This is a genomic window from Bacillus sp. EAC (genome assembly GCF_002156875.1).
Lineage (GTDB): Bacteria > Bacillota > Bacilli > Bacillales > Bacillaceae_G > Gottfriedia.
Genome location: NZ_NCSY01000006.1, coordinates 1 through 57,671 on the forward strand (window position 1 = coordinate 1; position 57,671 = coordinate 57,671).

At 33.3% G+C, this 57,671-nt stretch carries 52 protein-coding genes, 2 tRNA genes, 1 pseudogene and 2 other annotated features (1 of these 57 running past the window's edge); of the genes and pseudogenes, 7 read left to right on the plus strand and 48 right to left on the minus strand.

The features are described from left to right. Positions 1-81: 81 nt before the first annotated feature. The 4 genes from B7R65_RS21910 to nadB all read right to left on the minus strand — a co-directional run bounded on the left by B7R65_RS21910 (position 82) and on the right by nadB (position 5,515). On the minus strand, positions 82-1,851 hold the full coding sequence (locus B7R65_RS21910; protein ID WP_088042868.1) for a SafA/ExsA family spore coat assembly protein: 1,770 nt from the start codon (positions 1,849-1,851) through the stop codon (positions 82-84). A gap of 208 nt (positions 1,852-2,059) precedes the next feature. After that, positions 2,060-3,169: a quinolinate synthase NadA gene (nadA, locus tag B7R65_RS11155; RefSeq protein WP_088042869.1), complete on the minus strand. Its 1,110-nt coding sequence runs from the start codon at positions 3,167-3,169 to the stop codon at positions 2,060-2,062. A 25-nt stretch (positions 3,170-3,194) separates the two neighbouring features. Continuing rightward, positions 3,195-4,022, minus strand: a complete 828-nt coding sequence (gene nadC / locus B7R65_RS11160) for a carboxylating nicotinate-nucleotide diphosphorylase (protein ID WP_088042870.1) — start codon at positions 4,020-4,022, stop codon at positions 3,195-3,197. Positions 4,023-4,033: 11 nt separating this feature from the next. Continuing rightward, a complete protein-coding gene (gene nadB / locus B7R65_RS11165; protein ID WP_179194842.1) occupies positions 4,034-5,515 on the minus strand; it encodes an L-aspartate oxidase in 1,482 nt (493 codons plus the stop codon). 139 nt (positions 5,516-5,654) lie between these two features. On the opposite strand from nadB, the gene B7R65_RS11170 reads away from it, so the two are divergent. Next, entirely contained in the window at positions 5,655-6,809 is a 1,155-nt protein-coding gene (locus tag B7R65_RS11170; RefSeq protein WP_088042872.1) for an IscS subfamily cysteine desulfurase, read from the plus strand. After that, complete coding sequence (locus tag B7R65_RS11175; RefSeq protein WP_088042873.1) at positions 6,802-7,341, plus strand: transcription repressor NadR; 540 nt, start codon at positions 6,802-6,804, stop codon at positions 7,339-7,341. The genes B7R65_RS11170 and B7R65_RS11175 overlap by 8 nt, the downstream gene beginning before the upstream one ends. A 40-nt stretch (positions 7,342-7,381) precedes the next feature. Here B7R65_RS11175 and obgE read toward each other — a convergent pair whose 3' ends face one another. From obgE to B7R65_RS11205, 6 genes are all read right to left on the minus strand, one after another. Then, on the minus strand, positions 7,382-8,668 hold the full coding sequence (gene obgE, locus B7R65_RS11180; protein WP_088042874.1) for a GTPase ObgE: 1,287 nt from the start codon (positions 8,666-8,668) through the stop codon (positions 7,382-7,384). Positions 8,669-8,682: 14 nt separating this feature from the next. Continuing rightward, the gene (locus B7R65_RS11185; protein ID WP_088042875.1) at positions 8,683-9,225 is read right to left on the minus strand and encodes a Spo0B C-terminal domain-containing protein; all 543 of its coding nucleotides are present in this window, start codon (positions 9,223-9,225) and stop codon (positions 8,683-8,685) included. A 266-nt stretch (positions 9,226-9,491) separates the two neighbouring features. Next, a complete protein-coding gene (gene rpmA, locus B7R65_RS11190; protein WP_088042876.1) occupies positions 9,492-9,782 on the minus strand; it encodes a 50S ribosomal protein L27 in 291 nt (96 codons plus the stop codon). Between the two features lie 16 nt (positions 9,783-9,798). After that, positions 9,799-10,134 (minus strand): ribosomal-processing cysteine protease Prp, encoded by a 336-nt coding sequence (locus tag B7R65_RS11195; RefSeq protein WP_088042877.1) that lies wholly within the window; start codon positions 10,132-10,134, stop codon positions 9,799-9,801. A 9-nt stretch (positions 10,135-10,143) separates the two neighbouring features. Then, positions 10,144-10,452: a 50S ribosomal protein L21 gene (gene rplU, locus B7R65_RS11200; protein ID WP_088042878.1), complete on the minus strand. Its 309-nt coding sequence runs from the start codon at positions 10,450-10,452 to the stop codon at positions 10,144-10,146. A gap of 14 nt (positions 10,453-10,466) precedes the next feature. Then, positions 10,467-10,544: a sequence feature (ribosomal protein L21 leader region), on the minus strand. A gap of 60 nt (positions 10,545-10,604) precedes the next feature. Continuing rightward, positions 10,605-12,056, minus strand: a complete 1,452-nt coding sequence (locus B7R65_RS11205; protein WP_179194843.1) for an Rne/Rng family ribonuclease — start codon at positions 12,054-12,056, stop codon at positions 10,605-10,607. A gap of 202 nt (positions 12,057-12,258) precedes the next feature. On the opposite strand from B7R65_RS11205, the gene B7R65_RS11210 reads away from it, so the two are divergent. Beyond that, the gene (locus tag B7R65_RS11210; RefSeq protein WP_256941283.1) at positions 12,259-12,825 is read left to right on the plus strand and encodes a glycosyltransferase family A protein; all 567 of its coding nucleotides are present in this window, start codon (positions 12,259-12,261) and stop codon (positions 12,823-12,825) included. Positions 12,826-12,935: 110 nt separating this feature from the next. Here B7R65_RS11210 and B7R65_RS11215 read toward each other — a convergent pair whose 3' ends face one another. The 13 genes from B7R65_RS11215 to B7R65_RS11275 all read right to left on the minus strand — a co-directional run bounded on the left by B7R65_RS11215 (position 12,936) and on the right by B7R65_RS11275 (position 27,792). Continuing rightward, positions 12,936-13,796 (minus strand): M50 family metallopeptidase, encoded by an 861-nt coding sequence (locus B7R65_RS11215; RefSeq protein WP_088042880.1) that lies wholly within the window; start codon positions 13,794-13,796, stop codon positions 12,936-12,938. Beyond that, positions 13,789-14,556 (minus strand): M23 family metallopeptidase, encoded by a 768-nt coding sequence (locus tag B7R65_RS11220; protein WP_088042881.1) that lies wholly within the window; start codon positions 14,554-14,556, stop codon positions 13,789-13,791. Before B7R65_RS11220 ends, B7R65_RS11215 begins: the two co-directional genes overlap by 8 nt. Positions 14,557-14,829: 273 nt before the next feature. Further along, the gene (gene minD, locus B7R65_RS11225) at positions 14,830-15,624 is read right to left on the minus strand and encodes a septum site-determining protein MinD (protein WP_088042882.1); all 795 of its coding nucleotides are present in this window, start codon (positions 15,622-15,624) and stop codon (positions 14,830-14,832) included. Positions 15,625-15,626: 2 nt separating this feature from the next. After that, positions 15,627-16,313 (minus strand): septum site-determining protein MinC, encoded by a 687-nt coding sequence (gene minC / locus B7R65_RS11230; protein WP_088042883.1) that lies wholly within the window; start codon positions 16,311-16,313, stop codon positions 15,627-15,629. A gap of 47 nt (positions 16,314-16,360) precedes the next feature. Further along, on the minus strand, positions 16,361-16,879 hold the full coding sequence (gene mreD / locus B7R65_RS11235) for a rod shape-determining protein MreD (RefSeq protein WP_088042884.1): 519 nt from the start codon (positions 16,877-16,879) through the stop codon (positions 16,361-16,363). A gap of 7 nt (positions 16,880-16,886) precedes the next feature. Continuing rightward, a complete protein-coding gene (gene mreC / locus B7R65_RS11240; protein WP_088042885.1) occupies positions 16,887-17,741 on the minus strand; it encodes a rod shape-determining protein MreC in 855 nt (284 codons plus the stop codon). Positions 17,742-17,881: 140 nt separating this feature from the next. Then, positions 17,882-18,916: a rod shape-determining protein gene (locus B7R65_RS11245; RefSeq protein WP_088042886.1), complete on the minus strand. Its 1,035-nt coding sequence runs from the start codon at positions 18,914-18,916 to the stop codon at positions 17,882-17,884. A gap of 135 nt (positions 18,917-19,051) precedes the next feature. After that, positions 19,052-19,720: a RadC family protein gene (gene radC, locus B7R65_RS11250; RefSeq protein ID WP_088043209.1), complete on the minus strand. Its 669-nt coding sequence runs from the start codon at positions 19,718-19,720 to the stop codon at positions 19,052-19,054. Between the two features lie 39 nt (positions 19,721-19,759). Beyond that, a complete protein-coding gene (locus tag B7R65_RS11255) occupies positions 19,760-20,317 on the minus strand; it encodes a Maf family protein (protein WP_088042887.1) in 558 nt (185 codons plus the stop codon). 314 nt (positions 20,318-20,631) lie between these two features. Continuing rightward, positions 20,632-21,579 carry a hypothetical protein gene (locus B7R65_RS11260; protein WP_088042888.1) on the minus strand — a complete coding sequence of 316 codons (948 nt, stop codon included), beginning with the start codon at positions 21,577-21,579 and terminating at the stop codon, positions 20,632-20,634. 459 nt (positions 21,580-22,038) lie between these two features. Beyond that, complete coding sequence (locus B7R65_RS11265; RefSeq protein ID WP_088042889.1) at positions 22,039-23,754, minus strand: sensor domain-containing diguanylate cyclase; 1,716 nt, start codon at positions 23,752-23,754, stop codon at positions 22,039-22,041. Positions 23,755-23,782: 28 nt separating this feature from the next. Next, positions 23,783-25,084: a bifunctional folylpolyglutamate synthase/dihydrofolate synthase gene (locus tag B7R65_RS11270; protein ID WP_088042890.1), complete on the minus strand. Its 1,302-nt coding sequence runs from the start codon at positions 25,082-25,084 to the stop codon at positions 23,783-23,785. Between the two features lie 65 nt (positions 25,085-25,149). Beyond that, a complete protein-coding gene (locus B7R65_RS11275) occupies positions 25,150-27,792 on the minus strand; it encodes a valine--tRNA ligase (protein WP_088042891.1) in 2,643 nt (880 codons plus the stop codon). A 51-nt stretch (positions 27,793-27,843) separates the two neighbouring features. Next, positions 27,844-28,082, minus strand: a binding site (T-box leader). A 228-nt stretch (positions 28,083-28,310) separates the two neighbouring features. Here B7R65_RS11275 and B7R65_RS11280 point away from each other — a divergent pair. Beyond that, positions 28,311-29,075 carry a sporulation protein gene (locus tag B7R65_RS11280; protein ID WP_088042892.1) on the plus strand — a complete coding sequence of 255 codons (765 nt, stop codon included), beginning with the start codon at positions 28,311-28,313 and terminating at the stop codon, positions 29,073-29,075. A 78-nt stretch (positions 29,076-29,153) separates the two neighbouring features. On the opposite strand, the gene ysxE is transcribed toward B7R65_RS11280, so the two are convergent. The 8 genes from ysxE to hemA form a co-directional block, all read right to left on the minus strand. Then, the gene (gene ysxE / locus B7R65_RS11285; RefSeq protein WP_088042893.1) at positions 29,154-30,188 is read right to left on the minus strand and encodes a spore coat protein YsxE; all 1,035 of its coding nucleotides are present in this window, start codon (positions 30,186-30,188) and stop codon (positions 29,154-29,156) included. An 87-nt stretch (positions 30,189-30,275) separates the two neighbouring features. Continuing rightward, complete coding sequence (locus tag B7R65_RS11290) at positions 30,276-31,922, minus strand: LysM peptidoglycan-binding domain-containing protein (protein WP_179194844.1); 1,647 nt, start codon at positions 31,920-31,922, stop codon at positions 30,276-30,278. Between the two features lie 407 nt (positions 31,923-32,329). Beyond that, positions 32,330-33,619 (minus strand): glutamate-1-semialdehyde 2,1-aminomutase, encoded by a 1,290-nt coding sequence (gene hemL / locus B7R65_RS11295; RefSeq protein ID WP_088042895.1) that lies wholly within the window; start codon positions 33,617-33,619, stop codon positions 32,330-32,332. A gap of 6 nt (positions 33,620-33,625) precedes the next feature. Then, the gene (gene hemB / locus B7R65_RS11300) at positions 33,626-34,612 is read right to left on the minus strand and encodes a porphobilinogen synthase (protein ID WP_088042896.1); all 987 of its coding nucleotides are present in this window, start codon (positions 34,610-34,612) and stop codon (positions 33,626-33,628) included. 31 nt (positions 34,613-34,643) lie between these two features. Beyond that, positions 34,644-35,411, minus strand: coding sequence for a uroporphyrinogen-III synthase (locus B7R65_RS11305; protein ID WP_088042897.1), 768 nt, complete (start codon positions 35,409-35,411; stop codon positions 34,644-34,646). Continuing rightward, on the minus strand, positions 35,404-36,336 hold the full coding sequence (gene hemC, locus B7R65_RS11310; RefSeq protein ID WP_088042898.1) for a hydroxymethylbilane synthase: 933 nt from the start codon (positions 36,334-36,336) through the stop codon (positions 35,404-35,406). Before hemC ends, B7R65_RS11305 begins: the two co-directional genes overlap by 8 nt. 13 nt (positions 36,337-36,349) lie before the next feature. After that, positions 36,350-37,138, minus strand: coding sequence for a cytochrome c biogenesis protein CcsA (gene ccsA / locus B7R65_RS11315; RefSeq protein ID WP_218780421.1), 789 nt, complete (start codon positions 37,136-37,138; stop codon positions 36,350-36,352). A 55-nt stretch (positions 37,139-37,193) separates the two neighbouring features. Then, on the minus strand, positions 37,194-38,546 hold the full coding sequence (gene hemA / locus B7R65_RS11320) for a glutamyl-tRNA reductase (protein WP_088042900.1): 1,353 nt from the start codon (positions 38,544-38,546) through the stop codon (positions 37,194-37,196). Between the two features lie 219 nt (positions 38,547-38,765). On the opposite strand from hemA, the gene B7R65_RS11325 reads away from it, so the two are divergent. Both B7R65_RS11325 and B7R65_RS11330 read left to right on the plus strand, forming a co-directional pair. After that, positions 38,766-39,248 (plus strand): LiaF transmembrane domain-containing protein, encoded by a 483-nt coding sequence (locus B7R65_RS11325; protein ID WP_088042901.1) that lies wholly within the window; start codon positions 38,766-38,768, stop codon positions 39,246-39,248. Between the two features lie 289 nt (positions 39,249-39,537). Continuing rightward, the gene (locus tag B7R65_RS11330; protein ID WP_088042902.1) at positions 39,538-40,572 is read left to right on the plus strand and encodes an ion channel; all 1,035 of its coding nucleotides are present in this window, start codon (positions 39,538-39,540) and stop codon (positions 40,570-40,572) included. A gap of 190 nt (positions 40,573-40,762) precedes the next feature. Here B7R65_RS11330 and yihA read toward each other — a convergent pair whose 3' ends face one another. From yihA to B7R65_RS11400, 15 genes and pseudogenes are all read right to left on the minus strand, one after another. Next, positions 40,763-41,347 carry a ribosome biogenesis GTP-binding protein YihA/YsxC gene (gene yihA, locus B7R65_RS11335; RefSeq protein ID WP_088042903.1) on the minus strand — a complete coding sequence of 195 codons (585 nt, stop codon included), beginning with the start codon at positions 41,345-41,347 and terminating at the stop codon, positions 40,763-40,765. Next, the gene (gene lon / locus B7R65_RS11340) at positions 41,344-43,668 is read right to left on the minus strand and encodes an endopeptidase La (RefSeq protein WP_088042904.1); all 2,325 of its coding nucleotides are present in this window, start codon (positions 43,666-43,668) and stop codon (positions 41,344-41,346) included. Before lon ends, yihA begins: the two co-directional genes overlap by 4 nt. A gap of 360 nt (positions 43,669-44,028) precedes the next feature. After that, positions 44,029-45,726, minus strand: coding sequence for an ATP-dependent protease LonB (gene lonB / locus B7R65_RS11345; RefSeq protein ID WP_088042905.1), 1,698 nt, complete (start codon positions 45,724-45,726; stop codon positions 44,029-44,031). 159 nt (positions 45,727-45,885) lie between these two features. Further along, positions 45,886-47,163: an ATP-dependent protease ATP-binding subunit ClpX gene (gene clpX, locus B7R65_RS11350; RefSeq protein WP_088042906.1), complete on the minus strand. Its 1,278-nt coding sequence runs from the start codon at positions 47,161-47,163 to the stop codon at positions 45,886-45,888. A 350-nt stretch (positions 47,164-47,513) separates the two neighbouring features. Next, positions 47,514-48,794, minus strand: a complete 1,281-nt coding sequence (tig, locus tag B7R65_RS11355) for a trigger factor (protein ID WP_088042907.1) — start codon at positions 48,792-48,794, stop codon at positions 47,514-47,516. Positions 48,795-49,037: 243 nt separating this feature from the next. Then, a complete protein-coding gene (locus B7R65_RS11360) occupies positions 49,038-50,018 on the minus strand; it encodes a hypothetical protein (protein ID WP_088042908.1) in 981 nt (326 codons plus the stop codon). Positions 50,019-50,474: 456 nt separating this feature from the next. After that, positions 50,475-51,029, minus strand: a complete 555-nt coding sequence (locus tag B7R65_RS11365) for a DUF4240 domain-containing protein (RefSeq protein WP_088042909.1) — start codon at positions 51,027-51,029, stop codon at positions 50,475-50,477. Positions 51,030-51,159: 130 nt separating this feature from the next. Then, complete coding sequence (locus B7R65_RS21985; protein WP_373419577.1) at positions 51,160-51,885, minus strand: methyl-accepting chemotaxis protein; 726 nt, start codon at positions 51,883-51,885, stop codon at positions 51,160-51,162. 45 nt (positions 51,886-51,930) lie between these two features. Beyond that, positions 51,931-52,464 (minus strand): annotated as a pseudogene (locus tag B7R65_RS21990) (protoglobin domain-containing protein); the annotation flags it as partial. A gap of 271 nt (positions 52,465-52,735) precedes the next feature. After that, positions 52,736-52,809: transfer RNA gene (locus tag B7R65_RS11375), tRNA-Arg, on the minus strand. Between the two features lie 6 nt (positions 52,810-52,815). Then, positions 52,816-52,889 (minus strand) — tRNA-Gly (locus tag B7R65_RS11380). 242 nt (positions 52,890-53,131) lie between these two features. Beyond that, positions 53,132-53,638 carry a metallophosphoesterase family protein gene (locus tag B7R65_RS11385; RefSeq protein WP_088042911.1) on the minus strand — a complete coding sequence of 169 codons (507 nt, stop codon included), beginning with the start codon at positions 53,636-53,638 and terminating at the stop codon, positions 53,132-53,134. 5 nt (positions 53,639-53,643) lie between these two features. Then, positions 53,644-54,258 (minus strand): XTP/dITP diphosphatase, encoded by a 615-nt coding sequence (locus B7R65_RS11390; RefSeq protein WP_088042912.1) that lies wholly within the window; start codon positions 54,256-54,258, stop codon positions 53,644-53,646. A 30-nt stretch (positions 54,259-54,288) separates the two neighbouring features. Further along, a complete protein-coding gene (gene rph, locus B7R65_RS11395) occupies positions 54,289-55,026 on the minus strand; it encodes a ribonuclease PH (protein WP_088042913.1) in 738 nt (245 codons plus the stop codon). Between the two features lie 174 nt (positions 55,027-55,200). After that, a complete protein-coding gene (locus tag B7R65_RS11400; protein WP_373419570.1) occupies positions 55,201-56,247 on the minus strand; it encodes a GerMN domain-containing protein in 1,047 nt (348 codons plus the stop codon). 200 nt (positions 56,248-56,447) lie between these two features. Between B7R65_RS11400 and B7R65_RS11405 the strand changes: the two genes are divergently transcribed. Beyond that, entirely contained in the window at positions 56,448-56,672 is a 225-nt protein-coding gene (locus tag B7R65_RS11405; protein ID WP_056472461.1) for a helix-turn-helix domain-containing protein, read from the plus strand. Positions 56,673-56,821: 149 nt separating this feature from the next. Here the strand turns inward: B7R65_RS11405 and B7R65_RS11410 are convergent, their stop codons facing one another. Together B7R65_RS11410 and B7R65_RS11415 are read right to left on the minus strand one after the other, a co-directional pair. Further along, positions 56,822-57,589 (minus strand): TatD family hydrolase, encoded by a 768-nt coding sequence (locus tag B7R65_RS11410; protein WP_088042914.1) that lies wholly within the window; start codon positions 57,587-57,589, stop codon positions 56,822-56,824. An 11-nt stretch (positions 57,590-57,600) separates the two neighbouring features. After that, positions 57,601-57,671, minus strand: partial view of an ABC transporter ATP-binding protein gene (locus B7R65_RS11415; RefSeq protein ID WP_088042915.1) — the 3' end only. The gene runs 658 nt beyond the window's last position; 71 of the gene's 729 nt are visible here — the last part of the coding sequence; its start codon lies beyond the right edge, outside the window; its stop codon occupies positions 57,601-57,603.

Here is a 57,671-nt window from a genome sequence, read left to right on the forward strand (position 1 = left end):
GCACAGTGATTTCTGTTTCAGTAATTTCAGGCATACTTTGATATAATGGTAGCCAAATTTTTAATTCATTAATTGAAACTCTTATTGAAGCATTAACGGCATTGTTTGTGGGAAATTTTCATTTGGTCCGTAATATGCTGGCATTGTTTGTGGGAACGGCCCATTTGGACCATAATATGCTGGCATTGTTTGCGGGAATGGTTGATTTGGTCCCATATATGCTGGCATTGTTTGTGGGAAGTTTTCATTCGGTCCCATATATGCTGGCATTGTTTGTGGGAAATTGTCGTTTGGTCCCATATATGCCGGTAATGTTTGTGCGTTTGGCCCTGAGTAAGCCGGTAATGTTTGTGCATTTGGTGCAGGTATAGGTGCTGGAATTGGTGCTGGTAGTGGTGTTGGCACTGGTGCTGGTAGTGGTGTCGGCACTCCTCCTGTTGCTGGTGGTGCTGTTCCAGTCATTCCCGGAAGCAGAGGCATTTGACCAAAACCTGGTGTCGCCGGTAACCCAGTTCCACCTTCTCCTCTACCTGGATAGTATGGATAATTTTCATTTGGACCCATATATGCTGGTAATGTTTGCGGTACATTCGGACCATAATAAGCCGGTAATGTTTGTGGCGCATTTGGACCATAATAAGCTGGCATTGTTTGTGGCGCATTTGGATTTGGTCCCATATATGCTGGTAATGTTTGTGGTGCGTTTGGATTTGGCCCCATATATGCCGGTAATGTCTGAGCTTTATTTGTTTGAGCAGGTGATACTTGTTGATTTGGTTTGCCTGTTTGGACCGGTGATACTTGTTGATTTGGTTTTCCTGTTTGAATCGGTGATACTTGTTGATTTGGTTTGCCTGTTTGAACAGGTGATACTTGCTGATTTGGTTTGCCTGTTTGAATCGGTGATACTTGTTGATTTGGTTTGCCTGTTTGGATCGGTGACACTTGTTGATTCGGTTTGCCTGTTTGAATCGGTGATACTTGTTGATTTGGTTTGCCTGTTTGAATCGGTGATACTTGTTGATTTGGTTTGCCTGTTTGAATCGGTGATACTTGTTGATTTGGTTTGCCTGTTTGAACAGGTGAAACTTGTTGATTCGGTTTTCCCGCTTGGATCGGTGACACCTGCTGATTTGGTTTTCCTGTCTGTACTGGTGATACTTGTTGATTTGGCTTACCTGTTTGTACTGGTGATACTTGTTGATTTGGCTTTCCAGTTTGTGCTGGTGATACTTGTTGATTTGTATTTGGCGTAGTTGGAGAAACTAATGATCCTGGGAAGTAGTTTTTTTTCTCTGACATGTTTTGTCCTCCCTTGGTGTTCACATTTAGCATACTTTCATTTATTGGATTATTATTTGTTACTGGCGAAACTACTTGCGGTATATTCGCGTTTGGCTTTCCAGTTTGAACAGGAGATACTTGTTGATTACTATTATTTGCAGCAGGAGATACAGTTGGCTTTGCAGGTGGAATTGGTACTTGAATAACAGGTTTAATCGTTGAAGGTGAAACTTCTACATTAATATTAAAAGTATTATTTTCAACTGGTTTTGTAGTAGCTGGTGCAACTGGTGTAATTTCTTCAACGGGTTTAACTTGTTCTTTTTCATTTTCCAAATCCAACTTAATACTTGTTTTTGGCTCTTTTGAAAGCTGAACTTCCTTTTGAGAACCTAAAGGAGTTTGTTTTTCTTTCATTTTTTCCGGCACCTTAATTTTCATGCCAGGATAGATCATGTCTGGATTACTTAATTGCGCATTTAATTTGACTAATTCGTCATAGTCGATATTATATTTCTGAGCAATGCTCCGAAGAGTATCGCCCTTTTGAACTATATGAATTCTCACCTTTTCCCCTCCTGACCAATCGCCGCTACGTTAGATTGTACACAGTTAGTACCTCACAACAATGTATGTCTGTAAATTTGTATTTATGATTGAAGGAAATTTAATTTATCTTCTAGAGCTTGTATAATTATTTACTTTTTTCATGCTTTTTCTATAAAAAAATCATCTAGTCAAAGCGACTAAATGATCTTCTTAATACTATTTATTTTTAAGCCAACTCGAGCATTTTATCTAATGCTTTAATTGCATCTTGTGCAGTTTCTTTATCCACTTTAATAATATTTTGAATCGTACCTTTTTCAATATTTTCTAACGACCATAATAAATGTGGTAAATCGATTCGATTCATTGTTAAACAAGGGCACATAAATGGATTTAATGAAATAATTTCTTTATCTTGATGATTCTTGATAATTCGTTGAACTAAGTTCATTTCTGTTCCGATCGCCCATTTACTACCCGACGGAGCTGCCTCAATTTGGTCAATTATATATTTAGTTGAACCATTATCATCACTTGCAGCTACAACCTCTCTAGAACATTCAGGATGCACGATAATTCTCATATCAGGATGGTCTTTACGTACGTTTTCGATATTTTTAACTGTAAAGTTTTCGTGGACAGAGCAGTGACCCTTCCAAAGAATTACTTTGATTTTATTAATATCGCCATCATATTCTAATGTGTCTGTAATTGGATTCCAAATTGCCATTTCATCTAGTGGAACTCCTAAATCAAATGCGGTATTACGGCCTAAGTGTTGATCAGGTAAGAATAATATACGTTCTTTTTGAGTAAATGCCCATGAAACAACTTTCTTGGCATTTGAAGACGTAACCGTCGCTCCATCATTTCTACCAACAAATGCTTTAATAGCTGCTGTCGAATTTACATATGTTAATGGAACAATTGTATCACCAAACAGTTTTTGTAGTTCAGCCCATGCACGGTCTGTTTGATGATGATCCGCCATGTCAGCCATCGAACAACCAGCACGCATATCTGGTAAAATGACAATTTGTTCATCTTCAGTTAATATGTCTGCAGTTTCTGCCATAAAATGTACGCCACAAAATACGATATACTTCGCTTTTTTATTATTTGAAGCCACTTGAGCTAATTGAAGAGAATCACCTGTTGAATCAGAAAATACTACAACTTCTTCTTTTTGATAATGATGTCCAGGAATGAATAGAGTGTCACCTAATCTCTCTTTTATCTCTTTCACCCTTTTTTCCATTTCTTCAGTCGACAATGTATAATATTCTTCAGGAATTTGATATCCTTCGTTTTTTTGAATCATATCTAAAACGTTCATTTTCCCCACTCCAATCCCTTTTCAATTACAAATAGAAACTTATATCTAATGCTTTTACTGAATGAGTTAAGCATCCCAATGAAATTACATTTACACCACAATTTTGGAAGCTAGCTAAATTCTCTAGTGTGATTCCTCCAGATGCTTCAGTTGTGATTGTTTCAGGTACAAGTTTAACAAATTGCTTAATTTCCTCAGGTGTTCGGTTATCAAACATAATGACATCCGCTCCTGCTTCAACCGCTTCTAGCACTTGTTCTTCTGTTTCTGTTTCAACTTCAATTTTAACCATGTGTCCTAGCTTATTTCGTAAAGCTTCTACCGCGTTTTTTATTGAGCCAGCAAATGCAATATGGTTATCTTTAAGCATAACTGCATCATAAAGACCAAAACGATGGTTTGCTCCACCACCACAAGTAACGGCATATTTATCAAATAACCTTAAACCTGGCATTGTTTTTCTAGTATCAACTAATTTAATTCGATCATCGTTAAGTGTTCCAACTGCATTGAATGTCATCGTTGCAATTCCACTCATTCGTTGTAATAGATTTAGCATTACTCGTTCGCCTGATAACAATACTTGTACAGGACCTTCAACTTCTGCGATCATTTGACCTGCTTGAACAGTCTCTCCATCTTGCACATGAAGTACAACATGAATATCTTCATGCAGTAATTTATAAGTCATTTCGATTAATGAAGTTCCTGATATTACTCCACTTGCTTTTGATACTACTTTTCCAGTTGAACGTTCGTGAATTGGAAATATATGAATTGAAGACAAATCACCTTCACCAATATCTTCTAATAAAAATTGCTCGATCATTTTCTTTGCTTTTAAAGTATTCATGATTTCTCCCCTTATAAATTAGCTGGCTGATTAATCTCTTCCATAAAGTGTGCGCCAATACTCTCTTTTCTACATAAACCAGATTCCGCAATCAACTTTCCAGTGATCAGCATATTATATCTTTCTATTTCATCCATTTTCATCGGTTGCAATTCCATCTCATCAGACTCTAAAAAATGAGAAAAATAATCGATAGCTTTCTTAAGACGTTCTTCATTTCTAACAATTCCAACATAATTCATCATTATTTCTCTTATTTCATTTTTTGTTGGTAGCGGCCTCGTTCTAGGCACGCTATATTTAGGTAAGTTTAATTCCATCGTTTCAATAGGCAACTCAGCTATGAATCTAGCAACTTTCTGTCCAAATACTATTCCTTCTAAAAGTGAGTTACTTGCAAGTCGGTTGGCCCCATGAACGCCCGTACAAGCAACTTCTCCAACTGCATATAACCCTGAGATATTTGTTTCTCCATTTGTTGTTGTTTTTACCCCACCCATATGGAAATGCGCTCCTGGTACAATTGGAACCAAACCATTCTCAATATCAATCCCATTATTTATAAGATTCATAGAGATTGTTGGGAATCGTTCTTCAAAATTCTCTATTGAATGAATAGCTAAGAATACATCCTCACCATTTTTCATTTCATTAAAAATTGCTCTACTTACAACATCTCTAGGCGCTAAATCTTCAAATGGATGAATTCCTTTCATGATTCGACGACCACTTTTAGTTACGAGGTATGCCCCTTCGCCTCTTACAGCCTCCGAAACTAACCCTTTGCATTCTCCATTTATATAAAGCATCGTTGGATGAAATTGAACAAATTCTAAATCTTCCATTTGACATCCGGCGCGATACGCCATTGCAATCCCATCACCAGTAATGGATTTATTATTCGAGCTAAATTGATACATTGCTCCGATACCACCGGTTGCAAGTAATGTCGTATTTGCATAATAAGGCATTAATTCACCGTTTTCATTTAGGGCATAAACGCCTATACAACGTCCATCTTGAATCATTAAATCAATGGCCATCTCATTTTCAATAATCGTTATTTTATCTTTTACACGCTCATACACAGCTTTAACAAGGTGTTTTCCTGTTGCATCGCCACCTGCATGAAGTATTCTATTTTTACGATGTGCTCCTTCTCTTCCAAGATGATACTCACCGGTTTGATTTTTATCAAATTCCATTCCCAATGTAACAAGATCATTTATCGATTTTGTCCCTTGTTTTACTAATTCCTCTACTGCTAGTGTATTATTTACATAACAACCTGCCTCAAGAGTATCTTGTTGATGTAGCTCCCAGGAATCGTCTTCTGACATAACAGCAGCAATTCCACCTTGTGCTAGCATTGAGTTACTGTCCCAGACTCTTCTCTTTGTGAATAGAATCACATTTCTAGACTGACAAATTTCCTCAGCAGCCATTAAAGCAGCAATTCCACTGCCAATAATGACAACATCTGCTTTTCGCATAGTTGCCCTCCTCCATTTACACATACATCTATTTAAAATTTATCATATTTATAAAAAGCTGTCTTGACACCTATATTTACATATATTTAAACTAATGACAAGAAATTTTTTTTGAACGAATCAAATAGGAGGCTACAAAGTGATTTATTTAGACTATGCTGCTACAACACCAATGAGTGAGGAAGCACTTGAAACCTTTGTTTCTGCCTCAAAAAATTATTTTGGGAACGAAAGAAGTTTACACGATACAGGCTCAAACGCTTCATTATTACTAGAAGCTTGTCGAAAGCAATTGGCAAGTTTTCTGAATGCAAGTCCCGCATCAATTTACTTTACTAGTGGAGGAACAGAATCCAATCTCCTTGCTATACAAACACTTTTAAAAAGTGCAAAGAAAAGTGGACGTCATATTATTTCAACTACACTGGAACATTCATCGATTAGCAATTATTTCAAAGTATTGGAAGAACAAGGATATGAAATAACCTATGTTCCAGTTTCTAAAGATGGAATTGTTTCTCTAGAATTAATTGAACAAGAAATTCGCGATGATACGATTTTAGGGATCTTTCAACATGTAAATTCAGAAATTGGCGCAATCCAACCAATAAAAAAAATTGCGCATTTATTTAAGCCTTTCAATATAATGCTTCATTGCGATTGTGTACAATCATTTGGAAAATTAGAAATCAGTCTCGCTGATTTGGACGTATCAAGTATAAGCATCTCGAGTCATAAGCTATACGGACCTAAAGGGGTTGGCGCACTTTATCTAAATCCAAAATTATCATGTCAGCCGATCTATCCAGGAACATCCCATGAAAGTGGCATTCGTCCGGGGACAGTAAATGTACCTGCAATCGCATCTTTTGTAACAGCAGCTGGACATTTGATAAGTAAACGTCAAGGTGAACAAAAAAGAATAGAAGCCTTAAAGCATTCATTTAAAGCCGAATTTCAAGATGTTCAAAAAATTGTCGTTTTTGAAGGTTCTGATGAGGACTGTATTCCTAATATAATTGGTATGAGGATCGTTGGTCTTGAAGGACAATTCGTGATGCTGGAGTGTAATAGACATCAATTTGCAATTTCAACAGGAAGTGCATGTGCTATCGGCATGCAGAAGCCATCTGATACTATACTCGCAATTGGTAGAAGTGAACATGAAGCTAAACAGTTTTTTAGGATTTCTATCGGACAGTTTACTACACAGGATGACTTGATTAAACTATCTACTATCTTAAGATTAATTATGAAACAAAATTTAATAACCGGGGATATGACAAATGAATAAAAAACTTTTAGGGGAAGAAAGAAGACAAAAAATACTACAGTGGTTAAAGGAATCAGAAAATCCCATATCTGGGAACTCATTGGCAAAAAGAGCGAATATCAGTCGCCAGGTTGTCGTTGGAGATATTACATTATTAAAAGCAAAGAATGAGCCTATTCTAGCTACTGCACAAGGTTATATATATATTCATCCAGACAAAGGAACTCAAAAAATACAAAAAGTTATAATTTGTCGTCACTCTCCTGCGGAAACACAAACAGAATTAGAAATTTTAGTCGATCATGGGGTAACCATAAAGGACGTAATGGTAGAACATCCTGTTTATGGATACATCACTGCACAATTACAAATTACAAATAGATATGATATCGCCATTTTCATACAAAAAATGAATGAGACTAAGTCATCACCATTATCTAATTTAACGAACGGCACACATCTGCATACGATTGAGGCGGAAAATGAAGAACAAATTACAAGTGCCTTATCTGCATTAAAAGAAGCACAGATACTTATAGATTCTCCTTCATAATAAAAAAGGTAAGCATGTAAACTGCTTACCTTTTTTATATTTAATCGATAAATTCGAATTCATATTCAGAAATTTTAACGATATCACCATTTTTCGCGCCACGTTCACGTAAAGCTTCATCGATTCCCATTCCTCGCATTTGACGAGCAAATCGACGAATTGATTCTTCACGTTCAAAATTAGTCATTTTGAATACTTTTTCTAACTCTTCACCTTTAACTACAAACGTTCCATCGCTTTCACGTGTAATCTCAAATGTAGGAGCTTCTTTTTGGTATTTATAAAGAACTCGTAATGGTTTATCCTCTTCTTCGTCATGAAGTGGGAATTCTGGAGTCGTTTCAACTAAATCTGCTACAGTAAATAATAAATCACGTAAACCTTGACGTGTTACTGCAGAAATTGGGAAGACTTGAACTTCATCTCCAACCTGCTCTTTAAATTTAATTAAATTTTCTTCAGATTCTGGAATATCCATCTTGTTCGCAACGACTACTTGTGGTCGCTCAGTTAAACGTAAATTGTATTCTTTTAGCTCTTGGTTAATTGTTAGATAGTCATCGTAAGGATCTCTTCCTTCAAGACCTGACATATCAATCACATGCACGATTACACGAGTTCTTTCAATATGTCGTAGGAATTGGTGTCCAAGACCAACACCTTGATGAGCTCCTTCAATTAGACCTGGTAAATCTGCCATTACAAAACTACGATTATCTTCTGTTTCAACAACCCCTAAATTAGGAACGATTGTCGTAAAGTGATATTCAGCAATTTTTGGTCTAGCTGAACTTACTACTGATAATAATGTTGATTTACCTACACTCGGAAAACCAACTAGCCCAACATCTGCTAAAACTTTTAATTCTAGCTGGATGTTACGTTCTTTACCTGGTTCACCATTTTCAGCTATTTCTGGAGCAGGATTCGCCGGAGAAGCAAAACGACAATTCCCGCGTCCTCCACGTCCGCCTCTAGCAATAATTGCTGTTTGACCATCCATAGTAAGGTCAGCTATTAATTCCCCCGTATCAGCATCCGTTACAATCGTACCAGGTGGTACTTTAACGATCATATCATCTGCATTCCTACCATGTTGACTTTTTGACATACCGTGTTGACCACGATCTGCTTTAAAATGACGCTTATAACGGAAATCCATTAATGTTCTTAAACCTTCATCAACTCGAAATACAACATTGGCACCTTTGCCTCCGTCGCCACCAGCTGGACCACCTTTTGGAACGTATTTCTCACGACGGAAAGCTACCATTCCGTTACCGCCGTCGCCACCTTTTACAAATATCTTGACTTGATCAATAAACATAAATCCACCACTCTTTATTTTTCCAATTTAAATTCAATACTGCATTCATCTGTTTCACAAAAATATGACATCATTCGAATCTTTGAAGTGTCATTTGATGATGTGACAATCCATTTTAACATTTCTTCTTTCCTTGTTAGTTTACCTCGGAAGTCAAAAAAGAAACAAACTGTTTCATCATTTATTTCAATTGTTAGGCTAACGTAATTCTCCTCGTAAATATGTACCCATGATTCTAGTTTACCTAAAAATTCACGAATCCAATCTGTCATAATTGCGTCTAAATTTTTTAGTGAACATGGTTCACCTAAAATTTCATAATCTAGTACAATCGTTCGAGGTTTCCAATTATACGTAATTATAAATTCCGCAAAAGTAGGAATTTGTAATGAACATATTTTGGCTTCATTCAAAGAATCAGCAATTATTTTCGTCATTGTTTCTTCAAGCCGTTCAGCTTGACCTGTAGCCATATATCCTTTTATTAATTGAATTCGATTTAACCAATCATGACGTGAATGTCTTAATACCTCTAGAACGTCCCATTTCTCCTGCATCGTACTCTCCTATAGGTTTACATTTTTGAAATATAAGAAGGCAATAATATAAAGTAAACTCGGCATTTGATAAATCACTATCGTAAGTCTTCGCCACTGTTTATCTTGTAAAATGCTCGAGTATTTGGAGCATATAGTTTGAGAGGTTACTTTATCATAAAAATACAATTATTAATTTCACGAAAAAGCAAAAAGATAGAAAATTAAAACTGTCAAATGTACAGAAAAACTCTAACCTAAAAGGTTAGAGTTTCTAAGTTAGTTTCTTAAGCTTCTTGAGCTACAGGGTATACACTTACTTGTTTGCGGTCACGGCCTAAACGTTCGAATTTAACAACGCCATCAACTTTCGCAAATAAAGTGTCATCTCCACCACGACCAACATTTACGCCTGGGTAAATTTTAGTGCCGCGTTGACGGTAAAGAATCGAACCACCAGTTACGAATTGTCCATCAGCACGTTTAGCACCTAGACGTTTCGAAGCTGAGTCACGACCATTTTTTGTACTACCTACTCCCTTTTTAGAAGCAAATAACTGAAGATTTAATTTTAACATGGTTACACCTCCTGTTTTACTCGTTTATAGTGACATAGTCACCGTAACTTGCTGCGATCGATTGTAAAGATACAAGCATCGCCTCAAGGATAAGTTGCGCTTTTTGCATTTCTTCATTGGTCAAATTCATAGGTAATTGATATTTCAAGATACCTTGTTTTTCATCAATTTGCGTATATGATTCTGCGTCAATGTTACAAAGAGCTTCCAATGCATTTACTGTTCCTATTGAAACAGCTGAAATACCAGCACAGACAATATCAGTACCGTATTCAGAAAAAAATGCATGTCCACTTATAATAAAGGAACAAATTCGTCCATCTTGTAAACGTTCAATTGTTATATTTGTCATTACTTAAAATTAAGCGTTGATTTTTTCGATAACAACTTTAGTGTAAGGTTGACGATGACCTTGTTTACGACGGTAGTTCTTTTTAGATTTGTATTTGAATACAAGAATCTTTTTAGCTTTACCGTTCTTTTCAACTTTAGCAGTTACAGAAGCACCTTCAACAGTTGGGCTACCAACTTTAATGCTTTCGCCACCTACGAATAAAACTTTGTCGAATGTAACAGTGTCACCTGCGTTTGTATCAAGTTTTTCAATGTAGATAACTTGACCTTCTTCAACTTTGATTTGTTTTCCACCAGTTTCAATAATTGCGTACATAATTGCACCTCCTCAAATAGTCTAAGACTCGCCAATTACAGGCATGCTATAATTAGCACTTTAATACCTGCTATGTGCGGTTGTAGCACGGTGCGCTACAAACAATAACATTATGATGTTACCATGTTGCAATATGAATGTCAACAACTACTTCAGCGTTGAACTCTGTCTATATACCCAGAAATCTCCTTATTTGAACCTGTTCTCACAATGTCATAGAAATGGATTTTTGAAGGAATTATTTTAAGATATATCTTCATAAATAATGCTTTTTCAAGCCTATCTATATGTTCATCATTCTTACCTTTTAGTAAATCTGCAACTTCTTGATTACATTCCACAAGTAATGCTTCATAATCACTATTGGCTACTTCCCAGAGTTCTCTTTCTAATTCAAAAGCAACTTGCTCTGCACCTTTTACCATTCCACTTCCATTACAAATTGGACATTTTTGATGTGTCGCCTCTATATGCGAGTGAGTTGTTCGCTTTCTAGTTAGCTCAAATAATCCTAAGTCTGTAAAACCAAACAATTTTGTAACCGCACGGTCATCTTTAAAAGATTCCTTTAAGAGATCATATATATTTTTTTTCATCTCTGCTGATTGCATATTGATAAAATCGATTACGACCATCCCACCGATATCTCTTAGTCTCAATTGACGAGTAACCTCCACTGCTGCTAATTGATTTGTTTGAAAGATCGTTTCTTCTCGATTATGTTTCCCATTAAATTTACCAGTATTTATATCAATTACAGTCATTGCCTCAGTCTGTTCTATTATTAGAAATGAACCATTTTTCAACCAAACAATTGATTTAAATGATTTATCAATTTGTTCTTGAATTTTATAAGCATCAAAAATATTTTCTTTGCCTCTATATAAACTAGTTTGTACCGTTACAGGCAAATAGTTTTGACAAAGTAAGAAATCGTCAACGATAATTTCACTAATTGTATTAGCCGGATGAAGCTTGAAGAATTTATTGAATAAAGAGTTGGCTTCCCAAACACAAGTTATTTTTTTAGAAATTTGCATCATCGATTTAAATTCCGATTGAAAATTTTTCAATTCATTTAAGACATCATTCTGATCTGCTTCATTACATGAGGATCTAAATATTACTCCTTCATTACCATCCGTATATTCTCTTCCTAGTGAATAGTATTTATTGCGAATGGTTTCTTTTTTTATTTTATTAGAGACAGCTATCTGTTTAGTAAGTGGAATATAGACAACATAGTCTCCTGAGAATTCTAGGTTATTTGTAAGCTTTGGGCCTTTTTCATCAAACGCATCCTTAATTACTTGGACAAGTACATATTGCCCTTTTTGAAATGTTCTTTTTATAGCTTCGTCCGCACCATTCTGTTGGATTCGACCTTCAACAGTATCTTCAAATCTCATAAAACCATTTTTATTTAATCCTATATCAACAAATACGGCATTTAATTTCGGTAAGACATCTTTTATTTGCCCTAAATATATATTTCCAACAAATGAACTTGTGTCTGCTGAAGAAAACCATTCAACTAATTGTTCATTTTCAATTACGGCAATTCTTTTTTCTGAATGCTTTACATTCATAACAACTTTCTTCAATTTCATCTTCCTAACATCTTATAATACCTATCATTTTATTCATTTCGATAAAAAAAAGCTAGCTTCTGAAATTCTCTACAGTACTTTTACAAAATTGTTGAATAACATACTAGAGTATTTAAGTTGGCTCTGTTAAATATAATTACACCTTAACTTAGCCAAAAAGTTAAAATTGATTATTTTATTAATTAGGAGTGATAAATTGAGTATTGCTCTATCTATCCTTATTCCTTCCGTTCCAGAAAGAATGAATTATTTAACTAAACTGATGAGTGAGCTAAATAAGCAATCACAAAATTTCCCTGTTGAAATTTTAGTACTGTTAGAAAATAAAAAAAGATCGATCGGTGAGAAGAGAAATATACTTATTGAACAGGCGCAAGGAGAATACGTAGTATTTATTGATGATGATGATCGTGTGGAGTCAAATTATATTGAAGCGCTTTGTACAGCAATAAATGAAACTAAAAATGTCGATTGTATTGTCTTTGATGTTTTAGTAAATTACAATGACCAATTTTCTAAGGTTTGTAAATATGGATTAGAACTTGAACATGGCGAGGATGCAACTTATTATTACCGTAAACCAAATCACTTGATGTGTTATTCAAAGAAAATCGCAGCTGCTCACAAGTTTTTGAACATAAGTTACGGTGAAGATGATGAGTGGGGATCAAGAGTTTCAAAAGATATCATAAACCAGAAACGTTTATCATCTATCTTATATTATTATGATTACATTCCTAAACCTCCAACATGGTACGCTTAATATTCCTAGGATTAGCTTATTAAGTACTAAAACAACATAATCTAATTACAAAATAAATAAAAAGGTGGCTTCGAATTGGAGCCACCTTTTTTCATTGATCCTATGCTTTACTAACTGATTAATTCTTCAAGTGAGGATGTTGCTTTTTTTTCAGTAAAATATGCATGTAATAGCTCATTTTCATCAAGCATTTGTTGCGTTTTTTTATCTATCGAGAACACTACATTGTACTTATAGCCTTTTTGAAAATTAGTAAAAACTTGGAAGAGTTTTGTCTCTTTTGTTAAATTTATCGATTTGATTTTTTGTATATATGGTTTGCTCCCATAAAATCTTTCCATTAAAAAACGAATTGCAACAAAATGCCTATTTTTCCATTCCAACCATAATGAAACCATTAAAAACAGTAAACAAATCCATATTGTAATATTTGTAGGCTGAATAATAATTGTTGCAAATGAACATAAAGCTAAAAATGCGAACGATGAGTAAAGGCTATATTTATGTGCTCTTACAAAAGGATAAATTAATGAGAGGAAGTGATAAATTAGTTTACCACCATCTAATGGCCAAATCGGTAATAAATTAAAGCATAAAATACTTACATTGTATCCTATAAAAAGTGAATATAAATTCTCTGGAATATAATTAAATTCAAATAAGAGTTTCGCGATAATAAATAAAGTTAAATGTTGAATTGGACCAGAAACTGTAACGATAAATTCTTCAAAAATTGGTCTGTTCCCATGCTCATCCAACTCTACTACACCACCAAAAGGTAGCAAAGTAATTTTATTAATCCGCCAATTAAATTTAGTCGCTGCGATCGCGTGTCCTAATTCATGACAAAAAATAATAATCGTTACAAAAAAAACCGACCAAAAATTTGCAGTTAATATACCAATAACAGCAATTAATAAATAAAGTGGATGAAGTGATATTTTGGAAGGTAGCTTTAACCATTTATTCAAATGTAATCACCTTTTTCGGGTCAATAAATTTTTCACCCATTTTAATTGCGAAATAATATGTTCCAAAATTTCCTTCTGCATCAGTTGATACTGTTCCAATTACTTTTTTACTGTCAACCCTGTCCATATACTTTACATTTATTGAACTTAATTTTCCATACCACGATTCAGATCCATCTGCATGTTGAATTCTTACTGTATTACCTAATTGGTCTTTTTTCCCTACAAAAATAACTTTACCGTCTTTAATAGCCTCTACCTTTTGATTTGGTTCAGTTTGTATTAATATACCTTGTCCGTCCATTTTAAAATTTTGAAGTACTTTTCCACTCGCGGGAACAGCATAATCTTCAGAAGCAATCCTATCATTCTCATTTTTAAGTTGTGGTAAAAAAGCAATTGGAGATCCAAAACGATCCTCATACCATTTCTGAATGGAAGCGAATTGAAACTCACTATTGTATACTTTTGATAGTCCGTTCCTTACTTCAGTTGCAATAGGAGAGTTACTTTTTAATACGATTGCTAGTCCGAGGACAATAACCGCACTTAATAAACTCCTAAATAGAAATGTTGAGTTTTGAATTCTTTTAATACCTTGTTGTTCAACTAAATCGTCATACGTATAAGTATATCCGCCCTCAGAATTCTCTTCTTTTAATGGGAATTTTGTCATCATCTGATTAGGATGACCCCATTTTTCCTCTTGTTCACGTCGCTTAGCAATCCGCTTTCTTATATCATCTACTCGTTTACTCAAAGTGTCACCTCTCCTCGCAATCTTGTTATTCAATTTATATGAGAATGGTGGACAACTTATGAGTAGATAATTACAAAAGAACAACACTAGCAACGCCTTCTAATAAACACCTACTAACTAACGCATCTGTTAGAGACAAACTCGGACAACTCTGATAGGAAAATCTATATTCATTTGATGAAATAGTGGTCTTCCCATTTCGAAAATGATTATAGTTTTATCAAAGTACTAGAATTGGACAATGAAAAAACACTTCGCAATTAAGACGAAGTGTTATCGAATACCAAATAATTTTTTCACTTTAAAAAATAAACTCTTTTCAGTTTCAAGAGACTGTAAAGGAACAGATTCTCCAAGCACCCGTCTAGCTATATTTCTATAGGCAATAGAGGCTTTAGAATTCGGATTCATAGCAACGGGTTCGCCGCTATTTGTTGCTTTAATGACATTTTCGTCATCCTGAACAATTCCGATTAAATCTATAGCTAATGTAGAAGTAATATCATCTACATCTAAGCTATCCCCATTTTCCATCATATGACTTCTAATACGATTGATCACTAGTTTTGGAGGCTCAATATCCTCTTGCTCTAATAATCCAATTATGCGATCAGCATCTCTAACTGAAGAAATCTCAGGAGTTGTAACAACAATCGCTTTATCTGCCCCAGCAACAGCATTCTTATAACCTTGCTCAATACCTGCAGGACAATCTATTAATATATAATCATAGTCTTTTTTTAATTCATCAACAAGTACTTTCATTTGTTCAGGTGAAACAGCAGTTTTATCACTTGTTTGAGCAGCTGGTAATAAGTATAAGCATTCAAATCGTTTGTCCTTGATTAGGGCTTGATGCGTTTTACAACGTCCTTCAATAACGTCTACTAGATCGTAAACGATTCGATTTTCTAATCCCATGACAACATCTAAGTTTCGTAGGCCAATATCAGTGTCAATTAAACACACTTTTTTACCAAACATTGCTAAAGCTGTTCCTAAATTTGCTGATGTAGTTGTTTTACCAACTCCACCTTTACCAGATGTAATTACTATAGCCTCTCCCACAGTTACATCATGCCCCTTTCTAACCTTGTCAAACTAGGTCTAAGATGAGTGAGAAATTGAATGCGATCGACAATGATTTGGTCATCTTCGTTTATGTATGCGCATTCCATTTCATTGCCATCATCACCATAATGATCAGGTGCTCTGTTCATTATGCTGCAAATTCTCAACTGCATTGGTTTCATTATTGATGCTGCAATAACTGCATCATTCTTACCATTAAAACCAGCATGGGCAGTACCTCTTAGTGCACCCATTATAAAGATATTTCCACCTGCAATAACAGTTCCACCCGGGTTAACATCACCGATTAACAGTAAATCACCTTTAACTTGAAGAACTTGTCCAGATCTAACCATTCTGCAAATAGGTACAATTTCTTCCCTTTTTAACCATTCCACAGCTTCCTGTTTCGAAACAACATTACTTTCAATTGTTTCTACTACAAGATTATTTTTTTTTCGTATGATTGTACGAATTATTTCATCTTGTTCAGGAGAAAAGAAGCGGTTACCAATCTTTAATCGTACTGCAAGTAATGGACGATCATTGCTCTCAAACAAATGGGTAGAAAGTCGTTCTTCAATTTCATCTACTAAAATCTGAAAAGAACATGTATCATCGAGGTGCATTGTTAAACCATCTTTAGTTCCTTTTATTGTAACATATTGTTGCCTCTGTTCCATGATAAGTGTTCACCCCGAATGTATAATTCGACATGCACTCAAAAAATCCTTTATTTTTCCTCATTATTTTCACGAATTGTTCTTAATAATGATGAAAAAGGATATGCGAAAATTAATATAAAGAGTGCATTCAGTAATAATGTCGGAAATAATCTATAATTTATGAAGTAACTATTTAACATATTTGTATATCCAAATAATGCATTTAATCCGTATATCAAATATTCTAAAGCAGCTGTCCAAATTAAAACAAGAATACTTCGAACAAATAAATTTGCATAAAGTATTTTTATTGCCTGACTAATTAAGAAGATAAATAGCGGAAAAGCAGCTAAATAAATTCCTATAATCTCTGTATACACAATATCATATATTACACCAAAAATAACCCCATAAATAAGAGCTTTTTTTGGATTATAATATAAAGTTACAAAAAGTAATCCAAAAAACAAAAAATGTGGAACAATAATTCCTTGTTTCCCTAAAATTGTTGGAGACACATTTGATACATAAATATTTTCAAGTATAAAAAGAAGTGATAGAAGGAGAGGTAAAACATACTTACTCATCTACTTTCTACTCTCCTTTCTTTGGCGTATCAATTGTACGTTTAACAACAATTACATGATTAATATCATTAAAATCCGCTTGTGGTTTAATATAAGCTGTTTGTGTTAATCCATGTTCATCTGGTTCAACTTCTTCTACTTTTCCAATTACTAAACTATCTGGAAAAACTCCACCAAGTCCTGATGTAACAACAGTTTGACCTTTTTTCACTTTAGCATTTGAAGGAATTCGTTTAAATAATAATGCTTGTTTTTCAACATCATAACCTTCAATTAGACCATAAACAGTGTCTTTTTGTTGAATTTTCGCAGATATTCGATTTGTTCGGTCAGATGCACTTAATAATTGAACAGTCGAAGAAAATTTTGAAACATTCTTTACTTTCCCAATTAAACCTTTTGAAGTTATAACTGCCATCTCTTTTTCAATACCATTTGTTGATCCCTTGTCAATCGTAATAATTTGTTGCCATTTGTCAGGATCTCTAATAGTTACTGTTGCTTGAAATGTTTCATAATCGCTTAAGGTTTTTTCTATCCCTACAATAGATCTTAATTCTTTATTTTCTTTTTCTAGTTCTTTTTCGCGAACAGATAGTTCTACATATTTATCAAGTTTACTCTTTAATATTTGGTTTTCCTTATATGTATCTTTCAAATCTGAAATATTATTAAAGAAACCCGCAATAATTTGTGCGGGTTTATTAAATACTTTTTCAGTCAAACTTACTGTATCTTTAATAAACTGCTCAGGAATTGAAAGGTTTCTGTTACTTCTTAAAGAATAACCTAGAAGTGCCACCAATAAGATAATAGCAGCTAAGACAATCATTAATCGTTTATTTTGAAAAAATTGTGGCATTCTTACACCCTCTTATAGCAATTCGGCTTTTTATTCCTACGATTTCATGCGTATAATCCTCACTAATAAAAGTGAGGATTATATAGCTTACACATTCTTTACATATCATTACTCAATCATTTTCGGCTGAAAGAAACTACTTAGCGGTATGAATTTGAAGAGTAATTCTTTTTGAAAATATCGATATTATCTAAAGCTTTACCAGTTCCAATCGCTACACAGTCAAGTGGATCTTCTGCAACGATTACTGGCATATTTGTTTCTTGACTTATTACTTTGTCTAAGTTACGAAGAAGTGCTCCACCACCAGTTAATACGATACCACGATCAATAATGTCCGCAGCTAATTCTGGAGGAGTTTTTTCTAATGTATTTTTTACAGATTCAACAATCGCATCAACTGTATCGCTAAGCGCAGTAGCAATTTCTTCAGCATAGATCGTAATTGTTTTCGGTAATCCTGAAATTAGATCTCGTCCACGAATATCCATTTTTTCATTCGTTTCTACTTTTCCAGCCGATCCGATTTCAAGCTTTAATTGCTCAGCAGTACGCTCACCAATTGCTAAATTATAATTTTTCTTAATATATTGCATGATAGCATCGTCCATATCATCGCCTGCGACACGAATTGATTGACTAGTTACTATTCCACCTAATGAAATAATAGCAACTTCAGTTGTACCACCACCGATATCAACTACCATACTTCCAGTAGGCTCCATTACAGGAAGGTTTGCTCCAATTGCAGCAGCGAAAGGCTCTTCAATTAAGAAAGCATCACGTGCTCCTGCTTGTCTTGTCGCATCAATTACTGCTCTCTTTTCTACTGCTGTAATTCCTGATGGTACACATACCATAACATATGGCTTTCTTGAGAAAAATCCGTTACTTTTTTGTGCTAGATGAATATAGTGTTTCATCATAGTAGCCGTTGTTTCAAAATCAGCGATTACCCCATCCTTCATTGGTCTTGTAGCAACTACATTGCCTGGAGTACGTCCAATCATGTTCTTTGCTGAATTACCTACAGCTACGATCTGCTTTGTATCCGTCTGTAGAGCAACAACTGAAGGTTCTCTAACTACAATTCCTTTTCCTTTTACAAAAACTAAAGTATTGGCAGTACCTAAGTCTATTCCTAAATCACGTGTAAATCCGCCTAATCCTAACATATGTATCTTCCTTTCTAAAACGTACAACTTAAATTCATATTTAAAGTATCTATACTATATTTTCTTATCGTTAGTAAATAACAGGTTTTTATCCATAACTTACATTATAAAACAATTAGCCACTAATGAACACCCTTAAACGTAACCTTTTTCTTTTAAACTGACATACTTATGTTCACCAATAATGATATGGTCTAGTATTTCAATTCCAATTATTTTTCCACATTCAACTAATCGTTTCGTCACTTCGATATCCTCTCTACTTGGAGTAGGGTCTCCACTTGGGTGATTGTGTAAACAAATAATTGAGCTGGAAGATCTTCTTAATGCTTCCTTAAACACTTCACGTGGATGAACAATTGATGCATTTAGACTGCCCTTAAAAATTGTTTCGCGGGCAATAATTTGATTTTTCGTATTTAAGTATAAGCATATAAAATGTTCTTGTTCAAGAAATCTCATTTCATCCATCATGAAATTCGCACAATCTTCAGGACCCTTGATTCTATATCTGTCATCAAATTGAAGTCGGTTTATTCGTTTCCCTAGTTCAAATGCAGCCAATAATTGAACAGCTTTTACTTCACCGATTCCTTTTATATTTGAAAGTTCTTCAATAGATGCGTTCATTAAAAATCTTAATCCATCAAATTTCAATAAAAGTTGATTACAAATTTGTAAAACAGGTTCATTTTTAGTCCCAGTTCTTAAAACGATCGCAAGTAATTCTTGGGTGGACAGACTATGGGGACCATCTTTAATTAACCGCTCTCTTGGTCGATCTTCTTTTGGAAAATCTTTCATGAGAAGAGTATCTTGCAAAGTACCACCTCAAATCGCTGATTAATATAGTTCAGAAAGTTTTTTCTTTACTTTATTAATTGGAAGTCCAACAACAGAAAAATAGTCGCCGTCTATTTTTTCTACGAATGTTCCTCCAAAACCCTGTATACCATATGACCCAGCCTTATCCATTGGTTCTTTCGATTCGATGTAATCTAATATTTCTTGATCACTTAATTCACTAAACGTTATTTTAGTGCACTGAAAAAAGTTTGTGCATTTTCCTTCATGAACAATCGAAACACCAGTAAAAACTTCATGAGTGTTCCCAGATAACATCCTTAACATTGAAAATGCATCTTCTTTCGATGAGGGTTTTCCAAGCTTTTTATCATTATAAGTTACAATTGTATCAGCACCAATAATAATTGCATCTGGAAATTTTTTGTATACATCAATTGCCTTTTCTTCTGCTAACTTCATAACTAATTCAGATGAATCTAAATTTTGATCCATTACTTCTTCAACTTGGCTTGTTTCTATAACAAATGGAATATTTAACATGCTAAGTAATTCTTTTCTTCGAGGAGACGCAGAGGCTAATATAAGTTTTTTCATTTTAGTCACCTATTATTTAATTTTAAAAGGAAGGATACACTTTCATCCTACCTAGATACCCACTATAACACAAATTAGTAAAAAACACTTTTCGACTTAAACTCGTTATATAAATGTAATAAAATTGAAAGATTTGCTATGTATTAAAACAAATCTTTATCAAACATATATTATTTAATAGAAATGTAATCTATTTTAGATTTTTTCAAGATAATATTCAAATGATATCCCATTTAATTAAAGCTTATAAAGCCATTTTTAATCTCAAAATTAGTTTTTTTACAATAATTTAACAAAAAATACACTAACAAAAATTAATTTGTTAGTGTATTTTTTTGTTCTTTCAATATTTTAAATAATGATAAAACATCATATTGTACCGATTCCGTAATTTGACTCAATGTATCATTTTTATTTGCAGTTATTACTTTTTCAATATTTTGTAAGTTCTTTAGTCCATCTAATAGTTTTTTGTTCGTTATCTGATCTTTTTGATTCGTTAAAATTAATAATGTCGAGTTTATTTGTTCAAGTTGTTTTTCATTATTAAAATTAGTACTAGTTAAGTAGGATAACATAAAAGCAAATGTTTCCACCTCAGCGTTAAACATATCAACTGAATTTTTTGGACCGGTATAGGTCGCTCCTGCTATCGTTTCTTCTTTTAAATAAACACTATCAAGTTTCCTTTTTACAACATCGCCTAAATAAGTACTATCTTTTCCACTGATTCCAATTACAACAAAAAAAGCATCATTCTTTTTATAGATTATTGGGTTATAACCTAATGCAGCTATTTCTTCTACATTTTTCTTTGCAGATTCCATATTTTTAAACATTCCAACCTGTGCCAAATCAAACGAAACAGAAGGTATTTTTAATTGAGTTGGTGGAGAGGTTATTGAGACTTCTCCGTTTACTGGACTTTGAGTGTCAGGCTTCGATTGTTTAAAAATCCCTAAAAATACAAATCCAAAACATAAACCAATCAAACTTGCACTTATAATGGAGATAATTATACTTTTATATGCGGAATTTGAAGAAAAAAAAGAAATTTTCTTTTTAGCCTTTTTCACTTTCTCTTTCTTCTTCTTTTTTACATCATCTAGTACAATTACTTTTTTACCTAAACCGTCAGGAGTAGGTAAAACCCATCCAAATTCCTCAAACTTTTGCACTTTCTCGGGAGGATCCACTACTGCTTCTTCAAACTGTTTTTCCTCTCCATTAATTTTAATCGATATTTTTGAGGACTTGTCCATTTGAATCCTCCTAATAGATTATTTTATAACGTAAAAGAATACTAACACACAAATTTAAAAAAACTCGTAGACATTTGTCGAGAACAAACCTGTATCGCTCAACAAATATAGACAACAACAAAATGTGGAAAAAGTTCTCTCAGCTCTGAAGGGAATATCTCCATTCATCTGAAGAAGTGGTGAATTTCCACTTCAAAGATGAATGGAATATTACCGAAGAGCTAGCTTTTGGTACTGGACAACTTGAAAAGTGGAAGCGCCTTGGTCAGCCCCGACAAGCATAAGACAGGTTCTAGTAAAGGTTGCTTTTTACCTTTGCTGGAATTTGGCTTATGACCTCGAGGGGCTAACAACTGGACTATTCGAAAAGTGGAAGGCGTTTGGTCAGCCCCGACAAGCATAAAATTATCTTTCGGAGAAGAGCAAAAAAAAAGAAACCATCATTCTAACTGACGGTTTCTATTTTGTATACAATGCTACTTTATTTCTACCTGCATTTTTAGCGTCAGAGTACATTGCTCGGTCTGCACAACGAATTAAATCTGTTGGCTCACTTGCTACAAATGGGGCTACCGCTGCTCCAATACTAGCTGTGATTGTTAGTTGAACTTGTTGTTCTTCATTCGTCATATGATTTGTTACGAAAAACGGAATATTTTCAAGGTTTGTCCTAATTTCCTCCGCAATTGAATAGGTTTCAGTTTCACTATGGTTTACAAGTAAAACTGAGAACTCTTCGCCTCCAAATCGAGCGACTAATCCGTTTTGATTCACTACATTTTTTATTCTTTGAGCGACTTCAATTAAAACTTCATTTCCAGCCTGATGACCATAGTGATCATTTACTCTTTTAAAATGATCTAAATCTATTAATAATAATGAAACGGTTTTAATTTCAAATGTTTTTAATCTAGCAAATTCATTCTTAATTTTTGCTTCAAGATATTGAAAATTGTATAATCCCGTCAGTGAGTCAGTTTCACTTTTCGTCTTTGTTTCTAAGTAAAATCTTGCATTTTCAATTGCAATCGCAAGATACAATGCTAATATTTCAATCATGACTACCTGATAACGTTTATATGCGTTTTTTTGATCTGAAGCTATTGATAACACACCAATAACTTGATTATTTTTAATAATCGGGATAGACAATAAACTTTCTGCTTCCATATATTTTTTATGATCGTTAGTAAACCATTGAGAACGACGTGTAAAAATATATTCTTTTTTGTCATTAAAAACTTTCTCAGAAATCGAACCTTCAAATAAGTTAAAGTTTGGAGAACTAAAGTTTTTTTCATCGACTTTATTTATAAAATGTCTTTTTAATTTTAATTGACTATTTTCAACTAAAAACAAAGTACCATATGAAACAGGAATGAGAGTTGTTAGTTGGTCAAAAAATTCGTCAATTACATCATCTTCTTCCATTCTTTGAGTCATTTTTTGACTAATTTTCATCGTCTGCTTTAAATACTTATTCATATTTAATGCAGATGAAAGAGAATTTAAAATGATCATTAAAATGATATAGTAAATTGCTATATAAAATAGTGTAATATAGCCCTTTGTTTCTAACATTAAATATAAACTGATTCCAATAGGGTACATCAAGAGACTGATAAAAAGATCCCACTTAAATTCTCTATTGATTATTTTAACATCCCTTTTGTATAGATAAACTGTGACAAAATAAATAACGATTTGATTGATCCAAAAGGATGCTAGAGTATAGACAAGAATTGGGATTAAACTACTTAGCATTTCCTTTGTGCCTGATGGTTCGCTTACTCCCCCAACTAAATTATAAAGTAATGCACTTCCTACTGAACAAAGCGCAAACATTATAGAATTAAGTGGCATTCTATAGAGCGTTTTTTTAGGAATACTTACTCTTATGTATAAAATGGCATATGCTAATTGACTTATTAATAATTCAGCAAATAATCCATATGATAAAAAAACTAAGATTGATACGCCTAATATAAATGAAAAAGTAGCATCATTAATTTGGATTGGCATATTCGCCACAATTAAGAAAAGACAAATGATGATCAAGAAGCTTGATCGTTCTATATGTTCAAGAGGGCTAATCAAATGAGCATAATAGAATAGTAAAGGCATAATCAATAGCCACGAAATCCAAATTAGCCTACTACTTTTCTCATTAATCATGATTTGACGTCCCTTCTTATAATAATGTCTAAACGTTTTTAGATAATAAATATTTTCTCACATTTGAGATAAAATATAAAGAACCAGTTATTAATAAAGTCCCATTTTTTTGAATTTTTTTTAAATTATTATCAATTGCTATACGATAATCATTTTCATATGTTAAATTTAATTCCACAGCACACTCAATTAATTCTTTTTCTGACATTGCTCTAGGGAATTGAAAGGTTGTAATTGTTATATCTTTTGCTATTTCTCGCAATGCTGCTACCATCTCTTCTACTTCTTTATCTTTTAATGCAGAGAATAAAATCTTTATTTCTTCACGCTCAAAATGTGTCTTTATCGTTTCAACTAAACTTTTTATTCCTTCTACATTATGTGCACCATCAATTACTACCATAGGCTCAGAGGTAAGAATTTCTAATCTTCCAGGTTTATGTGCTCTTTTCAAACCTGCTTTAATGTCATTTGCACTAAATTTCATATTATATTTTTTACTTAAGATTTCAATCGCCATCAAAGCGCATGATGCATTTCTTATTTGGTGTTTACCAAGCATAGAAATTTCAACATTTTCAATGGAAGTATTTATCCCATAATAGGTGAATTTTTCTCCATTATCATTGTTTATATGCTGAACTGATATATGTTTTCCAAATTCGTAAAGTACTGCCCCATTCTTTATCGCCATATTTCTAATAATGTTTAGTGCTTCCTCTTTTAATTCTGCAGTAATTGTAGGAATCCCCTCTTTGATAATTCCTGCTTTATGAAAAGTAATTTCTTCTATTGTATCTCCAAGTATTTGATGATGATCATGACCTATACTTGTAATGATACTTAATAACGGCGTCATGACATTTGTACAATCTTCTAATCCGCCTAGACCCACTTCTACTAAAAATAAATCGTGCTCTCTTATTTCACCAAAGTAATAAAATGCCATAGCTGTAATGATTTCAAATTCTGTTGGGGCACCACATGGTAATTTCTCAACTTCTTCAACAATCGGAATGAAATGATTTACTAATTGAATAAAAACTTCTTCTTGAATCATTTCACCACAAAACATTATTTGTTCACGGTATTCAATGATATATGGAGATGTAAATGTACCAACTGTATAACCAGCTTCCAATAGAATACTTTGAAGATAAGAAATTGTAGAACCTTTTCCGTTTGTACCTGCAACATGAACTACTTTTACTTTTTCTTGAGGATTATTTAATCTAGTTAACATTTCCTCCATCCTTTGTAAACCTGGAACGATACCGAACTTAGTTCTGTTTAGCATCCAATTAAGTGCTTCTTCATATGTGATAACCATTGTATCCCTACCTTTATCGTAAAAAACGACGAATAAGATGTCTCTTTATTCGTCGTTTTTAATCTTTATTTACTTAATTCTGCAATACGAAGTCTAACAGCTTCTTGTTTTTCAAGATAGTCTTTTTCTTTTTTACGCTCTTCTTCAATTACTGCTTCTGGTGCTTTAGCAACGAATCCTTGATTGCTTAATTTCTTTTGAACGCGCTCTACTTCACTCGTCCATTTTTCCAATTCTTTTTCTAAACGTTTTTTCTCTTCATCAAGATTAATTAATCCTTCAAGAGGAAGATAAATTTCCGCTCCACTTATTACTGCTGACATACATTTTTCAGGAGCAGTTAAATTAGTCGAAATTGTTAATTCTTCTGGATTACAGAAACGTTCGATATAAGAACGATTCTCTTCTAATGCAGTTGCAATATTTTCATCCTTAGCAGAAATCATTAATTGGATTTTCTTGCTCATAGGTGTGTTAACTTCAGCTCGGATATTACGAACTGAACGGATTAGTTCAACTAATATTTTCATCGTTTCAGATGCAGTTTTGTTTGTTAGTTTTTCATTTACGATCGGCCAAGCTGAAACAGTAATTGACTCCCCTTGATGTGGAAGTGATTGCCAAATTTCTTCAGTTACGAAAGGCATAAACGGATGTAAAAGTTTCATCGTACTTTCTAAAACGTATGCTAAAACTGAGCGTGTCATATTTTTAGCATCTTCATTTTCACCGTATAAAGGAATTTTAGCCATTTCAATATACCAATCACAAACATCGTCCCAGATGAAATTGTATAGTACACGGCCAACTTCACCAAACTCATAACGATCAATTAATGAAGTAACACTTTCAATTGTTTCATTTAAACGAGTTAAAATCCATTCATCGGCAACAGATTTTTCTTTTGTTAAATCGATTTTTTCATATGTGAAACCTTCCATATTCATTAACGCAAATCTTGACGCATTCCAAATTTTATTTACAAAGTTCCAAGTAGCTTCAACTTTTTCAATGCTGAAACGTAAGTCTTGACCTGGTGCACTTCCTGTAGTTAAGAAATAACGTAATGAATCTGCTCCGTATTTTTCAATTACATCCATTGGATCAACACCATTACCAAGTGATTTACTCATTTTACGTCCTTGTTCATCGCGTACTAACCCGTGAATTAATACATCGTTAAATGGTCGTTGTCCAGTAAACTCAATTCCTTGGAAAATCATACGAGATACCCAGAAGAAAATAATGTCATAACCAGTTACTAAAACATTTGTTGGGAAGTAAGCTTGGAAGTCTTTACTTTCTTCATTTGGCCAACCTAATGTAGAGAATGGCCATAATGCTGAACTAAACCATGTATCTAATACATCATTATCTTGGTTCCAGTTTTCAATATCTGCAGGTGGCTCTTGATTTACATATATTTCTCCAGTTTCTTTATGGTACCAAGCTGGGATTCGATGTCCCCACCATAACTGACGTGAAATACACCAATCGCGAATGTTTTCCATCCAACGTAGGTACGTTTTCTCAAAACGATCTGGAACAAATTTTACACTCTCATCAGAGTTTTGTAATGCAACAGCAGCATCTGCTAGTGGTTGCATTTTAACAAACCATTGAGTTGATAAATACGGTTCAACAACAGCACCGCTTCGTTCACTATGACCAACTGAATGCATATGTTCTTCAATCTGTACAAGAACGCCCATCTCTTGTAAATCCTTTACAATTTGTTTACGGCATTCAAAACGATCCATTCCATTGTATTTCCCTGCTTTTTCGTTCATCGTACCATCTTCATTCATTACTAGAATGCGTGGTAAGTCATGACGATTTCCAACTTCAAAATCATTCGGATCATGTGCAGGTGTAATTTTTACTACTCCAGTACCAAATTCCATATCTACATAGTCATCAGCAATAATTGGAATTTCGCGATTAACGATTGGAAGCATTACAGTTTTACCAATCATTGACTTATATCTATCGTCTTCTGGGTGTACGGCAATTGCAGTATCACCTAACATTGTTTCAGGACGAGTAGTTGCAATTTGAATTATTCCAGATCCATCTGTTAAAGGATATTGCATATGATAGAATGCACCTTGAACATCTTTATAAATTACTTCAATATCTGATAAAGCAGTTTTTGTCGCAGGATCCCAGTTGATTATATACTCTCCACGATAAATTAAGCCTTTGTTATAAAGCTTTACGAATACTTGTTTAACAGCATCAGATAACCCTTCATCCAATGTAAAGCGTTCACGTGAATAATCTAAGCCTAAACCAATTTTTTCCCACTGAGCACGAATGTGAGACGCATATTCTTCTTTCCATTCCCAAGCTTTTTCAAGAAACTTTTCACGGCCTAAGTCGTATCTTGATACGCCTTCTTCACGTAATTTCCCTTCAACCTTAGCTTGAGTAGCGATTCCAGCGTGATCCATTCCTGGTAAGTATAATACGTCATATCCTTGCATACGTTTTGCGCGAGTAAGAATATCTTGTAAAGTAGTGTCCCAGGCATGACCTAAATGTAATTTTCCTGTTACATTCGGTGGTGGAATTACGATTGTATATTTCGGTTTCTCCGATTCTACTTGTGCTTCAAAAAACTTTCCATCTAACCAAAATTGGTAACGATCTTTTTCAACTAAACTTGGATCATATTTTGTTGGTAATGATTGCTGTTTTGTTTCCATCTTCTACATCTCCTCTAAATTATTGAAAATAAAAAAACTCCATTCATCCCTGAAAAGGACGAATGGAGTTAGATTCGCGGTACCACCTTTTTTTGTCAGAAAACCAGAATTTCTTTAATCTGACACACTTAAAAAAGATAACGGATCATCCGGTAACTTCTATTCACTAAAAGTTTTCGAAGCCACTGCTCAAGGGCGACATTCCAACTCTTTTTTCTAGAAACCTCCCACCAATTGGTTTCCTCTCTGAAGAACTAGTTTGTTGTACTCTTCCCTATCTACGCATTTCAATATGAATATATGTAATAGTCTACAAAATTTACTTATCTTTAGTCAACAGTATTTCTATTTTCTTTCTAGATTATTCACAAACTGTCAATATTGTACCAGGTTTTTTAATCGATAATTCAAATTAGAAAAGGAATTGTAATGAATTTTTAACATTCACATATACTAGTACTTATTTAATTATGCGATAATTGTATAGTATCTAGATATAATATTTAAGGGGGATATTCATGGGTTTATTTAAAAATACATTAGCTCGTGTTCTTGGAATAGGAGGAACACGTATCGATACAAAGCTTGAAAAGAAAGAATATCAAGCGGGAGAACGAGTAAAAGGTGAGTTACATATAAAGGGCGGAAAAGTTAAACAAGAACTTGAATCTGTTTATTTACATGTAATGACAGAATATGAAGTAGAAACGAACGATAAAACATATTTTCAGAATGGTACGTTACAAAAAGTTATCGTGTCGGTTGATCGAATCATTAAAGAAAATGAAGAAGTTGTAATTCCATTCTTCTTTACATTATCTGAAAATACACCGGTATCGATTCACAAATCCTATATATGGATCAAAACTCACCTAGAAATTGATAAAGCAGTTGACCAATATGATGCAGACGGTATTCAAATCATTCCTTCTGCTGGCTTAAAAACAGTCATACAAGCATTACAAGAAGAGGGCTTCGTTTTAAGAGAAAGCGAAAATAAAAAGAAATACGGTAAAATTATTCAAGAATTTGAATTTTACCCAATGAATGGTGAATTTAGAGGAAAACTTGATGAATTAGAAATTAACTATTTAAGCTTTGAAAAAACAGTTGATATTATTCTTCAGGTTGACCGTAAAGCAAAAGGATTATCTGGATTATTCTCAGAATCATTAGGAACTGATGAATCGAATGTAAGAATCTCATTTTCAAAAGAGCAAATTACAGACAAGATATTTGTACGTACTAACTTAGTTAAAACAATTAAACGTTATTGTAAATAATTTTATTGTTCATACAAATTTATTTATCAATTAATCAAAAGTACAAGAAACCCATCTAATCGAAATGATAGATGGGTTTTACATATCTATATCCACAGCCTTAGCTGCTTCAATTTCTTCTCGTATTTTTGAAACGAAAAATTCTATATTATTCATATGCCAAAACGAATGCAAAAGATTTTTTACATTTTCTTTTTCGTTCTTCGCTCCTGAGCGTTTCATATAAGCTGAAATTTTATTAGAAAATTGGGTTGGATATGCCATATAACTCATAAATAATAGTTTTTCCTCTTCTCTTAAAGAGAAATTTTTTTCGTACATTTTCAGCCAATTATTCCGTTCAGTCTGTTGAATCGGGTAGGTTTTAAAAGAAGACTTATAGTAATTTGTTAAGTCCTGTATTGGTGTGGTTTCTTGCGCATTCTCTAAATTAATAAATACTCCTTCCCCTCTTTCATTTACTAAAAAGTGCGAGATAGATAAACTTCCGTGATTCATAACAATTCTCGTATTTTCAGTTTCTTTCATTTTTTTATACCATTCTTCTAATTGGGCTTTTGCAAAATTGTGTGCACTCAACACTTTATGAAAATATGTGCAATAACTTAATTCGTACGGTGACATATACCAATTACTTTCTGCTGATTCTATAAATGTTTCTAATACTTCTTTATCTTTGCTCCATCTGCTTGTTAATTTATCAAAATGTGTTTGCAATTGCTCTTTATCCACTTTTTTCTCTTTTTGTGTTCGATTATGCATTTTCCCTAAGGAGGTAAACATCCTCTGAAAGTGTAAGTTCTCATCTGATCTTGAATCAACATTCTCGATCCATGGCATTAGATAATAGTGCTTTGTATTATACTCAACTACATAATCGCCATTTTGTGTATGATATATCGGTACGACATTTCGAAAACCTTTATCTTGTAAGGAACGAACATTTGCGACTAAATTATTTCGATATACTCGATTTGCATTCGCTTCTTTTAAGGCAAAAACTCCTTGATTTGTATAGACTTTCACTACTTTTCCAACAGTTTCAAAGTAGTTTGGAACAATATGATATTGAGCTAAAATGACGCTTATTTCATCTTTAGGTTTCGTATACATTTTTGCGTCACTCTCTCTTTCTAAATGAGTAAAAGCCTTGTATTAGTAGACAAGTATCTAATCTAATACAAAGCTTAAATCATATTATTATTGTTTTATTGCAGTTATCGGAATATAAATAATTTGACCTTCCGATAAAAACTCATCGTTTAAATTATTAACTCTATTCAATTGTTGTGTTTGCAAATTGTATTTTTTTGCAACAGATTCAACAGTATCTCCATTTTGTGCTAAATATAGTTTTAATTTCGAGTAAGATTCTTCTTTACCTTCTCCAGTAAATAGACTTGTGAGTAAATTATCACTTCTCACTTTACTTCTATTATCGCTTTCTTGCGCCTCTGCATTATTATTGTCATCTATATGCTCGACGTGAACCTGTTCCTGTTCAACTTGAGCTTGATAATATTCTGCATAATATGGAGGTGTTTGACGAATATCATTAGGATTTGCATATGGAATTGCCTGGTTTCCTTGTGGAAAAGGATTTTGATAATAAGGTTGCTGATTATAATTAAATGGCGGCTGTTGGAATTGATTATTAAAATACTGCTGATGACTTTGTTCAACTGAACGATTGTATTGTTCTTGATTGAATTGTTCTTCAAAGTTCTGCGTTTCATTTTGAGTATTATTCGCATAGTTTTGCAAAGCTGAATAATCATTATTTAAAAAACTCGGTCTTTGATTGACCTCATTATTTAGTATATTAGGTTGAATATTGAATCCATTATTAAAACTTGGATATGGCGTAGATTCGGTATTTGCATGTAAGTCCTGTTCAGCTATATCATTATTTTCACGATATAGCTCCTGATATTCTTGTGTTTGCTCTACAGATTGCTCTTGATTATAAACAAAATTATTATCATTCACCGTATTTTCTTGATTTTGTTCCTCAAATTCAAATTCCAATGTTTGTTCATTAGAAAGTTCAGCATTATAGACATACGGCGAGCTGTCTTCCTCTTCTAAATATGTTTGAGATTGATTAGAATTTTCATCCTGCACTTGTTCTACTTCAGCAGGTCTAAACACTTCTAAATAAGTAGGTTGCTGAGGATAAGTCTGCACTTCCACTTCTTGCTCCTCTTCAAGTGACTGAATCCAATCACTACCGTAAAGATTATCTTTTTCTTCAGTTAAATCTGTAGGCGGTTGATTAAAGAACTGGAATTGTTCTTCCTGTTCTCGATTCTCCTCATTTTCTTCGTCATTACTTGTACGGTAATCATTACTGTAATTATAAGCATTATACTGTTCATGGGCCCTTTGTTCGTGGTAATTGTCTACCGCTCGATTATCATGAAGACCAGAAATACATAAATCAGCTGCTATTTGAATACTGCCTTTTTCAGCTAATTGATAATCGAATGTTTCTACCGACACGCATAGATTTTCAAGATCAGTGATTCTCGTTAATGGTATTGAAATATCGACTGGAAATTGATGCCTTAACTCATAACTACCATCTTCAAGTAATACAACATCCTCTACTAATCTGGAAGGCGCTAATTCTCTAAGAGAAATATAATCACCTTGGTCTGCTTGATCAGGTGAATAATTACCTTCTAAGGTCAAGACACCCTTCACTTGTACGTACTCATCGAATTGCTGTATAGTAATGTCTGGATTAAGCGAGAGTGACCTTACCTCTTTAACTTCCTGTCCTTTTTGGAACCAGACAGTTTCTTTCAATGAAAAACGAATATTTGTTTGGTTTTCTGAAGACACGTTAATGTCCTCCTCTCATCGTCCAATTTGGTCTATGACATTACATTTTTATGAAAGAAGTGAAAAAAATATGAAGAAAAGATTCATATTAAGTACAAAATATGAAAAATTTCAAGCAGAATTGAACTTACGTAGTTAAATGACTTAAATAATTTTTTACGATTTTCATATATACAATACTCATTTATATGTAATGCTCTTATCTATTAGATGTTTTTTCAAAAGTTATGATTAAAACATACTATTGAAAAAGAAAATGACTGGAGCATAAAGTGAAAGACAACTGTGGAAGTTGCAGGACCTGTAAGACTCCGATGCTGAGGAAGGTAGCGAGCATTTTGGAGTGGAAAGTTAACCAAAGCATAAATAAAAAACCCTTAAATTTTTCATTTAAGGGTTTTTAAAAATTATTTACTTAATTGAGAAAAAGCATATTCAGTTGCAGCAATCGTTTTCTGAATGTCTTCATCAGAATGTGAAGTCGAAAGGAACAATCCTTCAAATTGTGAAGGTGGTAAGAATACACCTTGTTCTGCCATTAACTGATAGTACTTAGCAAACATATCTAAATCTGATGTTTTAGCTGCTTCGTAATTATTAACTTTTTCATTTGTAAAGAAGAAACCAACCATTGAACCTGCACGATTAATGCAATGTGGTATATTGTATTTTTCTGCTGCTGATTTATAGCCTGCTTCTAACATATCTGCTTTTCGGTTAAACTCTACATAGTCTTCTTCAGATAACTGACTTAGTGTTTCATAGCCTGCAGTCATTGCTAATGGATTTCCTGAAAGTGTTCCTGCTTGATAGATCGGACCACTTGGAGCAATTTGATTCATTATTTCAGCTCGACCACCATATGCACCGACAGGAAGTCCTCCACCGATTACTTTACCTAAACATGTTATATCTGGTGTTACACCAAAATGTCCTTGTGCGCAATTATATCCTACACGGAAACCAGTCATAACCTCATCAAATATTAATAAAGCACCATACTCTGTTGTTAGTTCACGTAATCCTTGTAAAAAACCTTCAACAGGTGGAACAACTCCCATATTTCCTGCAACTGGTTCAACTATAATTGCTGCTAAGTCTTCACCAAATTGTTCAAAAGCATAGCGAACACTTTGAAGATCATTATATGGAACAGTTATTGTATTTGCCGCTACGCCAGCTGGAACACCAGGACTATCTGGTAAACCAAGAGTTGCTACACCAGAACCGGCTTTAATTAATAATGAATCACCATGTCCGTGGTAGCAGCCTTCAAATTTCAATATCTTGTTCTTTCCAGTGAATCCGCGTGCAAGACGTAATGCACTCATTGTAGCTTCTGTACCTGAGTTAACCATTCTCACAACTTCAATTGATGGTACTCTCTCGATAACAAGTTTAGCTAATTCTGTCTCTTTTAAAGTAGGTGCACCAAAGCTAGTACCAGTTTCTGCTGTACGTTTTAAGCCTTCAACAACACGTTCATTTGAATGACCTAAAATTAAAGGACCCCATGATAGTACATAATCTATATATTCATTACCATCTATATCATAAATTTTAGAGCCTTTACCATGACTCATGAAAATAGGAGACATATTTACACTTTTAAAAGCTCGAACCGGACTATTTACTCCACCAGGAAGTACTTGTTTCGCTTCTTCAAACGCTTCAATCGACTTATTGTATGATCTCATTTTTAATTACTTCCCTTCTGACATCCATCTACAAGCATCTTTAGCGTGGTATGTCATTATCATATCTGCACCTGCACGTTTCATGCTTATTAATTTTTCCATTACAATCTTTTCTTCTTCAATCCAACCATTTAAAGCAGCCGCTTTAACCATTGCATATTCTCCACTAACATTATAAGCAACGATTGGTTGATGGAAGTTATTTCGAATATCACGAATAATATCTAAGTAAGAAAGAGCTGGTTTAATAATTAAAAAGTCAGCACCTTCAACAGTATCAGATTCAGCTTCACGGAAAGCTTCTAAACGATTAGCTGGATCCATTTGATATGCTTTTCGATCTCCTTTTCCAGGTGCACTTTGAGCTGCTTCACGGAATGGGCCATAAAATGCAGATGCATACTTAACTGCATAAGACATAATTGGAATATGATCAAAGCCAGCTTCATCTAAAGCATGTCTAATTGTTGCAACAAAACCATCCATCATATTTGAAGGTGCAATGATATCCGCTCCTGCTTGAGCTTGACTTACTGCTGTTTTCGCTAACAATACTAATGATTCATCGTTATTTACGTAATCACCTTCTAAAACGCCACAGTGTCCATGATCCGTATATTCACATAAACAAGTATCAGCAATTACTACAAGTTCAGGATATTGTTCTTTAGTTTGTGTAATCGCTCTTTGAACAATACCCGTCGAGCAATAAGCTTCTGAACCAACTGCGTCCTTAACATCTGGAATTCCAAAGAAAATAACTGACTGAATTCCTAAAGAAACAATTTCATCAATTTCTTTTTTCAATTCATCTAGTGAAAATTGAAATACTCCAGGCATAGAACTAATTGGATTTTTAACATTTTCGCCTTCTACTACAAATAATGGATAAATAAAATCTTCTTTATGTAAATGAGTTTCTCTCACCATTGAGCGTAATGCTGGTGTTTTTCTTAAACGACGGTGACGATCAAACGGAATAGAATAATTCATTTTTCTCTCCTTCATATCCTATAGAATGACATTATTTTACAACGTCCTCTATGATTTTTTGTATTAGTGATTCAATTGTAAATTTATTTGGAACTAAAATAGACTTAAAACCTTTTTTAGTAGCAGCTAAAGCACTTACTTCCCCAATACACGCTATTTTTAAGTTTTCTAAATCATTAATTTTAATAGACCCATCTATTAAATTACAAAACTGTTCTATACTAAACGGGTTTAAAAATGTTATCACATCTACCTTTTTTTCAACTAATAACTGTATGAGATCATTTTTAATGCTTACGTTAGGGATCGTTTCATAAATCGTTAGCAATGATACAGAATGAAAATTTTCACTAAGAATTTTTGGTACGGTTTCACTTGCTAAAGAACCCCGTATAAATAAAAATTTGGTCCCTTTTTTCACATTTTCATTTAACTCAGTAGCTAATGCTTTACCAGTATAAATGCTTGGAATAAACGATACGTTGAAGCCAAATTTTTCTAAATATAACTTCGTTTTTTCTCCGACAGCACCAATTTTTATTTGACTAATTAGCTCATTTAATTCGTTTGTAATATTTTGCACAAAGTATTCTACGGAATTAACACTAGTAAATAAAATCCATTCAGCTTCATTTATTAAATTTTTTAGTTCAGGAACTGAAATTGGAATTGGTCTTACTTTCTGAAGAGGAAGATTAATAGGATTTCCACCAGACTGTTGAATTAGATTGTTTAATTCAATAGCCTGGTGTTCTGCCCTTGTTACTAAAATGTTCATTCCACTTAAGGAATTACTCATTCGCTTCCTCTTTTACAGAATCAATAATATCTTTTGCTCCACGTTCAATTAATAGATTCGCTGCTGTTTCTCCGATTTCTTCAGGGTTAGTACCTTTTACAGTTTCCTTTAGAATTGTCGTACCGTCTGGTTTTGCAACTAATGCAGTTAATGTAATCTCTTTTTGTTCATTAATCGTAGCAAAGCCTGCGATAGGAACCTGGCATCCGCCTTCCATTTTATGTAGGAAAACGCGCTCTGCCTCAACAGTTGTATAGGTTAAATCATCATTTAATCTATTAAGTAATTCACGAATTTCTAAATCATCTTCACGACATTCAATTGCAAGAGATCCTTGACCAACTGCTGGAACGCAGATAGATTCATCAATATATTCAGTGATACTTTCTTCAGCCCAGCCCATTCTTGTTAAACCTGCAGCTGCTAAAATGATTGCATCATATTCATTATCTTTCAATTTTTGAATTCGTGTATCTATATTTCCACGTATCCATTTAATTTGTAGATCTGGGCGAACTGCTTTAATTTGCGCACTTCTTCTTAAACTACTTGTACCAACAATCGCACCTTTTTCTAACTCCATTAATCCTTTACCACTATTTGAAAGTAAAGCGTCTCGTGGATCTACTCGTTTAGGCGTACAACCAATTATTAAGCCTTCTGGTAAAATTGCAGGCATATCTTTCATACTATGTACTGCTAAATCGATTTCCTTCGTCAACATTGCGTGTTCAATTTCTTTAACGAATAAACCTTTACCACCAACTTTTGAAAGAGTTACATCAAGTATAACGTCACCTTTTGTAACGATTTCTTTTAATTCAAATTCATAATCTGGTGCAACTTGCTTTAGCTTTTCAACAAACCATTTTGTTTGTGTTAGGGCTAATTTACTTTTTCTTGTACCAACAACTATCTTACGCATAGTTTACAGCTCCTTACGTACTCCATAAATGAAACGATGAATATAGATTTGAAACAACATAATTTCCGAACAATACTAAAAAGCAACAAATGTTAAAAAGGCAAAGTGATTTACCATAAAAACGGTTGCTTACTTTTAAATACATAAATGTACTATACATAATTAAAACAAAAAACGAACCAAGTACTTTCATGTCATACCATACAAAGGTGTGTAATCTTAAACTTGCCCATATAACGCCTAAAATTAGCGACGTTAACATAAGTGGAACACCAAATAAGTTAAATGTAATAAACATTTTTTCCAACTTACCTAAACTACCTAATTTCTTTAAATGAGACGACCATTTTTTCTTTTTTAGTAGAATATATTGAAAAATGTACATCACTGAAAAAATAAAGGACAATGTAAAAGCACCGTACGCTAAAAAGGCAAGTCCGATGTGAATATACAATAATTCCGATTTAAGTTGGTCAACGAGCATAGCAGTTTTTCCGGCCTTAGGAATTAATATTGACAATGAAAATACTAAAAATGAAACAACATTTGTAAAGAAAACTAAGTAATCCAGTTTTACTAGCCAATTAATAACCATCGATAATGAGATGATGATCCACACATAAATATATAAACCTTCTCTCGAGGTGATAAATGAATAAAAACTATCTTGGCTAATAGTGTATATCATTAATATTGAAGAAAAAATCCAAACAATTGCTAGCAAATAGAATGCAACTCTACTTGCCATTCTATTCGTATCAATAAAATCAATAAATGAAAAAACGATGCTCCATGCAAACAATAAGATTATTAAGTGGTATATAAAACTACTTCCCAATAGCTCCACTATATAACCACTACAAATAACCTAATTTTTGTTTGGCAGGAATCATATCGGCATTTTCATTTGTTTGCATTTGTTTTTCATCATTTGTCTCTTGTATTATTTCATCTAAATTAAAAATTTCTTTAAATAATTTAATTTGAGCTTCTGATTGCTTTGATGAACCCATTTCTTTCGCTTTCATAATCGGATCACGTAAAAGTTGATTTACGATACTCTTTGTATGTTTTTGAATGATCTTTAGGTCTCTTTCAGATAAATGAGGAAGTTTTCTTTCTAAACTAGTCATTGTATCTGCTTGGATATCTAAAGCTTTGTCACGCAATGCAGAAATAACAGGAACAACACCTAATAATGATAACCAAGTTTGGAAATCATCAATTTCTTCATTGATAGATTTTTTAATTTTCATTGCTTCACGTTCGCGTACAGCTAAATTTTCTGCAACAATTCCTTGTAAATCATCAATATCATATAAGAATGTACTATCAATATTATGAATTGTTGGCTCAATATCACGTGGTACTGCTATATCAACTAAAAATAAAGCTTTACCTTTTCTCTTTTTTTCGATTCGTTGAATCATTTTTTCAGTAATTACATATTCTTTTGACCCTGTCGAACTGATTACAATATCAGCTTCTTTTAGACATTCCTCTAATGAATCAAGCCCTTTTCCAACACCGTTAAATTGAGAAGCAAGCTTAACTGCATTTTCAGTTGTACGATTAATTACAGTTACTTTACCTACGCCTTGAGAGTATAAGTTTTGTAAAGCTAAGTTACTCATTTTACCTGCACCAACAATTAAAACATTACAGCCTTTTAAATTGCTAAAGATTTTCTTAGAAAGTTCTACAGCTGCATAACTGACTGATACTGCGTTTTCGCCGATACCAGTTTCAGAGTGCACTTTTTTTGCAAACGTAATTGCTTGTTTAAATAACTGATTAAAGATAGTACCAGTTACATGATTTTCTTGTGACAGTAAAAAGCTTTCTTTTACTTGTCCAAGAATTTGAGTTTCGCCAATTACCATTGAATCTAATCCACTTGTAACTGTGAAAAGATGATTTATCGCTTCGTTACCCGTTTTAATAATTAAGTATGGAGACAATTCTTCATCTCTTAAGCCGAATCTTTGTAAAAGAAATCGTTTCATATAATATTGACCAGTATGAATCTGATCTACAACTGCATAAATCTCAGTACGATTACAAGTAGAAACAATAATGTTTTCCAAAATGCTTTTTTCTTTTTTTAGTGAACACATTGCAACATCTAGTTCACTTGGAGCAAAAGCAACCTTTTCACGCACTTCAATTGGGGCAGTTTTATGGTTTATTCCTATTGTAATGATATGCATTACATAAAGCCCCCCTAAAGAATCTTGTAAGAATGACGATTTATTATCTATATCTATTAGTTAAAATATCATAACTATGTTCTACTTCAATATGCTATCATAAATGTTATAATTTGTAGAATTTTTTATCTGAGTAAAAATCACAATTAATTCACAAATCCTATTATACAATAATTTTCAAATAAAAGTGATTACAAAAAATGTTAAACAGGAGTTGCTATGAAAAAAAATCGATTATTTATTGGAATCCTATTAATTGGCTTTGGTTTATATTACTTTATTTCAAAATGGCAGATCCCATCTTTACAAATTTTTACATATTGGACGACACCTATCTTAGTTACAGGTCTCGCACTGCTTGTTCAAGCTTTTAAAGGTCGCGAAAATCAATATGTATTTCCTGGCATTATCGTACTTGGATTTGGATTTCACTTTTATGCGATCTCGCATATCGATGCTTGGCCAAATCATTGGTCAGTACTAACACTTATTATATCAATAGGAATGTTATTTCAATCTCAAAGAGGTAAAGGTGATTTACTTCCAGGCATTCTATTATTTATTATGTCTTTATTTTTCCTTTTTAACGAAAAGCTTACAACAATGCTTAGTTCACTGCAGTCGCAAGTATCTTATTTTCAGCAGTATTGGCCTATTTTAATTGCTGTAATTGGTTTATATCTTCTATTTTCTAAAAGATAAACATACCTATCTGAATATCAGCCCTTAAAACTAGGCTGTTTTCGTAAACTTTGCTATTAAATATGGAAATTTTAGTTTCCCACTCCAGAATACGAGCTTTCCTCTGGGCGGGCGGTGAGCCCCTTTAGCGCATTCACTCCTGCGGGGTCTAACCTGTCCCGCAGCTCCCTAGGAGTCTCGCTCACTCTTCACTCCAATCATCAACTTTATTAAGATTAATCCTTAAAAAAACAACAATCTTTTAGAAAAAATCCTAAAAATAATGAGGGTAAAAAAAGGAGGAATATAGTTGTTATACTTCCTTTCGTTATGGAAAAAGTTTGTTTCATTTAATTATGTCTCTATACTAATTCTATCTATTTTCATTGTTTCATTTGGTACGATTACTATACATATTTTAGAGCCGAAGACATTTCCATCTTTATTTGAAGGCTTATGGTGGACTATGACAACTTTAACAACAGTTGGTTATGGAGATTACTTTCCTAAAACAGTTGCAGGGAAATGCTTAGGAATGTTCTTATTTATTTTCGGAGTCGGTATCATTGGGTTACTCGTTTCAAAGACCGTTGATTCCTTTTCGAAGTATCATCGCCTAAAGTTGGAGGGGAAAATTGTGTATAAAGAACAAAATCATTTTATTTATATTGGATGGTCTAAAAAAACAAGAGATGCAATTGAGGAATTGTTCGATTCTTCACCAAATGCAATGATCGTTTTAATTGAAAATTTAGCAACTTCGCCTTATGAACATCCTCAAATTCATTTTGTTCAAGGTGATCCTTCATTAGAAAAGACCTTAATAAATGCGAATATATTTGGTGCAAAACGCGTATGTATTTTTGCAGATTCTTCTATTGAAGATAGTGTTTTAAAAGATGGAAAAACATTGCTAATCGCATCTGCAGTTGAATCATTATCAAAAACACACCAAAAACCAATTCATACCATTGTAGAAATCTCAAAAGAGAGTCATATAGTAAACTTTAAACATGTTAATGTAGATGATTTTGTATTATCATATGAATCAGTTTCACGGTTAATTGCGAAAACAACATTACATCCTGGTACTTCAACTATTTTTAGGCATTTTTTAAATACGAAATTTGATGGAAGTAATATTCATGTAATTGAGCCTTTAGAGGAATGGCAAACATATCAAGATGCATATCTGCAATTATTTGAAAAAGGTGCCTCTTTATTAGCAATCAATGAGCAACTAAACATTCCAAAACTTAAAAATTCACCCCTAAATTCAACAGATCGTTTATATATTTATTGTGAAGAGGATTTATTAAAAAAGCTGACAAGAAAGCATAATTAAAATATATTTTAAAATTTATGTTGCTGATTTGTAGAATTCCACTCCAGAATGCTTGCTTTCAGTTTGACGGGAGATAGGCCTCCTTTAGCGCGCACCCTCCGCTCCACACCTTATTAACGAAACCTTAAAACAACGATTTTTTAGAAAAGAGCCTAAATAAAAAAGCTGGTGGAAATTTCCACCAGCTTTTTTATTTACACATTTTATCTATTACTGACCACGCTTTTTCTTTGCCCATTCCTGTTTCAGACGAAAATAAAATTAATTCGTCGCCTTCTTCAATCTGTAATGTTTCACGCACAACTTTTGAATGTTTATCCCACTTACCTTTTGGGATTTTATCAGCTTTAGTTGCCACAATAATTACAGGAATTCCATAATGTTTCAAGAAATCATACATCATAACATCATCTTGTGTTGGAGAATGACGTAAGTCAACCAAGAGTACAACGGCTCTTAATTGATCACGAGATGTAATATACGTTTCAATCATTTTCCCCCATGCTTCACGTTCCGATTTGGAAACCTTAGCATAGCCATAACCAGGTACATCAACATAAAATAACTGTTCGTTAATTAGAAAGAAATTTAATGTTTGAGTTTTACCAGGTTTTGAAGATGTACGAGCTAAAGCCTTACGATTAAGCATTTTATTAATAAATGATGATTTTCCTACGTTAGAACGGCCTGCCAAAGCAATTTCGGGAAGCTGTGTATCAGGATATTGATTTGGTCGGACTGCACTTATGACAATATCCGCTGATGTTACTTTCATTTTTTCACTCCTACTATAGCATGCGCAAGTACTTCATCTAAATGGGATACAGGAATAACAGTTAAGCCTTCCTTCACAATTGGAGGTACATCTGCTAAATCTTTTTCATTTTCTTTTGGTATGATTACTGTCGTTAACCCTGCGCGGTGAGCACTTAGCAGCTTTTCTTTTAATCCTCCGATTGGTAAAACGCGACCACGCAATGTGATTTCGCCAGTCATACCAACTTCTTTACGAATCGGTTTATTTGTTAAAGCAGAAATCAATGCAGTTGCCATTGTAATCCCTGCTGAAGGGCCATCCTTTGGTACAGCACCTTCAGGAACATGAATATGAACATCATATTTTTCATAGAAATTTTGATCGATATTTAGTTCTTCTGCTTTTGATCGAATATAGCTAAATGCCGCCTGTGCAGATTCTTTCATGACATCTCCAAGCTTTCCTGTTAGAGTTAGCTTGCCCTTACCAGGATATAGAGATACTTCAATTGAAAGAGTGTCTCCACCAAAAGCTGTATATGCTAATCCTGTTGCCACACCGATTTGATCTTCACTTTCCATTTGTCCATATGAGAAGGTTTTCTTTCCTAAAAATTCTTCTATATTTTTATCCGTGAAAATAATCTTTTGCTTTTCATTCGAAACAATTAACTTAGCTGCTTTACGACATAATGTTGCTAAGACACGCTCTAATGAACGTACACCTGCCTCGCGAGTATAATGACGAATAATAGCACTTAATGCACTTTCTCGAATTTGAACTGTAGATTTATTTAAACCGTGCTCAGCTAATTTCTTCGGGAACAAATGTTTTTTAGCTATATTCACCTTTTCTAGTTCAGTATAACCTGATAATGTAATAATCTCCATTCGATCACGTAATGGACCTGGAATAGTTGATAAATCATTTGCAGTAGCAACAAATAATACTTGTGATAAATCAAATGGTTCTTCGATGTAGTGATCACTAAATGAATTATTTTGTTCAGGATCCAGTACTTCTAGCATTGCTGAAGAAGGATCTCCTCTAAAATCACTAGACATCTTATCGATTTCATCTAATAAGAAAACAGGATTATTAGAACCAGCCTTTTTTATCCCCTGTATGACACGGCCAGGCATTGCACCAATATACGTTCTTCGATGACCTCTAATTTCAGATTCATCTCTAACTCCACCTAAAGACACACGTACAAATTTTCTTGAAAGTGCATTTGCAATTGAACGAGCTAATGATGTCTTACCAACCCCAGGAGGTCCTGCTAAACAAAGTATTGGACCACGAAGAGAATTTGTTAGCTGTTGAACAGCCAAATATTCTAAAATTCTTTCTTTTACTTTTTCAAGTCCTTCGTGTTCATTATTTAATATTCTTTCAGAACGATGAATATCTAATGTATCATCTGTACTAATCGACCATGGTAGTGCAACCATCCATTCTAAATATGTACGAACAACTCCAGCTTCTGCAGCATTTGGTGGAAGCTTCTCATATCTAGCTAACTCTTTTAGTACTAGCTCTTTTGTTGATTCAGGCATCCCAGTTTCTTCAATTTTCGTTAAGAATTTATCAACTTCTTCAGTTTTACCTTCACGATCACCAAGTTCACGTTGAATGACTTTTAATTGCTCTCTAAGAAAATATTCTTTTTGAGTTTTATCTATATTTTTCTTTACTTGCAATCCGATTTTTTCTTCAAGTTTAAGTAATTCCTTTTCGTCTTGAAGAAAATTTAGGATACTATGTATTCTTTCTGTCACATCAGTTGTTGCTAAAATTCTTTGCTTTTCTTCTTCCTTTAATGGAATCGCATCAACCATTGCATCTGCAAGTCTACCTGGTTGATCCTGCTTTACAATTGATGCAATTGTTTCTGGCAGAATTCGTTTCGATAATTTACTATATTGCTTAAAATGTTGTAAAAGAGTTCTCATTAATGCACGTAATTCTTTCGAATCATCTTCAATATCAGGATATTCTTCTACCTTTGCAGTAAGAAAATCATTTTCATCAATAATTGATTTGATTTTCCCTCTGTGTAAACCCTCAACTGTTACACGAACAGTACCATTTGGTAATGTGATTTTTTGAGTTAATTTTGCTAACGTTCCATATTGATACACTTCATCTATCTTTGGATTTTCAGTATCTGCATCTATTTGGGTAACGACAAAAATTAAATGATCTAAATCATTTGCTTCTTGTATAGCTTTTATTGATTTTGTTCTTCCTACATCGAGATGTGCAATTGTCGCAGGAAATACACTAATTCCTCTTAAAGGTAGGAGGGGTACAACTTTTTCTTTTGTAACATTCATTCCGTTACACCTCCAAATATTTCATTTCTTTTATTTCATTTCTATTTAGTTATTTTACCTTAACATACATATCATTTACAATGAAATGCATTATTTATTAATAAAAGTAGATATGACTTGCTCAAACATCAAAAAGCTATGACAATTAACGCTTAAATTTGCTTTTTAACATGTTTCCTTAACCCCTTTAGTATACAAAGTGCGAAGCTAGAGGATAAAAATTGGAAGCAAGTTAATCAAATAGATAATGGCGCAATAAAAAAAGTGTTCATGAAGTCATCTTAAAACAGAACATAGAGTGCAAAAACAATTGATACTCTCTATTTATTCAACTTTAAGTGATTTGAACACTTTTTTAAATTACATTGATTGCGATTGATTTTCCTCAAATAAGTTTAATTGTTGATAATCCTTTTTGTTTGAACTTGGTAATTCAAATTTCCAATTATCTTTAAATACCTCGTGTAATACTTTTTCTATGCGATCCACAGGTAGCACTTCTACATCTTTATATTTATGTAATGTAGCTTGATCATTTTCGATTGGAATTATAATTTTAGTTGCTCCAGCCTTAACTGCTGCTTTTACTTTTTCTGGTACTCCTCCAACTGGTTTAACATCACCTTGAATACTCATTTCACCAGTCATCGCAATTGTATTTAAAACAGGAACATTATTTATTGCAGAAAAGATTCCCACTACCATTGTTATTCCAGCAGAAGGTCCATCAGTTAAAGCACCACTAGGAAAGTTTATATGAATATTAAAATCGTCAATTGGAACACCAATTTTACGTAAAACTGTTGTAACATTCTCTAAAGAACCTTTAGCCATACTTTTTCTGCGAATAGATTTTCCTTGATTGCCTAAACTTTCTTCTTCAACAATTCCTGTAATAGTGATTGTTCCTTTACCAATTTCTTTTGCTTCCATAGCGGTAACCTCGATTGGTAATAAAGCGCCTATATTTGCTCCATAAACTGCTAAACCATTTACAAGACCGACAGTCGGACTTTCAGGTATTTTATTAACAATCCTTGGTGTAAGCCTACTTACAGTGACAACCCACTGGATATCTTCTTCAACTAATTCACTTCTACCTGATGTTAAAACCATACCACCAGCTAATTGAATTAAATTAATCGCTTCCCGACCATTTTTAGCATATTTCCCAACTAAATCTAATGCTTTTTCGGACATACTTAAATTAATTTTTTCAGCAGATCTTTTTGCCACTGCTTGAATTTCATCTTGTTCTAATTCTCTAAAAAAGATTTCTAGGCAACGTGATCGAATAGCAGGTGGAATATCTTCAGGTGATCTAGTTGTCGCTCCAACTAATCTAAAATCAGCAGGTAATCCGTTTTTGAAAATTTCATGAATATGTGCAGGTATCGAAGGGTTTTCTTCTTGATAATACGCACTCTCAAATTTCACTTTTCGATCTTCTAATACTTTGAGCATTTTATTCATTTGGATCGGATGTAATTCACCGATTTCATCAATAAATAAAATCCCACCATGAGCATCTGTTACTGCTCCCTTTTTAGGTTGAGGTACACCAGCTTGCCCCATCGCACCTGCTCCTTGATAAATCGGGTCATGTACAGATCCAATTAACGGATCAGCAATTCCTCTCTCATCAAACCTAGCAGTTGTTGCATCTAATTCAATGAAAACAGCATCAGATTTAAAAGGTGTTTGTGGATTCTTTTTAGCTTCTTCTAATACAAGTCTCGCAGCAGCAGTTTTACCAATACCTGGTGGACCATATATAATGACGTGTTGTGGATTTGCACTACATAAAGAAGCTTTTAATGCTTTGATCCCATCTTCTTGTCCAACAATATCATCGAAAGAAGTTGGTCTTACTCTTTCTGCTAATGGAACAGTTAATGAGATTGATTTTAATTTCTTTAATTGTTCCATCTCTTTTTTTGATTCGCGGTCAATTGATACCTTAGTAGTTCTTTGACCTTTTAATAAATGGATAAAATACAATGCGACGATTGTACCTAATGCCAGTTGTGCTAATAAAATTATCGTTGTTAAACTCATTGATTACCCCTCCACTGAAGTAGAAATTACTTTTAGTATCGCCCTCGATTTGGAAGGATAAACCATATTTAAAAATTAACTTATGCTGATTTTGATTAAATTCTTTAAGAAAAATAACATAAAAAAAACCAAACACCCTTAGGCATTTGGTTTTTAATATTAAGCTAATTTATTTTTCTTTTCTTTTTTCTTAAGTTCTAATTCAGTTCCATCTTCAAGTACAAGCTTTGCAGCTGCTCCAGATTTCACAGTTTCTGCTGAGATAACACATTTTTGAATATCTTCACGAGAAGGTAATTCAAACATAATATCTAACATTATACCCTCGATAATTGAACGAAGTCCACGAGCACCAGTTTTACGCTCAATAGCTTTTTTAGCGATTTCTACTAACGCATCACTTTCAAATTCTAGTTCAACTTGATCAAGTTCTAACAACTTTTGATATTGCTTAATTAAAGCATTTTTTGGTTTTGTTAAAATTTCAACCAATGATGCTTCATCTAGCTGTTCTAAGTTTGCTAAAACAGGTAAACGACCAATAAACTCAGGAATCAGTCCAAATCGTAATAAATCTTCTGGTAATACGTGATTTAAGATTTCTTTCGAGCTTAAATCATTCTTTTCAGAATCTCCTCCGAAACCGATTACCTTTTTACCCAAACGGCGTTTAATGATTTGTTCGATTCCATCAAATGCTCCACCACAAATAAATAAGATATTTGTTGTGTCAATTTGAATAAATTCCTGATGAGGATGCTTACGACCACCTTGTGGAGGTACACTAGCAACAGTTCCTTCAAGAATTTTAAGTAGTGCTTGCTGAACCCCTTCTCCAGATACATCACGCGTAATGGATGGGTTTTCAGATTTACGAGCTACTTTATCGATTTCATCAATATATATAATACCTTTTTCAGCTCGCTCTACATCATAATCTGCAGCTTGAATTAGTTTAAGAAGAATATTTTCAACATCTTCCCCAACGTAACCAGCTTCAGTTAATGAAGTAGCGTCAGCAATTGCAAATGGTACATTTAAAATTCTAGCCAGAGTTTGGGCTAATAATGTTTTACCACTACCAGTAGGTCCAATCATAGCAATATTACTTTTCGATAATTCAACTTCATCAATTTTACTATTTGAATTAATTCGTTTGTAATGGTTGTATACAGCTACAGATAAGGCTTTCTTAGCATTATCTTGACCAATTACATATTCAGAAAGAATTTCACAAATTTCTTTTGGCTTAGGAACGTCTTTAAACTCTACTTCCTCTTCTTTTGCTAATTCCTCTTGAACAATTTCAGTACATAACTCAATACATTCGTCACAAATGTAAACTCCAGGTCCAGCAACTAATTTTCTAACCTGAGACTGAGATTTTCCACAGAACGAACATTTTAGCTGTCCTTTTTCTTCATTAAATTTGAACATATGTTCACTCCCTCTAAAATTTCTAAAAAACCACTCAATATGTATGTAATTCAAAAAAATATGTATCTTGTAGCTATATGATAGCACACAAAATAAACAAAGCAATTATTTAATACTCTTAAGTTGTTTAAATTTTTAGAATATATATATTCTAAAATAATCTAGATAATCCTTTTTTTAAAGAATTATTTTTAGTATAGCCACAATATTTTTTTAAAATCTGTATATCAGATTCTAACATATGTATATGCCTATTTTAAAGGAATCAGTGCAATTTACCAAATATTTCATTATTGAAAAACAAGGCACGAAAAATTCGCGCCTTGTTTTCAATATATATTATTTAACGCTTATTTTTTTCTGCTATCAACTAATAATTCAACTGCTTTACGAATTTGAATATCGTCCCGTACAGCATCTGTTCCACCAAGCATAGTTACTAATTGCTCAGATGGGATATTGTACATTTCAGTTAAACGTCCTAATTCTTCGTTTACTTCTTCTTCAGTTGCTTCGATTTTCTCAGCTTCGATGATTGCATCGATAGTTAAGTCGATTTTCACACGAGCTTCAGCGTCAGTACGCATTTGTTTACGAAGATCTTCTTCAGTTGTACCAGTGAATTGGTAGTAAAGTTCTAAGTTTAATCCTTGTTGAGCAATTCGTTGTTCAAAATCTTTAACCATACGGTCAACTTGGCTTTCGAACATTACTTCAGGGATTTCAACTTCAGCATTTTCAGCAGCTTTTTGTACTAATGCATCACGTAAGCTACCTTCAACTTGAGCTTTTTTAGATTCTTCTAAGTCAGCTTTGATTTTCGCTTTAAGAGCATCTAAAGTTTCAACTTCATCGTTTACATCTTTTGCAAACTCATCGTTTAACTCAGGAAGTTCTTTTGCTTTGATTTCATGAACTGTTACTTTGAAAGTAGCAGCTTTACCAGCTAAATCTGCACTGTGGTATTCTTCAGGGAATGTAACATTAACATCAGTTTCTACTCCTGATTTAGTACCAATTAAAGCTTCTTCAAATCCAGGGATGAATGAACCTGAACCGATTTCTAGTGGATAGTTTTCACCTTTTCCACCTTCGAAAGCTACGCCATCAACGAAACCTTCGAAATCAAGTACAGCTGTATCGCCGTTTTCAACAGTACCATCTTCTTTAACTACTAACTCAGCTTGACGCTCTTGTAATTTAGTTAATTCAGCTTGTACATCTTCTTCTGTTACAGTTGCATCAGTTTCTTCAACTTCTAAGCCTTTATATTCACCTAATTTAACTTCAGGTTTTACAGTTACTTTTGCTTTGAAGATTAATGTTTTACCTTTTTCCATTTGTTCAACGTCAACTTCTGGACGATCAACTGGCTCGATACCAACTTCTTCAACCGCTTTACCATAAGCAACAGGTAAAATTACGTCTAAAGCATCATTGTAAAGTGCTTCAATACCGAATTTTTGTTCGAAAATTGGACGTGGTAATTTTCCTTTACGGAATCCAGGTACATTGATAGTTTTTACAACTTTTTTGAAAGCTGCGTCTAAACCTTTATCTACTTCAGAAGCTTCAACTTCTACAGTTAATAGACCAACGTTAGCTTCTAATTTTTCCCATTTAGCAGTCATTGTTAGTTCCCTCCAAAATTATCTAAAAATATATATGTGCTTACGTATTTTCGTACTATACACGCCTGTCTAATTATATAATAAGCAGGTAATTGCATGTATAATTAAGTAAATAGTCGTTACAACCATTCTATTATAACACATTCCTTTTTTGTTTCAATATTTCCTAATTTTATATTTAAAGTGGAATCGAAAAACATTAAAGAAAATTAATATTCATTCCAAATTAAGTATTAATAGGTATTAGTACCCATTCAAGTCAAAATACCCTTCTTGTTCTAATCGTTTTACTAATGAAATCGCTACTTGAACACTTTCGTTTTCAACTTCAAATAAATCTTCTAGTTCATCCGCTGCAATATTTCGATCAAAATACTCTTGAACAATACAGTAAAAGCAAGCAGCCCAAATATCTTCGTTAGATGGAATTGGAATAAAAGGAAAGTAAATCGTCATGAAGTGTTGAAAGTGTGTATTCGCTATTTCAAACGCTGATGGATCTTCACTTTCTAGAACAATACTCAACTTTTTCATTACGGCATCAACAAAGTTCTTTTGATCATTTGGTTGATTAGTTGCATTCCAAATCATACTTTGATTCATTTTATTAATTTCAATATCTGTATCAATTGATTGTTCTTGTAAAATTGATAATATGAAACTTTGAATTAAAGGATTAGCTTTCGTACTTTTTAACACTTGTTCAATTTGGCTAAATACAATCGTACAATCAGTCATCCTAAGTTCATTTATCAGTTCAAGCTGCTTAGATATGGAAACTTTATTTTCGATTAGAGTATGTAAGTCAAGTTGATGCTCATCACGGTCTGCAACTACTTTGTTTGATAGTGATAGCATTGCTTGGAATTTGTCCATTTGATTTTCATCAATTCTTTTTTGACCTAACAATTTTTTTATGCTTTTTTGTAATTCTTCATATTTTTTCAATTGAAATAGAATACTAATATAAATTTCTATCGCTTCATCACTTTCGAAAGGTCCAAAAACAAGCTCTTCACATCGCACTTGAGCTTCCTTTGATCGATTTCCTTCAAGTAAACAAGCAACAGCAGCTAGCTCAGTTTGCGAATTATGTTCATTCATTTCTTTTAATTGATCACATAATAACAACGCTTTAGTATAATTTTTGTCCTCTAGTGCCTTTTTACCTAAATTTATTATCCGATCCTTTAACTTAGGAAATTGAACAATATTATCCTCCATTTAACTCTCCCCCTAACATTTGTTAGTAACTGAACAATCTAATTAAGGAAAAGTTTAACATGAAATAATTTTATTTAAAATAACACCTTCCTATTTTTGGATAAGAAACACATTAGATTTTTATAAAATTACCTATTAAAGTGGAAGGCTCCGTTATATTTTACTGTTATTATCGAAATATTAGTTACAAGTAGAATCTAGGAAAAACACCCATAATTAAGGCTCTTTTCTAAAGGATTGTTGTTTTTTATACAAACTCTTAATAAAGAATGTGATTTGTACTAAAGCTACGAGACTCCTGTTAGAGTAGCGGGACAGATGAGACCTTTTCAAGCCAACCGAGGAGGTTCATCACTCGCCACACTCAAAAAGCTGGAGTCCTGCTAGAAGTCCACGAATTACTTTTTTATAACAAAAAAAGAAGAAATCCTAGTTTCTTCTTTTTTGCTACTACATTTATCTTAATGGCTTATTACCAAATCGTTTCCACAGATTAGGAAACATCTCTTGTAATTCATCATTTGTTTTCCAATCTATTGTTAAGTGAAGTTCTGGATATGTATACCCCTTACTCTCTACTAATGTATTAAATTCATTCCATAATTCATCGTCCCAGTCATCATCACCTTTACGTTTAATTGTAAAAGCTTGTAAAGCTAAATCTAACATTTCTTCTAATTCCGGTACTAGACCTTCTTTTTCATAGATAGGAAAAATATATTCTGCTAGATAGTCTGGGTCATTTAAAACTTTCTTATATACTTGCTCCCCTTGTCCTATTAACCAACCTCTAAAATGCGCGAATGAATCCTCAGAGCAACCTCCCATAATAATCCAAGCGGCAGCTAAAAGTTTTGAATTGTACGCTTTCGAAAATGCAGACTCAAACTGTATTTCAAATCCTGCAATTTCGTCTTCTGATAAGCCTACTAAATGACTAATTACCCATTCATATGGTTCATCAACAATATGCATTTTTGAGATCAAACCCCAAAAGTAATTTTCGTTCAATTTAAATCACTCCACTTTATTATTTATATTAGGATAACATATATAATAAAGAAATTATTGTTCTTAACAAATTTGTTACTTTCTAACAATTCTGTTAAAAAGAGAGAGGGATTTCCCCTCTCTCTTTTACTTAAAATATTTCATTTTTATGAACAGTATCATTTAATTCATTTGCAGATCGTGCTACTCCGTTAATAGCTGTGCCTATCTCTTTAATTACATCAACTAAATTAATTACCTGACCTTCTATCCCTTGATTGCCAGTCAAACTCGTTTCCATTGAACTAACAATTCCATTAAATGATTCATGTGTCATAGATGCTTCTTGGCTACCGTCATTCACTAAACCTTTAACATCATGAATAGAACTGACCACTTTATCCATATAGGTTGATGCATGCGCAATTAATTCTTCAATTCTTTCTGTTGATGTTTTCGTTTGAGTTGCTAATTTCTTAACCTCATCAGCTACAACAGCAAAACCTTTACCATGTTCACCCGCACGCGCTGCTTCAATAGCAGAATTTAGTGCAAGTAAATTTGTTTGATTTGCGATTTCCTGAACGATTAAAATAACTTGTGATATTTCAGTAAATGACGAATTTAAAACATCAACCGAGCCAGAAACTTCATCTGTACTGTTTGAGATCGTAGAAATTTTAGTATGTAATACTTTCATTAACTCTTGACCTTCATGCGCCATTGTTTGAGTTGTACTTGCTATTTGATTATTCGAAATCACAGCTTCATTAACTTTTACACTGCTGTCTACCAATACTTCAACAGCTGCATTCGTTTCTTCAACAAGCGCAAGCAATTCATCTGCTATTTCAGTTATCTTTTTCTTTAAATTCATTTCTACTTGAAGTTGTTTTTCTTTCTCACCAATATTTTCTTTTTCATATAAATCTAAAATTAACTGTTGTTCAAAGCTTAAGATTTTTGTAGCAGCTGTAATTAGTTTTCTTTGCTCTTCTTTTGAACTTGCAACTTCACTAATTATTAAAATCAATTCTTCAAGAACGTTTTGAAAAGCCCCTAAATACCATTTAGGTTGAAGGCCAATTCTAAAATGTACTTGCGCTACTTTTAAACGTTTACTTACATACTCATCGTTTATCTCACCACTAAACAATAAATAAATATGCGAAGATAAAGTTTTACTTAATCGCTCAACCGATGAATGTGATTCAATGATGTTCTTTAAATGTTCAATTTTAAGTACCGCATCATAAAAGGCAGTAACTAAAGTTTCCAAATTCTCTGCTACTATGGGTTGTAGCTTTTTAATAACCTTCAACTCTTCTACATTAAGTTTAATAAATTCTAATTGTTGTTTTATTTCCTCGTCTGTTAAATGGATCGATACTGCTTCAACTATATCGCTACTTACTTTCAATGAATTATTCACTTTTTCTTTCTTTTTAAAAAACATATTCTTTGCTCCCTCCCTAATCAGTAATTATGTCGGAATAATATACTAAATGTTTAGAAAAAAATACCCATTTTAGATTAGTAATTAAAATATTAGTAGGGAAAGAGATTCAATAATTGTTTTTATTTAGATTAAATTAGTGCTTAAAGTACTACATCTATGTTTGTTTAATTCATAGTATTTAGATCAAACATTTCTAAAAAACAACCTAAATTAGATAAGAACAAAAAAAACTCTTGTTTTACAAAAAGTAAAACAAGAGTTTTTAGGACGTCCTGGGAGGGATTCGAACCCCCGACCGACGGCTTAGAAGGCCGTTGCTCTATCCTGCTGAGCTACCAGGACATAATATGGAGCGGGTGATGGGAATCGAACCCACGACCGAAGCTTGGAAGGCTTCTATTTTACCATTAAACTACACCCGCATGTTTATTATGTTTTTTTTAGCGACATCACCTGTCGACATAATTTATTATAGTCACAAAGCAATTCAAAGTCAACAATATTTTTAACTTTTTTTCCAAATTTAAGGAAAAATATTAACGGTATTTCTGTACTTTAATTTTATTGGAATTGATTAAAAATTATCACTTTTCAACTAATTTTTTAAAGAAAAAAGTTAATGACTTTCAAAGTGCTTTGTAAGCCATTAACTTTTCAATATGCTCTATTCTAGCGTAAATGTTGATTCAAATAATACATTGCCATCAACGGTATAAAAAGTGACCTTTGCTGCTTTACCTTCAATATCAATAATGGCATATGTTTTTTCATTACGCATCCGAGGCATTAAAATGCTTCCAGGATTAACGAATAGAATTCCGTCGATCACTTCCGCTCCAAGCACATGTGAATGTCCAAAACAAGCAATCCTTGCACCTACTTCTCTGCAACGGTAATATAGCTTTTGTAAAGATTGTTTAATGCCATGCAAATGACCATGTGTCGCATAAATAACAATTCCATCCTCATGATGAATAATCTCTTCTGGGAAAGCTCCTCTAAAGTCACAATTCCCTCTTACTACATTGAAATCTTTTAATTCATTTGCATCAACTTCTAATTCCGAATCGCCACAATGAATCATTACATCTACTTCATTACGATGTCTTTCAGAAATTTCCTGAAGTAGTGTAGTTAATCCATGGCTATCGCTAATAATTAAAGCTTTCATTGGCATTATCCCCTTTGAAAATAATCTTTTCCATCTGCTTTGATTACTTCCATTAATGCTTTAATTGCGTTTGCTCTATGACTTAAACCGCTTTTTTCTTCAGATGTTAGTTCTGCCATCGTTTTATCCAACTCAGGTAAAAAGAAAATTGGATCGTACCCGAAACCATTTGTACCTCTTTTTTCACTAGCAATATATCCTTCAACTGTACCATTAACTGTAATCGTTTTTTTCCCTGGTATAGCTAATGCAAGTGCACAATAAAATCTAGCTGTGCGTTTACCAGGATGTACATTTTCTAATTCATGTAAAACTTTTTGTAAATTATCTTCATCACTTTTATGTAAGCCTGCGTAACGAGCTGAGTACACTCCTGGTCTGCCTTCCAATGCATCCACTATTAATCCAGAATCGTCTGCAACGACAGGTATTTTTAATTCATTTGCTAAGTGCTCTGCTTTTAAAATTGCATTTTCTTCAAAAGTAGTGCCTGTTTCTTCAATTTCTCCAATTTCAGGAAAGTCCTGTAAAGATTTGATTTGAAGTCCCATCGGATTAAAAAGAGATTCAAAATCCTTCACTTTTCCTTTATTATTCGTGGCAATAATGATTGTTCCCATCCTTAAAGTCTCTCCTCAAAAATAAATAATTTAAAACTTAATTCCTTCTTTTAATAATACTTCCTTTTGTTTCTCGATTAATAATTTAATTCCGGTTTCACCTAAAGAAAGTAACTCATTTAATTCATCACGCGAAAAGGTTGCTTCTTCACCAGTACCTTGAAGTTCAACAAATCGGCCTTCACCAGTCATAATAATATTCATATCAACACTCGCAGCAGAATCTTCTATATAATATAAATCTAAAACTGCTCCAACATCTTCTAAAATACCAACAGAAGTAGCTGCTAAGTAATCTTTTACTGGATATGATTTTAATTTATCAATTTTTACTAATTTATCAAATGCTAACATCATCGCTACGAAAGCTCCCGTAATTGAAGCTGTTCTAGTTCCACCGTCTGCTTGAATGACATCACAATCAATCCAAATTGTTTTTTCTCCCAGCGCTTCTAAATCGACAACCGCTCTTAATGCTCTTCCAATTAGACGTTGGATTTCCATTGTACGCCCAGTTACTTTTCCTTTTGTTGATTCACGCATTGTTCGTTCTTGTGTTGCTCTTGGCAACATTGAATACTCTGCTGAAATCCAGCCTTTACCACTATTTCTTAAAAAAGGTGGTACTCGATCTTCAACAGTTGCATTACAAATTACTTTCGTATCACCTACACAAATAAGTACTGATCCTTCCGCATGTTTTGTGTAGTTTGTTATGATTTCTATCGGTCTTAATTCATTATTTAGTCTTCCATCTGTTCTAGTCATGTTAGTTCCTCCTACATAAATCTTCCAATTACTAGTATAGACAAAAACTTGATTTCATTTCTACTTATTAAAGGCTTTTCTTTATAAAAAAATAAAACCTTGGACAAAAAGACGGATCTCGTCAATGTCCAAGGTAATTAATTCACTATTAACTATCTATTAATACCATACGGATTATAATTCTTTCGTATTAACATCCTTAGGTCTTGAAACTGGTTGACTCAAAGGTTTACCTTGTTGATTAAGCGCAGTTAACTTGCCTTGCACTTGAATTTCAATTGATTTAACACCTTTTTGTTCAGTTAATGAAAGCACTAAAGGTTGTAATACATTATCATTAATCATATTCTTAGCAATATTTCCATAGATTCCATCATTGAAATTGAGGATTACTTTTCCACCTTTGAATACTGGCTGCGATACTAATTTTGTATCTGGTCCAAAATCAGTCACTAAGCTTGTATATTCAGAAGGACCTTTAACAAGTTCATTTACGATTGCTGTATATGAATCTTTTTCTGCGTTAGATATTCTTCGTGTAACAGGCACATAGTATGTCTCACCCATTTCATCTTGTGAAACATAATATAATGTAACTGGTCTTGAATTCATCACATCAACGATTTCACCTTTATCAAAATTAATACCATCTTCCCTTGTAAGACCTTCACCTATTTGAACTTTATTAACTGGCATAGAAGATAACTCTTTTCCATTTACTCGAATTTTAACTTTCTTCACATTATCAAATTGAGTTAAAGTCCAAGTAACAGCTTGGAAAATTTTCAGTTCATCTACATCATGATATTGTTTAAATTCTGAAGAAAAATCTGCAATGATTGTACCATCCTTTTGAGTTTGCACTCCTAAGACTTCAGTGTTTGGAGGTAGAACAGCTTGAAAGCCATTTGGTAATTCATCTGTAACAGGTCCATCCTTTACTAAATACTCAAGAGCTTGCTTTGCTAAACTTGTTGATTTAGGTAGTTGGAATGTTTGTGGAACGACATAACCATTTCGATCAATTAAATATAATTCCCTTTTAACAGTTTCCTCTTTTTTAGCTTGTACCTCTTTTGATGGCTGGTCGCTTCGATATGTAACTGTCTTTGGTGGATCGATTTCATTCGAAGGTTTTACTGGAATTAATCCACATCCAGTTAATGTTGCAATTCCACATAATGTAACTGTTGTAACAAATAATTTTTTTTTCATTTCCATACTCCCCCCACGCTTTTTTATTATTTATACTGGCATGTACAATTTTTAGAACAAGCTGTAATGAAAAAAAATAAATATTTTAATTCAGTTGTAAATTTTTTGGAAATATTCACCTTAAAGCCCTATCCTTCATATGATAAAAAGACTAAATGAATACCCATCCAAAGAACAGCTCGGTCAAGCAAGGAGGGTTAGCACAGTTGAAGGATAGAGACTATCAAACCAAGCACACACTCACAAAACGTGAAAAAGAAGTATTTGAACTTCTTGTTCAAGATAAAACTACAAGAGAAATTGCTGAAGAACTTTTTATAAGTGAAAAAACTGTGAGAAATCATATTTCAAATGCAATGCAGAAGCTTGGGGTTAAGGGGCGATCACAAGCAGTTATTGAGCTACTTCGTATGGGAGAGCTTGAACTGTAATATTCTTGTAGATAACTAAATCTACAAATCAACCTAGTGCCGGCTATCTAAAGATATGCCGGTTTTGGTTTGTTTGATTATTTTATTATACAAATAGAAAAAGCAATTACTATCAGAATAGTAACTGCTTTTTCTGTGTTTGCAGAAGATTAAATACCATAAAATGTTTTCGTATTTTCATATAGTTTTTTATAAACTAATTCCACATCTAATTGCTTTATGTCAGCTATTTTTTTAACCGATTCATGCATAAATTTCGGATGAGTCCATTTCCCTATAAATGGCCCCTCAAATGGCCACGGCCCATCAGTTTCAATCATCATTAAGTTCAAAGGATAGATTTTCACAATTTCCTGAATTTCACTTTCATAAAGAACATCTGGTGTGATTGAAATATAGTATTCATTTTTTATCATTCGATCAATTGTACTTTTACTTCCTTTAAACCAATGAAAATGTGCTTTTTTAATAGAATGTTTTTCTAATAGATGACACACAATCTCAGCGTCTTCATAGACAGCATGTAAAATAATGGGTTTATTCAGTTCGTACGCAAGTTTAATGAAGCTTTCAAGTAGTCCGATATATGGTAAATAGTCCATCTTTTGTTCTAAATTCTTATAGTAAGGTAATCCAACTTCACCTATTGCAACCATATATTCCTGATGTTCTCTAATCCATTGAAATAAAGTATCAATTTCTTTTTTTGTTGGAATTTCCTGTTCCGGATGGAAACCAAATGCAGGAAAAATATTATGATGATTAAGGTTATAATAAAGATTTTGTTTACTAGATTCTAAATTCATTGAAACAGTGATCAATGCGTTAATTTCAAATTTTTCGAGATTACTAATAATCTCTTCTCTCTGACTTGCTTCATATGTGTCTAAATGGATATGCGCATCTATGACATTCATCTACTATACTCCTATTCCAAAGCCTGATATACCTTTCTTTTCCAAGCAGTAAATTCATCACTTAAAAGTAACTCCTTTTTCC

Excerpts from the sequence above, each read along its gene's own strand:
- B7R65_RS11390 (WP_088042912.1), bottom strand. The coding sequence starts at position 54,258 with ATGGGAACAATCATTATTGCCACGAATAATAAAGGAAAAGTGAAGGAT.
- lonB (WP_088042905.1), bottom strand. The coding sequence starts at position 45,726 with ATGAGTTTAACAACGATAATTTTATTAGCACAACTGGCATTAGGTACA.
- B7R65_RS11245 (WP_088042886.1), bottom strand. The coding sequence starts at position 18,916 with ATGTTAGGATTAGGCGGATTTACACGTGATTTAGGAATAGACTTAGGT.
- nadA (WP_088042869.1), bottom strand. The coding sequence starts at position 3,169 with ATGAACGTTTTAGATATGATTCAAAAAAACGAAGGATATCAAATTCCT.
- B7R65_RS11325 (WP_088042901.1), top strand. The coding sequence starts at position 38,766 with ATGAAAAAAAATCGATTATTTATTGGAATCCTATTAATTGGCTTTGGT.
- B7R65_RS21985 (WP_373419577.1), bottom strand. The coding sequence starts at position 51,885 with ATGAATTTAAAGAAAAAGATAACTGAAATAGCAGATGAATTGCTTGCG.
- B7R65_RS11400 (WP_373419570.1), bottom strand. The coding sequence starts at position 56,247 with ATGGAAATGAAAAAAAAATTATTTGTTACAACAGTTACATTATGTGGA.
- radC (WP_088043209.1), bottom strand. The coding sequence starts at position 19,720 with ATGAAAGATTTTCCAAAAGAAGATCGACCAAGAGAGCGGTTAATTAAA.
- hemC (WP_088042898.1), bottom strand. The coding sequence starts at position 36,336 with ATGCGTAAGATAGTTGTTGGTACAAGAAAAAGTAAATTAGCCCTAACA.
- hemB (WP_088042896.1), bottom strand. The coding sequence starts at position 34,612 with ATGAATTATTCTATTCCGTTTGATCGTCACCGTCGTTTAAGAAAAACA.
- B7R65_RS11280 (WP_088042892.1), top strand. The coding sequence starts at position 28,311 with ATGGGTTTATTTAAAAATACATTAGCTCGTGTTCTTGGAATAGGAGGA.
- nadB (WP_179194842.1), bottom strand. The coding sequence starts at position 5,515 with ATGCGAAAAGCAGATGTTGTCATTATTGGCAGTGGAATTGCTGCTTTA.
- B7R65_RS11275 (WP_088042891.1), bottom strand. The coding sequence starts at position 27,792 with ATGGAAACAAAACAGCAATCATTACCAACAAAATATGATCCAAGTTTA.
- B7R65_RS11305 (WP_088042897.1), bottom strand. The coding sequence starts at position 35,411 with ATGAGTAATTCCTTAAGTGGAATGAACATTTTAGTAACAAGGGCAGAA.
- obgE (WP_088042874.1), bottom strand. The coding sequence starts at position 8,668 with ATGTTTATTGATCAAGTCAAGATATTTGTAAAAGGTGGCGACGGCGGT.
- B7R65_RS11255 (WP_088042887.1), bottom strand. The coding sequence starts at position 20,317 with ATGAAAAAACTTATATTAGCCTCTGCGTCTCCTCGAAGAAAAGAATTA.
- B7R65_RS11260 (WP_088042888.1), bottom strand. The coding sequence starts at position 21,579 with ATGGACAAGTCCTCAAAAATATCGATTAAAATTAATGGAGAGGAAAAA.
- B7R65_RS11185 (WP_088042875.1), bottom strand. The coding sequence starts at position 9,225 with ATGCAGGAGAAATGGGACGTTCTAGAGGTATTAAGACATTCACGTCAT.
- yihA (WP_088042903.1), bottom strand. The coding sequence starts at position 41,347 with ATGAAAGTAACATCAGCGGATATTGTCATAAGTGCAGTCCGACCAAAT.
- tig (WP_088042907.1), bottom strand. The coding sequence starts at position 48,794 with ATGACTGCTAAATGGGAAAAATTAGAAGCTAACGTTGGTCTATTAACT.
- mreD (WP_088042884.1), bottom strand. The coding sequence starts at position 16,879 with ATGAGTAAGTATGTTTTACCTCTCCTTCTATCACTTCTTTTTATACTT.
- B7R65_RS11360 (WP_088042908.1), bottom strand. The coding sequence starts at position 50,018 with ATGGAGGATAATATTGTTCAATTTCCTAAGTTAAAGGATCGGATAATA.
- B7R65_RS11175 (WP_088042873.1), top strand. The coding sequence starts at position 6,802 with ATGAATAAAAAACTTTTAGGGGAAGAAAGAAGACAAAAAATACTACAG.
- B7R65_RS11410 (WP_088042914.1), bottom strand. The coding sequence starts at position 57,589 with ATGAATGTCATAGATGCGCATATCCATTTAGACACATATGAAGCAAGT.
- rph (WP_088042913.1), bottom strand. The coding sequence starts at position 55,026 with ATGACTAGAACAGATGGAAGACTAAATAATGAATTAAGACCGATAGAA.
- mreC (WP_088042885.1), bottom strand. The coding sequence starts at position 17,741 with ATGCCACAATTTTTTCAAAATAAACGATTAATGATTGTCTTAGCTGCT.
- rpmA (WP_088042876.1), bottom strand. The coding sequence starts at position 9,782 with ATGTTAAAATTAAATCTTCAGTTATTTGCTTCTAAAAAGGGAGTAGGT.
- B7R65_RS11270 (WP_088042890.1), bottom strand. The coding sequence starts at position 25,084 with ATGGTTATCACATATGAAGAAGCACTTAATTGGATGCTAAACAGAACT.
- nadC (WP_088042870.1), bottom strand. The coding sequence starts at position 4,022 with ATGAATACTTTAAAAGCAAAGAAAATGATCGAGCAATTTTTATTAGAA.
- hemL (WP_088042895.1), bottom strand. The coding sequence starts at position 33,619 with ATGAGATCATACAATAAGTCGATTGAAGCGTTTGAAGAAGCGAAACAA.
- rplU (WP_088042878.1), bottom strand. The coding sequence starts at position 10,452 with ATGTACGCAATTATTGAAACTGGTGGAAAACAAATCAAAGTTGAAGAA.
- clpX (WP_088042906.1), bottom strand. The coding sequence starts at position 47,163 with ATGTTCAAATTTAATGAAGAAAAAGGACAGCTAAAATGTTCGTTCTGT.
- hemA (WP_088042900.1), bottom strand. The coding sequence starts at position 38,546 with ATGCATATCATTACAATAGGAATAAACCATAAAACTGCCCCAATTGAA.
- B7R65_RS11195 (WP_088042877.1), bottom strand. The coding sequence starts at position 10,134 with ATGACAAATATAACAATTGAACGTTTACAAGATGGACGAATTTGTTCC.
- ysxE (WP_088042893.1), bottom strand. The coding sequence starts at position 30,188 with ATGTATACGAAACCTAAAGATGAAATAAGCGTCATTTTAGCTCAATAT.
- B7R65_RS11385 (WP_088042911.1), bottom strand. The coding sequence starts at position 53,638 with ATGAAAGCTTTAATTATTAGCGATAGCCATGGATTAACTACACTACTT.
- B7R65_RS11265 (WP_088042889.1), bottom strand. The coding sequence starts at position 23,754 with ATGATTAATGAGAAAAGTAGTAGGCTAATTTGGATTTCGTGGCTATTG.
- lon (WP_088042904.1), bottom strand. The coding sequence starts at position 43,668 with ATGAATGTTACAAAAGAAAAAGTTGTACCCCTCCTACCTTTAAGAGGA.